Raw genomic sequence first — 55,267 nt, forward strand, 5'->3', positions numbered from 1 at the left:
CATCGACGCCGCCCGGATCGAGGCGATCGCCGCTGGCGAGTTTCTGACACGCGACCTGATCAACACCCCCGCATCCGACATGGGCCCGGACGAGCTTGAACAACAGGCGCGCGACCTCGCGCGTCAGCACGGCGCCGATATCACCGTCACCACAGGCGACGACCTGCTGGCGGCGAATTTCCCGATGATCCACACCGTCGGCCGCGCCAGCACCCGCGCACCGCGCCTGATTGACCTGCGTTGGGGCAACACGGGCCCGACCCTGACACTGGTTGGCAAGGGCGTGTGTTTCGACACCGGCGGCCTGAACATCAAACCCGCAGGGTCCATGGGCCTGATGAAAAAGGACATGGGCGGGGCCGCCACCACCCTGGGCCTTGCGCATATGATCATGGCACTAGGGCTGAATATCCGTCTGCGCCTGCTGATCCCGGCCGTGGAAAACAGTATTTCTGGCAATGCCTTTCGCCCGCAGGACATCCTGACCAGCCGCAAGGGGCTGACGGTCGAAATCAACAATACCGACGCAGAGGGACGTCTGGTGCTGGCCGACGCGCTGGCCCTTGCATCCGAGGAATCGCCCGATCTGATCGTATCGATGGCCACTCTGACCGGGGCCGCGCGTGTGGCGGTCGGGCCGGACCTGTCGCCATTTTTCACCGATGACGATACCCATGCCGAGGCCCTAACCGCATCCGCACGCGCCGTGGCCGATCCCGTCTGGCGTCTACCGTTCCACGACCCCTACGAGACGATGATCGAACCCGGTATTGCCGATCTGGACAACGCGCCCTCAGGCGGCATGGCCGGGGCCACCACCGCAGCCCTGTTCCTGCGCCGTTTCGTCGACGCGCCTTACATTCATTTCGACATCTACGGCTGGAATCCGAGCGCGAAACCCGCCCGCCCCAAGGGCGGTGTCGGGATGGGTGCGCGCGCGCTGCTGGACGCCCTGCCGAAACTGTTGAACCTGTGACCGATCGCAGGCTTTGGCCCGCCAACGACCGGGTTGCCCTGCGCAGCCTCGGTCTGACCGACCGCGTTGCGGTTGACGGCACGCCAGCACGTTTGTCGCGTCCGGTGACGGACCTGTGCCGCAGTCCCGGCGGCGCACGTGAACGGCAGCTGCTACTGGGTGAAAACGTCACGACGCTGGAATTTCAGAATGGTTGGGCCTTCGTCCAGACGGAAAACGGCTATTGCGGATATGTCGCCGCCGACCGGCTGGACAATATCCATTGGCCGACCCACCGGGTCAGCACATTCGGAACCCATGCCTACACGTCAGAGACCATGAAATCCGAACCCACCATGGCCCTGCCGTTCGGCGCACGCCTGCGCGTGATCGACGAACGGCCCAAATTCTTTGAGACCCCACAGGGGTTTGTCCCGAAAAAGCACCTGCGCCCGCTGGATCGTCCCTTTGCCGATCCGGTCAACGTGGCACAGCTGCATTTCAACGTCCCTTACCTGTGGGGCGGCAATTCCACGCGCGGCATCGACTGTTCCGGGTTGATCCATGCAGCCTTGACCGCCTGCGACATCCCCTGCCCCGGTGACGCCGACCTGCAAGAGGCAGCCCTTGGCGATGCGTTGTCCCCCGACGCCCCGTTGCAGCGCGGCGACCTGATATTCTGGCCGGGCCACGTAGGCATGATGGTCGATGAACAGGTAATGATCCATGCCAACGCCCACGCCATGGCTTGCGTCTATGAACCCATCGACAATGCAATCCTGCGCATCAAAACCCAAGGCGACGGTGACGTCTCCTCTCGCCGCCGCCTGACCGAACGGGCCGGTTAACATACTGTTAAATATGACATAATATGTTTCGCATGCGAAACATGTCGAAACCGTGATATAATATCAGTCGACGATGCGGATCAGCTTGCGTTCCAGCACGCTCAATACCTGGCGCAGGTCGTGACCGCGTTTCAGGACCTGCCCATCCATGCCAACGACGGCATATTGGCCTTGCTTCAACCGCAGTTTGGGACGCTTTTCGATCCGGTAAACGGGGTTTTCAGCGGTTCTGCGAAACACCGAAAACACGGCAACGTCACGCAGGGCGCTGATCCCGTAATCGCGCCATTCGCCCGCCGCGACGAACCGACCGTAAACCGTCAGGATGGGGGCCATTTCGGTACGATGAAACGACACGCGATCATCGCGATAGGGTTTGAACGGGATCGGGCTTTGATCTGTCATTCACCCAAGATCATGGCAATGCAGCAATAAATCAACCCTGCCTTGATGCTGACACGAAAACACGCGGGATTCATCACGGTCTGTCCGTCTTTGCGCCCAGCTTTGATGTCAACGAACTGGTATCGAAGGACTGCCCCGGCACCGCGCCATGAGCCCCCACCCAGTGCGTGGTGTCGGTGGCAGGCTTCGATACGGATCAGCCGCAGGTGATCTGCGTAATCGTCCCGTCACCACCCACGATGAAATTGATCCGGTCCGGCTGATAGTCCTGTGCCGTGATCCCGCCAGGGCGGATGACCTGCACGGGCCCCAGGATCAGGACCGTTTCCAGCACCGTGGCGTCCTTGCCCACCAGGCTGCCGTAACGCCGCCCGCCGCAGGAATTGTCGACGCCCATCGGTACGGGGTTGTGGACGGCTGTCTGCGCCTGGGGTGCCACGCCGCGCGGTGATCCTCCGCAGGCCATCAAAGCCAGCAGCGGCAGGGTCCAGATTATCCGCATGTCACCCTCATGATCGTGCCGACGATATCGGTTTCGAAATTGACCCGGCTTTCGACATAATCCATCGTCACCATCTGGTTGGGACCGATGACACGGTGGTTCAGATCCGCCGGCAGGGTCACTGCCGCGATGTTCTGGCCCAGCAGGCCCGCGTAACCCGCGGCACCGCATCCGTCGTCCGAAGGAACCGGTGCAGGTCCGGTGACGCAGGCCGCGAGCAGCGGCAAAAGAAACAAGATTTTCATGAGGCCCACCCTGACAAGCTAAGTCGGTCTTTGACAAGTGGGCGCGGGTTGAATTCCGGCCGCAATTCGCAGACCATTGCCGCAAATCAACAAAGGACCGATCATATGCGTACTCGTGCCGCCGTCGCCCTCAAGGCAGGTCAGCCCCTCGAAGTCATGGAGGTCAATCTCGAAGGCCCCAAGGCCGGTGAGGTTCTGGTCGAGATTAAGGCCACCGGCCTGTGCCACACCGATGAATTCACCCGGTCAGGTGACGACCCCGAAGGCGCGTTTCCCGCGATCCTGGGCCATGAAGGTGCAGGCGTCGTGGTCGAGGTCGGCCCCGGCGTCACCAGCCTGGAGGTCGGCGATCACGTGATCCCCCTCTACACGCCCGAATGCCGCGAGTGTGATTACTGCCTGAACCCGAAAACCAACCTGTGCCAGTCGATCCGCAGCACGCAGGGCCAAGGGCTGATGCCCGACGGGACCAGCCGTTTCTCGATGCTGGATGGGACGCCGATCCTGCATTACATGGGCTGCTCGACCTTTGCCAATCACACGGTCCTGCCGGAAATCGCGCTGGCCAAAGTGCGCAAGGACGCACCGTTCGACAAGATCTGCTACATCGGCTGCGGTGTGACCACGGGCATCGGTGCGGTGATCAACACGGCCAAGGTGGAAATCGGATCAACGGCCGTTGTCTTTGGCCTGGGCGGGATCGGGTTGAACGTCATTCAGGGCCTGCGTCTGGCGGGGGCAAGCCAGATCGTCGGCGTCGACATCAACCCCGAGAAAAAGAAGATGGCCGACCATTTCGGCATGACCCATTTCGTGAACCCCAAAGAGGTCAAGGGCGATCTGGTCGGGCACCTGGTGGAGCTGACGGGCGGCGGCGCAGATTACACCTTTGACGCGACAGGCAACGTGGGCGTGATGCGCACCGCACTGGAATGCGCGCACAAGGGCTGGGGCGAGAGCATCATCATCGGCGTGGCCCCCGCAGGTGCCGAGATCAGCACGCGTCCGTTCCAACTGGTCACGGGCCGCAGCTGGCGCGGGACTGCGTTCGGCGGGGCGCGGGGCCGCACGGATGTGCCCAAGATCGTGGATTGGTACATGGACGGCAAGATCGAGATCGACCCGATGATCACCCACACGATGCCGCTGGACGACATCAACAAGGGGTTCGATCTGATGCACAGCGGCGAAAGCATCCGTGGCGTCGTCATCTACTGACGACAGCTTTGCGTTGAGAAGAGGTGAAAAGCCCGGTCGGTCGGACCGGGCTTTTTTTGGTGGGTGCGTTTGGGCGGAAAGCCGACATCCTCTGCAATTGCGAATAGACCTGAGACACTGCACGAAACCGGACGTTCACATCATGGTATCGGAGATGTCGTAGGAGGAGGGTGAACCCGTGCAGTCAACAGCGCGAGCCTCATGAGGCCGCACCAGTTGCCAGTTGCGGCGGAGAGAGGCCGTTCGACGCCTTGTCGGCCGTATCAGCGGCGACGGTGCATCAGGCTCATCAGCCGCGCCTGGCGGTCGAATGGCCCCTCCGGAGCGGGCGCACCGGCATCAGCTTTCATCATGCGCCGCACCATCACGGCGGCGATGCCGGCAAAGAACACGCCGCCCACCGCTTGCCCGATCAGCACCCCAGCCGCACCAAACATCGCGCCACCCACCAGTACGAAAGGCACAGTTCCCAGCGTATGCCGCCCCCAGTTGATCCAGGTGGACCGGAATGGATGGCCCATGTTGTTGAAGGCCGCGTTGGCAACGAAGATCACGCCGTTAAAGAAGAACGCCAGCGCCAGCGGGCCGCAGAACAGCAAGATCAGGTCCCGCGTCACCCCCTCGGCCCCGAACAGCGCGATGATGGGCCCGCGCAGGGCGACGAGGATCGCGGTCATGGCAAGGGTGAACAGCCCGCAAAAGATCAGGCCGTTGCGGTAGGCCTGCCGGACCCGGTCCATGCGCCCCGCGCCGAAGTTCTGGCCGATGACCGGCCCGATGGCCCCCGAAAGGGCGAAGATGACGCAAAAGGCCACGGGTGTCATTCGGCTGGCGATCGCCATGCCCGCCACCGCCGCCTCGCCGAAACCGGCCATGGCGCGGGTCACGACAGCTTGTCCCAACGGTGTGGCCAGTTGGGTCAGGATCGCGGGCCCGGCGATAGTCAGGATGGGCACGAAGGCGACGCGCATCTCGGACACTCCTGGCCGCACCAGCCCGCCGTGGTGGCGGAAAATCGGGATCAGCGCCGTGCCCGCGATCACCAGCCGCGCCGCCACGCTGGCCAGTGCCGCACCCGTGAGGTCGAGTCCCAGTCCGAAGATCAGGATCGGGTCGAGGATTGCATTGACCAGCGCGCCCCAGACCGTCGCCATCATTGCGCGGCGTGCGTCGCCATGCGCGCGCAGGATCGCGCCACCCACCATCCCGACGATCAGGAACGGCAGGCTGGGCACGATGATCCGCAGGTAGCGCACTGCAAGGTCCAAGGTTTCGCCCGTGGCCCCCATGAGCGCCGCAAGCGGCGCAAGGTTGAACCAGACGGCAGCCGCGAAGATGCTGCCAAAGACGACACCCCAGACAAGCGCTGCTGCGGCCTGGGCGCGGGCCAGTTCCTCGTCGCCCTGTCCCAGCGCCCGGGCCACCAGTGCGCCCGCCGCAATCGCCATGCCGATACCGAAAGATGTGGTAAAGAACAGGATCGCGCCCGCATAGCCCACCGCCGCGGCCAGTTCCGCATTTCCCAGCATCGCGATGAAGACCATGTCGATGAAGTCGACCGCGAAGACCGCCATCAGCCCCACCGACGAGGTCAGCGCCATCACCGTGATGTGGCGAAAGAGGTTTCCCTCGAGGAAAACGGCGCGGGCTTCGGTCATGGGGTCTCCGGTCATTTTTCCGTGCGATCTGGTCCGGCAAGTTGCGAACGGCGGACCTCGCGGGTGATACGGTCGAACTCGCCGATGCTGCGCTGAATGGTGCAGGCGTTGCAGTCAGATGACAAGGAAAGCAAAGGGCAAGACGCCGAACAGTCCGTAGAGCCCTATCTGCGCGCTTGGCGAGTAGGATTTACCGCGCGTGAAAAGAAAGACGCAAAGGACACCCAGGGCCGCCTCGAATGTCAGTGCCGCGGTCAGGTTCAGGTGGTACCAGTCCGTGCCGATCGGATGACTGTCGGGGCCGAACACGAAATGACCGTAGCCTGCCACGAGGTCGCACAGCCAGTGGCCCAATGACAAAGCCATGGCGATCAGCGCGAACAGGCGCCGCCCCGAAACCACGAAGGCGATCGCACCCGCCAGCAGCGTCCAGCCGATCTGGGGGACAAGATCGTGGCTGAACGTCATGTCGACGATGGCGTTGGACAGGCTTGGTGATCCGCCCGTCGGTTCCATCGTTTCGATCCCGAGCCCGACGAAAGTGAACATCGCGATGTCGATCAGGAAGGCACTGACCAAGAGAAGCCACCAAGGCATGTCGGGTGCCGCGCGCTTTGCGACCAGCGTCGTCGCCGCATGCCCGAGGATCATGCCGCGTCCTTTGCGCCAAGTTGCGCCATTACCTCCGCCGTTGTCAGGATGGCGTGGGCATAGGTCGGGCCGTTGATCTCGTGGGCGGCGTGCATCGCCTCAGGCGACATGGCCGCCGTGGCATCTCGGACCAACGTCACGTGGTAGCCAAGTTCGGCGGCCTGGCGCGCCGACGTTTCCACACAGGTGTTAGCGATCAGGCCGATGAAGATCACATGGGTGATCCCGCGCTGACGCAGTTGCATGTCAAGGTCGGTATTGGCAAAGCTTGACGCCCCCCAGTGTTCCTTGACGACGATGTCGCCTTCATCCGGGCCGAAACCATCATACCATTTACCGCCCCAACTGCCTTCGGCAAACAACTGGTATTCGTGTGCGGCGGCCTGCGAAGGCGTCAGATGCGCCCATCCCGAAAAATCCGTGGCCTCGTGCCGGTGGTGCGGCAGGATGAAGATCGGCAGGCCCACCCCGCGCGCTGTCGCCCTTATCTTGGCCAGGTTGTCATGAAGGCCGACCGATGTGGCGACCTCGCTCAAAGCCGACCACATCTTGCCGCCTTCGGCGAGGAAGTCGTTGTAGGGGTCGATGCACAAAAGCGCGGTTGCGCCCTGGGGGTAGGTGGTCGCGGTCATTGGTCCGTCCTTTCAGGTGGGTTGAGGAAAGAAGACTGCGCCAGATCGGTAGACGGCGCATGGTCCGGGGTGGCACCTGCGGTCGTCATGGTTCCGGGCACGGCATGCCTGCCGCCGTCCAGATCGCCATATCCTCCAGATGTGCCTGCATGTTGCCGGGTGCCGGATCGCGGTCTGCGCCGGGATCGAAGCTCCATGTGATGAAACCGATCAATTCCGCATCGTGCAGGATGTGGTCGATCAGTCTGGCCGCGTCGCGGCCGCCGTTGCGGTCGGGGTCGCGCAGTTGGGCGCAGATTTCGGCGCTCGTGCGGTCCGTCCACTGGAATGCGACCGGGGCAAGACGCCAGTCCATGCCGGTGTGCGGCGGCGCATGCGGCACCGCGTTCGGCCGCGTCGAGGTCTGGTGACAGGCATTGCAGGACAGGCCTTCGGCACCGATCCGGCTGTCGCCGGCATTGATCGCCATGCCGTGAATGCGGTCGGGGGCCGCGACCGTGCCCCACAGCGGCACGTTGTCGTCGCCGACATGGCAATTCAGGCAGCGCGGGTGGGACAGGACGGCATGGATGCTGTCCCAGGCCGCCAGTCCTTCTGCGGGCGCGATACTGCCAGCCTCCGGCAGGGCGGACAGATCAAGGGCATGCTCACCTTCGGCGAACGTTGGCGAGGCGAAGCCAAGGCAACCCAAAGCGATGACGGCGATGTGAATGCTGCTTGTCATGCGAATGCGACCTTCTTGCCAAGGGGAAGCTCTCGCAGGCGTTGCCCGGTCAGGGCGAAGACTGCGTTCGCGAGTGCCGGCGCGGCGGCCGGTGTGCCCGGCTCGCCGATGCCGCGGATGTGCCGCTGGTTTTCGAGGATGCGGGTGTGAATCCGCGGGGACTGATACATCCGCAACACCGGGTAGTCGTGGAAGTTGGACTGGTCCACCGCAGCACCCGTCAGGGTGATCTCCTCACCGATGGCGGCGCTGAGGCCATAGTTCACGCCCGAGATAAGCTGCGCATCGAGGTTGCGCGGGTCGAGCGCCACGCCGACATCGGCGGCGACCCAGACATCGCGCACCATGATGCCGCCGTCGGTCTGTTCGATTTCGACGATCTGGGCCGTCGGCACGCCGAAGGCCAGCGCAAAGGCCACGCCCCGCGCCCGCCCGGCTGCGGGCGCAGCCCCCCAGCCTGCCATCTCGGCGACCGCCTCCAGCACGGCGCGGCTTGGCGCGTCGGTCATCAGCGCAAGGCGCATCTCGACCGGATCGCGGTCAACGGCGATGGCCAACTCATCCATCATGCATTCGTGGAAGAAGCTGTTCTGCGACGCACCGACAGAGCGCCAGAAGCCGACCGGCAGCAGCGGCGTGGTCTTGTATCCGCTGACGCGGTAATTTTCGATCCCGTAGGGCTGGTCCCACAGCGCCTGGTTGAGCGTGAAGTCCGACACGAAACCGGGGATCGGCGCGGGGGAGCCGCCACGGGCATCGATGCCGGCCATGATCGATGGCGAAGCGGTTTCGATGTCGACGGCGAACGGCATGCCGTCGGCGACCGTTGCACGGAACCGGCCGATCGCTGCGGGTCGGTAGGGGCCACGCGACATGTCGTCCTCGCGCGGGTAGGTCAGAAGGACCGGCGTGCCCTGCATCTGGACCGCCACCCGCGCCGCGATCTGGACAAAGTCCATCTCGCCGCGCCGCCCGAATGCGCCGCCCAGAAGGGTGGTGGTGATCGTCACTGCGTCCTCCGCCAGACCGGCCGCAAGGGCGGCCTCGCGTCGGGCCACTGTCGGGCCTTGGGTGCCCGCCCAGATTTGCAGCTTGCCGTCGTGCATCAGGGTAGCGGCGCTCATCGGCTCCATCGTGGCATGCGCGAGGTAGGGGGCGCGGTATTCCCCGCTGATGACGGTCGCCCTTGCCAGCGCCGTTTCGACGTCGCCGTCATCGCGCTGGCGGCTGTCGCGTTGATCCGGAGTGAAAGCGGCGGCGATGGCGTCAAAATGCCCGGCGGTGTCCGCGGGATAGGCGGCCGGCGTCCAGTCATACGTCACAGCATCAAGTGCGCGCATCGCCGTCCACGTGTCACGTGCCACGGCTACGACGCCCGTCCCGACATCAAGCACCGCATCGACGCCTGGCATGGCAAGGGCATCGCTTGCATCGAAGCCGGCAAGTGTGCCGCCGAGATGCGGGCTGCGTCGCAGCGCGCCGAAGCGGATGCCGGGAAGCCTGATGTCGCTGGCATAGATTGCCCGGCCCGTCGACTTGTCGACTACGTCAAACCGGTCCTGCGACTTACCCAGGATGCGCCATGCGCTGCGGGGGCGCAAAGCGGGGGCATCGGCAAGGTCAATGGCGGCGGCCTCTGCCGCCAGATCGGTATAGGGAATGCGCGTGCCGTCGGGCAGGACGACGGTGCCTGACTGCGTGGTTAATTGTGTGACCGGGAGACCCGCCCGCGCGGCCGCGGCGGCCTTGAGGGTCTCACGGGCCACGGCGCCTGCGCGGCGCATCTTGTCATAGGCGTCATGGGTCGACGTTGATCCGCCCGTGATCTGGTAGCTCAGGAACACCGCTGGAATGTCGCGTTGCGCGCGTGCAAACTCTGCGATGGCCCCGTTGTCGGTAGCGGGGAACGGATAGCCTTCCTCGACTACGCCGCCGTTGAAATAGGCGGACGATGGCGGCCCATGCTCGACCCTGATCTGGTCCAGGTCCACGTCGAGTTCCTCCGCCACCAGCGCGGCAAGCGTCGTGTGGATGCCCTGGCCCATCTCGGCGCGCGGGGTAATGATCGTGATGCCGTCGCCGTTGATCTTGACATAGGGCGTCAGCGCCGCCTCACCGGGGGCCAATGCCGCCAGAAGGGGGTTTTCCAGCCGGGCGTTGTAGGCGCGCACAGCAAAGACGACGCCGCCCGCAGCCGCGACCGAAGCGAAGAGGAAGCCGCGTCGCGTATATTTACCCAAACGGCTCATCTTACGCCTCCTTCATCGCGCTGGCGGCAGCGTGGACAGCCGCGCGAATGCGGGGATAGGTCCCGCAGCGGCACAGGTTGCCCGACATCGCGGCATCGATGTCCGCATCCGTCGGCTCCGGGTTTCGGGCCAGAAGGTCGGCGGCCTGCATGATCTGGCCGGACTGGCAGTAGCCGCATTGTGCCACTTGTTGGGCGATCCATGCCGCCTGCACCGCGTGCAGCGCATCGGGGGAACCAAGCCCTTCGATCGTCGTGATCTCGCCCCAGACATCCGCCAGCGCCACCTGACAGGACCGCACCGCCGCGCCGTCGATATGCACGGTGCAGGCACCACATTGCGCGATGCCGCAGCCGTATTTGACGCCGGTGATGTTCAGTCCGTCCCGCAGCACCCAAAGCAGCGGCATGTCATCTGGCAGATCCACCGTGTGGCTGGTGCCGTTTATCGTAAGGTTCATGGCTTTCTCCGGGTAGGCTGATGGACGGGGGCTCTGGCCTGCCAATGTTTTCAGGTTAGGCGCGACGAGGCTGTGCTGCGATATGCATATGCGGTCACAAGCATGCAGATCGGGTCAGTTGGTATTCCGGGGCTGGTCCTGCCCAACCGCCCGTGGCAGGCAAACAACGAAATAAAGAGGATTGGCGCATGGACACTTCACAGACCTATTCCCTGTTCATGGCAACCGACGTGGCGTGCCGTATCCTCGGAGTCGATCCGCAGGTGATGCTCGACACCGCGGGCCTTGGCGCGCTGCCATATGGCCAGACCGAGATGCGCGGCACCGCGCAGCAGTATTTCGATTGCTGGAACACGATGGAAGTGTTGTCGCCGCGCCCCGACTACGTGCCTCACCTTGGCGTTGCGATCTCTCGCGGACCGGTCATTCCGGTCTTTTTCACGCTGTCCTGCGCGCCCGACATGGAAACCGGGCTGATGCGACTGGCGCAGTTCAAGTCCCTGCTTGGTCCGACGCTGATGCGCGTCTTCTGGGAGGGCGGGCAGTTGCGAGTGGAATTCGACAGCGTCGACGCCCGCGTGCCCATGCCGCCGAGCCTTGGCGCCCTGCAACTTGTGGTCGCGGTCGAGCATATGCGCGGGGCGGCGGCCCATCTGATATGCCCGGTCGCAGCGGGGTTCGATGGAACCGAGGAGGAGCGGCGCATGATTGCCGGTCATCTCGGCATCATGCCCGAGCGTTCGCATGCCGCATATGTGGCCTTCTCGCCCGATGATGCGAAACGACGATTCATTTCCGAGAATCCTGCTCTCTGGGCCGATATCGAGGCCGACCTGAGGCTTCAGCTCGTCGCGCAGAACGATCGATGGCCCATGGCCGACCGGGTGCGGGGGGCGTTGGTCGATCTGATGCCCGCAGGGCGCACGGGTGCCGAGGATGTAGCCCTCGCGCTCGACATCAGCCGCAGCACTTTGCAGCGGCGGTTGCGTGCCGAAGGCACGTCGTATCAGGACGTCCTGGACTCCACGCGGCGCGACATCGCGATCCGGTATCTGACCAAGACCACCCTGCGCGCCGATGCGATCGCCCAAGTCCTCGGCTACCGCGACGCCAACAGCTTTTCGCGCAGCTTCCGCCGGTGGACGGGACAAGCGCCCGTCGCCTTTCGAGAGGACCAGGCCCGCCCGGTCCGGCGGCACGGCGACACCGCGTAGCGCCCCGGTCATGACGCCGCGCCTTGCGCGGATCGCGGGTATGCCCGTGGCGCAACCTCCGCCCGGCGGATTGCCGCGAGACAGGCCATCACCGGCAGGGCAAAGGCGATGATGACCCGCAGGATATGCAGCACCAGCCAGGTCGCCCGGACCTGCGACGCGGCATCGGCCGTGTAGCTGTCCCGTATCAGAAGGATGTTCTGCGGAATGAAATAGCCCAGCGTGAACAAGGTGTTGGCTGCGTAAAGCCAGATCGCGACCATCCAGACCCGCCTTGTGGGACGGTCCTGCCAATCAAGCCGCACCGACAGCACGAGCCCGACCAGCGTGATCATGTTGAGCGGAATGATGGTGATCGCGAAGTTCAGGAATTCATCCCAGAACCCCGCCCGCCAGACCAGCGGATCAGTGGCCAGCCACCGGATTCCGTAGGACAGAAGGATCAGCAGGCCACCACCGGCAAACGCGGCAGACGCCACGATTGCGACAATGTTGACCGTCTTGCGATAGGTTTCGTCGGCCACGGGCTCTGCCTCACGGTTTGGGGACGACAAAGGGATGAGTGCCGTGCAACGCCACATCCTGCACGGCACTAACCGTGAAGGCACCGAGATCGGCAAAGGTGATGGCGGCGAAACTGGGCGTCTGGCTGGCGACCAGCGGGGTGCCTCCTGGTTTGTCCACGATCTTGCCGGGGCGCGTGACGATGGTGTCGAATGAGACGTCGCGATGGGCCGCAATGAAGGTCGTGACGGCCGTGTTGTCCCGCAGCATCTCGGTCGCACCGGTGACATAAGCCGCCACAGGCGCGAGCAGCTTCAGGATCACGGGATTGGACCCATCGGGTTCGGGGACGAAAAACACCGATTGGAACAGGAAGGTCCTGACTGAAACCTCCGCATCAAGGACTGGCCAAAGCCGCGCGATAAAGCGCGTCATCATGCCCGTGTCGTAGCCCTTGCCGTAGGTCCCGCCTGCGCAGCAGATCACATGGGTGGCACCCCTGACCGTCTCCCGCAGGGCCGCGATGTTGTCAAAATCGCCTGGAATGACTTTCAGTCTGTCCGCCTCGATATGCAGCTTGCTTGGGTCGCGCACCAAGGCCCGCACCGCGTGACCCTGATGAAGCGCACGGTTCAGAACATGCCGACCGGTCTGGCCGGTGGCGCCGAACACTGCGATTGTCACGTCTGCCTTCGGTTCATTGGTCATGGGGAAATCTTCCTGCAAACGGGTATCGACAAAACGTGTGAAAGGGGGCGCATTCGCATCAGCCCCGCCCCATGAAAGCGGCGATCACGTCGCGGCGGAACAACAGCCCCAGTGCCGCGATCTGGGCCGTCATGAACAGGCCGATCCCCAGATAGACTGTGACGGCCGAGGCCATCTGGGCCGGCATGGGGCTGATCATCTGGGTGATCAGGCCTTGTGAATAATCGAAGGCCCCCACGGCGTTGTAGGCGATAAGCACGCCCCAGACCGTTGCCCCGCGCCGGGTCCAGAACAGAAAAATCATCACGGGCAGGGCAAAGCCGATGATCGTGTCGCTCAGCCAGGGGCCGAACCAGCCATCGGGTGCGGGGCCGCCGAACATTTCAACCTGCGGCAGGAACAGGATTGTTTGGGCGCGAAAGATCGTGACCCCCATCAGCACGGCGATGGCCCATCGGATGCGCGGTGTCATAAGAACTCCTGTGGCATCGGCTTTGGCCTACTGAACCGGCGTGAAATCTGCGGACTCGTCGAAGACGACGAAGACTTGGCAAACCTCTGGCCCGAGGCAATCCTCGGCATGGGGCACACCACCGGGTTGGAACCAGTAGGCACCGGGTAGCAGGTCGGGTCCTCGGTCTGGCTCGGACAGTTGCCAATGCTGCATCCGGCCCTTGACGACCATCGCCCAGTAGCCGTGCGTGTGGGTATGCGGCAGCACCGCGTAGGTGGCCGGGTCGAGCAGCGACGTCATTGCCGTGGGCTGCCCTGTCCCAACCCCGCCATAAAGTGCGACGCTGCGAACGCCGGGTGCCGGAAACGGGGCGAAAGCGACTTGATCTGCCGGAACACGGACCTGGGCGTCGGGTTCCTGCGCCTGTTGCGCCTGTGCAGGCAGACCAAGGGTTGAAATCAGTAGGATGGCCGTGAAACCAAGAGACCGGAGGCGGGTGCGACTGTTGTGTTGCATCGTGGGAAGCCTTTTTCAGGTTGGGACAAATCGGTTCAACGGGCGGGTCCGGCGTTCATCGCGCGCAGTGCATAGACGGGAATGGCAACGGTGATCAGAACTCGGGGGATGTGGCCCAGCAGCCAGGCCGTCCGGATCGTGGCAGCGTTTTCCTCTGTCACCAGGCCGACCACTGCAATGGCCTTGTAGAAGCTTAGTGCGTCGCCCACGGGCGATCCGACCGCCGCCGCCAGCCGCACGTTCAGCGGCATGTGGTAGAGAACGGTGATCAGTGACAGGGCAAGGTAGAGCCACAGCGCGATCCGCCAGTTGCGCCGTGCCTGAGGCACATCGCGGTCCAGTCTTGCCGACAGGATGAGACCCAGCAGCATGGCCAGGAAGAGCGGCATGATCGTGAAGAGGAAGTTGCTGAACTGCGGAAAGAACTGCACGATGAACTCCGACGAAGGCAGGCCCAGCCAGAAAGCCCCCATCGACAGCCCGATGAAGGCATTGGCCCCAAAGAACGCGGCCGAGGTGATGACCGTGAATGCGTTGACGCGGTAGCGATACGGATCGGCTGTCATGTCGCAATTCCTTCATGTGCAAAACATGCCAGGACTTCCGCGAGGGACCGCGGCAATTGGCGTGTCTTACTCAAAAGCTAAGTCCGAACGCGACCCAGTTTCCACAGGTCAGGGCTTGCCGATCGTTCCATTGACTTGCGGATCGGCCCAAGGCCATTGCGGCATACCCCGAAAGAACGTCTGGTGTGGAGCAAGACAATTTTCTCTGAGAGGCCTTTGGTCATGCAAACGTCGGAGCACCACCCGATCTACACCTCCGCTGTTCTGTCAGGTCCGATTTGCGGAATGCTGGGCATCGACTGGAGCAATGTTCTGGCCCGCGCGAATATCATCGCTACCGATCGCAACGATCATGCGTTTCTTGTCTCAGCCGACGAATACCTGCGCCTCTGGTCGGCGCTGATCGACCTGTCCGGCGCGCAGGATGTCTCAAGGCTTCTGGGACTGCGGATGGCGGGCGGTCCGGCAATTCCAGTTCTTTTCGCGCTCTCAACCGCGCCGGATTTCGAAACTGGCGTTACGCGCATGGCTGCGTTCAAAAGCTTGTTCGGGCCGATGCAGTTCGTCATATCGCGGAGCGCAACTGAATTCACCGTGCGCATCGCGCCGGACGTCGCCTCCGCCCCGTTGCCTGGATCGTTCAGCAGCCCCCAGATCATCTATTTGCACGCGCAGGCCAATGCGCTCGCGCGTCATGCAGTCCGCCCGCTGCGGGTGTGCCTGCCGCTGCCGCTGGACGAGCGCGCGCGTCTCGAAGAAACGTTCGGGCAGATCCCTGACTATGGTGACGCGACGCTCACCTATTCCCGTGCCGACGCGGGCACGTCTTTCGTCTCGGACAACCCCGCGCTCTGGGCGGCCACCGAGGCCGACCTTCAGGCACAGGCGATGATCCAGTCCAAGGGCTTGCCCCTGTCAGACCGGGTTCGGGCAACCATGCTGGAGGCGTTTTCGATCACCGAACCGACAATCGCCCATGTCTGCGGGCGTCTGAAACTCAGCCGAAGCACTTTGCTCCGGCGTTTGAATGAAGACGGCATCACGTTCCAGTCCCTGCTGGACGAAACGAGAAAAGACCTGGCGATTCGCTATCTGGTCAAAAGCAGTCTCAACAACCAGCAGATCGCGCACCTCGTGGGGTATCGCGATCCGAATGCCTTCCAGCGCGCTTTCCGGAAATGGACAGGCGTAACCCCTCAAGCGCTGCGCGAAAATCATATTTGAGGAAGCTGGAAGCTTCTCAGGAGATTGCCGGTTCTCGAAGTTGTGCAGGCGGTCTGGCTTCGTGAAGGACGAGAATGTCTGCAATATGGTTTGCAGGCGCAGAATTCGACTTCGACAGGCAAAGTCGGCAATGGGCCGGCCACGACAGCCGGCCCGCCCTGTTCAGATTTCTACCGCCTCGGCAATCGCGAGCGCATCTTCCAACTCGACGCCCAGGTAACGCACCGTGCTGTCCATCTTCGTGTGTCCAAGGAGGAGTTGCACCGCCCGCAGGTTGCCGGTCTTTCGGTAAATCTGCGCGACTTTTGTGCGCCGCATAGAATGGGTGCCATACGCGCTCGGCTCAAGGCCGATGGATGTCACCCAGTCTCGGACGAGGCGAGCATACTGGCGCGTCGAGATGTGCCGCCGCTCATGGAACCGTCCGGGCCAGAGATGCTCCGATCCGACCATCAGCGGCGCCTCGAGCCATGCTCTGATTGCTTTTCGAGTCCCTTCGGTGATCTCGAAGCTGACCGGCCGCCTTGTCTTGCTCTGAACGATCGCGGCGCGATGCTTGACCTGACCCGCCGCATAGACGTCAGCGACCTTGAGGCGCACCAAATCGCAGCCTCGCAACTTGCTATCGATGGCGAGGTTGAAGAGCGCCAGCTCGCGAGTCCGCTCCGCGATCTCGAGGCGGACCCGGATCGCCCAGACATGCTTCGGTTGTAGCGGACGTTTCTGGCCGACGATGCGTCCCTTGTTCCAAGCGGAACGGCAGGCGCGGATTGCTGGTAGGTTGGCGGTAGACATGGTGGTTCCTCCACTCCACCGGTCCCGCCACGTCTTCGGCACTTCGCCGACGCCTCACCATACCACAATTCCGCGGCGAAAGTCGGCTTCGAGCCCTCTTTGCCAAATGCTGTCACACAGCATCTCACATGTGCAGAAAATCCTGCTTGTTATGATCGGCACAGAGGGGACCTTAGCCAAGTGGTCTGACGAGGCATCGCAGCTTAGCCGCCCGCCCACCCCATTGACTCAGATGTTCGAGGCGGGCGCCTGAGGGGCCGCGGTCCCCTAAATAGGCATAGCCTGTGTATCACTTGTCAAACAAACGCCATGCACCAAACGGCGTATCCGAGTGCAAGGATCGTCGGTAGGATCGACAAGTTGAACCCATAGGACCGGTAGAAAGGATGCCGAAGGTATCCGGCAACATACACGATCCGCGCAACCAACCAGATCAATGCAAGTATTCTTGTCGCGAAGACCTGATCCAACGGCATGGCACTTGCGAGCGCCAACTGGGCGAAGGCAAATAGCACAGCCTGCTCCGCAGTGTTCAAAGTGACACGCTGCGCAAGATCCAACTTTGACCCGGCAGATGGCCGCCCGCCTTCTTGCCACTTTTCCGCTGTCGGCGTGGCGCGTGTCAATGACACCCACATTATATGTGCAGCAAAGACAAGACCCGCTACCGTAAGGTTTTGCCCAACAAAAGCGATTGCATCACCTCGGGTGGTAATCCAGTCGACCGCAAAAAGGCCCGTCGCGGCGGCAAGCCACAGAAACCCCGCGGCAGGGATCATCACGATCAGCATAGCCTTGCTGAAGCCTTTCATGATGATCTTCATTCCCTCGGGCGTGGCTGCATCGGCATCAAGAAATTTTGTCATCTGGTTCTTCACCTTAAAGGGGGGAGGCAGGCCATTCAGTCGATCCGAAGACCTGCCCATTCATCATCGGATTCAGGCCCGTGTGCTTGCAAAATAGGCGTAGAAGCTCAGGAGAATGGCCGAGGCAGATACATAGGTCATCAGACCACCGGGCAGGAACAGGGCGAAGCCGCCAAGGTCAATGAACAGCAAATACGCCAGATCAAACAGACCGCCGACCAATGCCGTAACAAAGATTGCGGCCGCATTCCTGCGCCAGATAAAGACGGCGCCTACAAGGGTGACGATCCCCGCCCAACCGATATTGAAACCAAGCTGTTTGACGATGGCACTGACTGCCGCCGGATATGCAATATCGAACTGCGCTGGGTCCATTGCGTCGGCAATGCCCGCAACGGCTGCCGGCGTTTCGGACCCGACGATAAAGATACCCGCACCGACGTGAACAATTCCCCAGATGACCCAGAGAACGGCGGAGATTTTAAGAAGAAGAGCGTGTTTTTGCATGGCGTGTTCCAAATGATTGACAGTTTTTCGGAAACTGCCATGTTTAAATTATGTAATAAAGATGTCATAAAGCGCACCGAACGCGCGTCTATGTGGCAAGGGGCCAATGGATCACTGGGCAGAAATGAGAACGGCATTGCAAGTCGCGCGTCTGGGCACCGTCAGCGCCGCCGCCGAGGTCTTGGGCGTTCATCGGGCTACCGTCGTCCGACATATCGATCTGATTGAGACGGCACTTGGGGCCCCGATCTTCTTTCGCAATCGATCAGGCTTTGTGCCGACCGAGGCAGGGCGGGATATGATGCAGGTTGCGCAGGCAACCGAGGACCAGTTCAAACACTTGGCGCAGCGCACGCGGGACAGCACATCGGATTTGACGGGGGATCTGATCGTCACGGCCCATGAACAGGTCGCTCGGTCCATACTACCAGCCATACGCAAAGTTCAAAACGACCATCCGCAACTCGGCATCAAGTTCATAGCAAGCGGTGCTCTGCTCAAGCTGGAATATGGCCAGGCTCACGTCGCCATCCGCACTGGTCCGAAGCCCGAGCAACCCGATAATGTCGTTCAGCCGTTTCGCAACATTGATTTCGGTCTCTTTGCGCATGATAGCTATCTGTTGCGCTTTGGCCGCCCGGATACGCCACGCGATCTGACGGGACATACATTCATTTGTTGGGACGCCGGAAACCCAAATCTACCTTTTGCCGATTGGCTGCGGACGCATGTCCCTAGGGCGCAGATTAAATTTGTCACGGCCAGCCAACACGTGGCCGAATGTGCTGTCGCCGAAGGTATCGGGATCGGATTCTGTGCGCGGCCACTTTCTGCACGGCGCGCGGAACTGTCCGAGGTTTACCCACCTTTACCTGAATGGTCTGTGCCCTTGTGGCTGGTTACGCATGTTGATCTTCATCGCACAGCAAAGGTTCAGGCATTCTTGTCTGCGCTCAAGTCGCCAATGCTTCCTTTGTGAACCGGCCTCGCCTGCCTAAGAAGTTGAAGCGCAACTATTTCTTTGCGATGCAGCGAATTCACACTTTGTTCCGCATCTTTCATATTGGCGAAGCGTGCGGCGAAAGTTCGGTCTTGGTTCAGGCACAATCGGGGCCCCTGAACGACCGGTCTGGCGACATCCGCTGCGACACAGCGATGAACGTGCCGCGCGTGCGAACGAATGCTGCGTCAGCGAAGCCCGAAAATTGAATGACCGAAAAGTCCGCTCAGCCGCCGTCAGCCGTCGAGAAAATGCTGCGCTACGCCTGAACGACCGCTTCGGTAAAGCCGCGCCGCAGCGTAGTCGCCCAGTCCGAAGATCGGCAATGGGCCGAAAGCCCCCCAAACCAAAAACGCCCCCGGCCAGTCTGGCCGAGGGCGTCTTTGCATCCGATGGACGGTCCGGGAAAATCCGTCTGTCGGAGATTACATGCCTTTGGAGGCCGCAAACCCGGTGAACCCACCCATGCCGAGGTCGGCGAGGTTGGTCAGGGCACCCGAGGTCAGGTCCACGAGGTAGAGGCCTGCGGTCTCGGACCCTTCGGTCTGCAGCACGGCGTAGGCCATGTCGTCGCCCTCGGTCGCGGAGACGATGTCAAAGCCGCCCATTGCGGTGACGTCGACGGGCTCTCCGTCCAGGGTCAGTGCGCCGACGGTAGCCAGCTCACCCGCGTTGTTGGCCAGTGTGACCAGCGCGTCGGTGCCCGCATCGATGGCGTATTGTGCTGTCGACTCTGCCGTCGCGCCGGGGATCGCGTTGGTGTAGGCGTTCGCAAAGATGGCGGGCGTCGTGCCGGCGTTTGCGTCACCGTCCAGGTAGAACGCATCGGTAAAGCGCAGGACGGAATTCGCACGTTCGTCCGCGTCACCGAAACCTTCGGGGAAATAGACGAGGTTCGCACCGTCCTCACCCACCAGGCGCACGGCGTCGATCTGGTTGTTGAAGTCGAATGCGACCGCACCCTCGCCGATCATGGCGTCGTCCGCAAATGTGGCACCCAGATCGGTCAGCGCGCCCGTTGTGGCGTCGATGTCATAGATCGTGCCGTCTGCGAAACCCAGCAGCTGGCCCGTGACCGGGCGGTAGGCGATGGCTCGCAGCGGTGTTTCCAGCGCAAAGGTCTGCACCTCGCCAGGGGCTGCGATATCGGCCATGGTGACCAGCGTCGCGCCGTCCTCGGCCAGGGCATAGCCCATGGTGCCGGCGTGGGCCGCGGCAAAGGCCGGACCTGCGAGTGTTGCGGCTGCGATGGTGGCGATGGCTGTCGTTTTCATGGTCATGGTGTTCTTCCCAAAGTTTATGCCGACGGTTGTGCCGGCGATTGGAGAAACCACGTCAGGGTGCCGGAAAGAGTTTCAGAGAGTACGGGAATTTTTCTGTTTCATTGCGTTTTGCGGATGGCTGGCGGGTTTTGCACGCCTGCGCTAAGTCTGGGGTGAAACACGAGGATGACCCAATGCCCGACAAACGCCCGCTGCTGGCCGTGCTGATCGATGCCGACAACACCAGCCCCAAACATGCCGCCGCGATATTCGAGGAGGTGGCGCGCTTTGGCGAGGCATCGGTGCGGCGGATCTACGGGGATTTTGCCAGTAACCAGCTGGCCGGATGGAACCGGGTGTTGCTGGAACACGGGCTGAACCCGCAGCAGTCGCCGGCCTATACCACGGGCAAGAATTCCAGCGATATCGCGCTGGTGATCGATGCCATGGATCTGTTGCACACCGACCGGTTCCAGGGGTTCGTGCTGGTCAGTTCGGACAGTGATTTCACGTCGCTGGCCGCGCGGATCCGCGAACAGGGGGTGGATGTTTACGGGATCGGGCAAAAGAAGACGCCGGATGCGTTCCGGCGCGCGTGCAAGCGGTTCATCTTTGTCGAGAACCTGGGCGATACGGCAGAGACCACCCCCACCCCCAGCGACGGCCCCAAAGGTGAAACCAAGGAGGCCCCGCAGGATGTGATCCCGCTGGTGCTGGCTGCGATGCGGTCGATCGATCCGGATGCGGATTGGTACACGCTGGGGCAGCTGGGCCAATATCTGGTCAGCGCGACACCCGAATTCGATCCCCGCACCTATGGCAGCGCAAAGCTGTCCGACCTGCTACGCAAATCGGGGCGGTTCGAGGTGGCGCAGCGACAGGGCAACCACCTGGAGGTGCGCCGGCTGGACTGAGGGCTTGTGCAGGCGCGGATTTCGGCTATTTTAGAATTATTCTAAATAAGGGGCCGCCATGATACCCGGTTTCAACCAGCGCCGCCGTTTTGCCGATCTGACCGAACAGGAAGTGCTGGCGCTTGCCATCTCCTCTGAGGAGGATGACGGGCGGATCTACCGCAGCTACGCCGAGATGCTGCGCGCCGATTATCCGGCCAGCGCGGCCGTGTTCGACGGAATGGCAGCTGAAGAGGATGGACATCGCCGGCGGCTGATTGATCTGCACCGCGACCGGTTCGGCGAGGTGATCCCCCTGATCCGGCGCGAACATGTATCCGGGTTCTACGCGCGCCGTCCGGTGTGGCTGACGGCCAATCTGCCACTGGAAACGATCCGTGCGCAGGCCAGCCAGATGGAACGGGATGCCGCACGGTTTTACACGCACGCGGCGCAGGCGACGACGGATGCGGCGACCCGGCGGCTGCTGGGCGATCTGGCCGCCGCAGAGAGTGGCCATATCGAAACCGCCGACCAACTGACACGCGACAATCTGGGTGCCACGGCCCTGAACGAGGAAGACGCCGCAGCCCACCGGCAATTCGTGCTGACATGGGTGCAGCCGGGGCTGGCCGGCCTGATGGACGGATCGGTCAGCACGCTGGCCCCGATCTTTGCCACCGCCTTTGCGACGCAGGATACGCATACGACATTTCTGGTTGGACTTGCCGCGAGTATCGGTGCCGGTATTTCCATGGGCTTTACCGAGGCTGCGTCCGACGATGGCCAGATTTCGGGGCGGGGATCACCGCTGAAGCGTGGAATCGCGGCGGGCGTCATGACGACTGTGGGCGGACTGGGTCACGCCCTGCCCTATCTGATCCCGGATTTCTGGACGGCCACGATCATCGCGATGATCGTTGTGTTTGTCGAACTCTGGGCGATCGCCTGGATCCAGAACCGCTATATGCAGACGCCGTTCCTGCGCGCGGCGTTCCAGGTGGTTCTGGGCGGCGCGCTGGTGTTCGGTGCGGGTGCGTTGATCGGGGCGGGATAGCCGATTTTTCGCGAAAAATCGGGCGGTTCCGCATTTTCGCGAAAATGCGGGGGCGCTGCGCGCCCTGTGAGTATTTTCAGCAAGATGATGCTGAGCGGCTTTCAACTTGGCCCGGCGCGGGGCAAGGTTTGCGGATGGACATGACGCCCGACACCCTGCGCGATGCCGCGCCCCGCAGCCTGTGCACCGATTGCGGGGTCAGTCGGATGGCCGATCCCGGCGCCTGCGGGGCGGCCTGCCAGTTCATCGCACCCGATTATCCACGCCTGGAACGGCAGGTTCACGGGCGTGATGCGGCACATTCGGGGGACGAGGCGTTTTTTGGGGTGACGCAGGCGATGTATCGTGCCGCAATGGTGCATCCGCGAGATGGGGCGCAATGGACCGGGATTACCACCTCACTGGCGGCTGATCTGTTGCGGCGCGGCATAGTGGACGCGGTGCTGGCCTGTGTCCCGGACGCAGAGGATCGCTGGGCACCGGTGCCCGCAATCCTGACCGAACCGGACGACTTGATACGCGCGCGCGGGATGCGCATGGGCTATGCGCCGCTGCTGGCCGCACTGGAGCCCGCGATTGCGGCAGGTCACAGGCGAATCGCGGTCGTAGGCATTCCCTGTCAGGTCTATGCCCTGCGCGCGATCGAGGCGCGGCTGGGGCTGGAGAGGCTGTATGTCATCGGCACGCCCTGTTCGGACAACACGACAACCGCCAATTTCCATGATTTCCTGGGCAGGCTGACGGACCGGCCGGACGAGGTGACCTATCTGGAATTTCGCGCGGATTTCCATGTGGAGCTGCGGTTTCGTGACCACAGCCGTCGCTTGATCCCGTTTCTGAAGCTGCCGATTTCGGATCTGCCGGATGATTTTTTCCCGCTGACCTGCCGGACCTGCGTCGACTACACGAACCGTCTGGCGGATATCACCGTCGGCTACATGGCGGGTGAAGGCGAACAATGGCTGATCGTGCGCAACGCGCGCGGGGCAGAGATGCTGGCGGGTCTGGGCGATGCCGTGCAATTGGCGGCACCGGGGTCGCGGGGCAAGCGTCGCAGTTCCGTGGCGGGGTTCATCGCGAATACGCGGCTGGCTGCGGGCGGTTTGCCACTGCGCCGGATGCCGGACTGGTTGCGCCCCGTCATGGGCTGGCTGATGCCGCGCATCGGACCCAAGGGGCTGGAATTCGCCCGCGCGCGGCTCGAGATGAAGGCCGCAGAATCGATCCTGCATCTGCGACGGGCCGCACCGGCCAAGATGAAGAACATGATCCCCGGTCACGTCTGGCGGATCGCCGCCCCCTACGACCTGACACCCCAGGCGGGGGAACAAAAGGATGACGGCACGCCTTGATCCCGCAACACAGGAGAATGGCATGTCATCAAAATCCAAGGAAACGATCTGGGACGAGTGGTGCGATCTGGTCAATATGGCGCCGCAAGAGCTGGAAGACTGGCTGAAGACAGACGAGAGCAAATCAGTCGGTGACAGCGATAGCGGCGAGAGCACCGGCCACGCATCCGGTCGTCGCATCGTCGAGATCAAACGTACCAACAAGGACGCGCTGACGGACGACCAGTGGGACCACATGGCCAAGGTCGTGGGCTACGTCAAACGTCACCTCTCCCAGGGGGGGCCGGACAATGATGTCGCACATTCCGATTGGCGCTATAGCCTGATGAATTGGGGGCACGATCCGCTGGAAGACTAAGGCTCTGACAGCATGGCCGAAAGGACGCGTGGCAGCGCATCGGGCAGGTCCTCTGAAACCAGGCCTGGACCCACGACGGCGGCACACTGCAAGTGCAGGTGCGCGCCGAGAGCCGCAGCACAGGCTGGCGCAAACCCACGTGCGAGCAAACCCGTGATGAACCCGGCCAGCACATCGCCAGCGCCAGCGGTTGCCAGCCATGCGGCATGCGGGATCCCGTCAGAGCTGACGACGACACAGGTGCCGTCCGGCTGTGCAACCAGCGTGTCCGGACCTTTGAACAGGACGACACAGCCAAGGTCACGCGCAGCGGTCCGGGCCAGCGTCACCCGGCAATCGGTCCGGTCAAACGCGCCGGGGATCAGTCGGCGCAGTTCCCCGGCGTGGGGTGTGAGCACGACCCGATCCGAGGCGCGCGCCGAAAACGCCTGACGATCCTGGGCGATCATGGTGATCGCATCCGCATCAAGGCAAAGCGGAACGCTCTGCGCCAGGACCACGTTGAGTTTCTCGCGCGCCGTGACCGACGTCCCGAAATTGGGACCAACGCAGATTGCATCAGGCGAAAGGACCGCCAATTGCCCTGCGAAACGTGGCGTTTGATCGTAGGTCTGCAGCATGATCGCGTTCAGCTGCGCCGCATGCGCATCGGCAGCATCCCGGTGTGCCAGCACAGTCACCAGCCCTGCCCCGATCCGCAGCGCGGCGCGCGCTGCCAGCCGCGCAGCCCCGCCCTGTAACGCAGGGCCAGCGCCGACGACCACATGACCATAATCGAACTTGTGGCGATGGCCCGACTTTGCCAGCCGGTCGCGATGATCGGCCGTGACCCGGAATGTCTCAAGGTCAGGCAAACCTGCCGTCATCAATGGCCGCCGGTCATGCGCTGCAGCGTGTGATCCTTTTGGATGATCCCGTGCCAGACGATCGCCATGGCGATGTGCCCTGCGATGAGGGCAAGCAGCAGCCAACCCATTTCACCGTGCCAATTGGCCGGAATTTGCATCCAGGCGATTTCGGTTTCGCGCGCCGGGAAAATCGGGATGCCGAAATAGCTGAAGCCACGTTCGCTGCCGGCCGATGCCAGCAGGCGCGTGAACGGCACCAGAAACATCAGCACATAGATCGCGACGTGACCAGCCAGCGCAGCGGTGCCGACCGCACCGCTGTGCGGCGGACGGTTGGGTATGTTCAGCAGACCCCATATGCCGCGCAGCGCGACCAGGACAAAAAGCGTCGCACCAAGGTTGGTGTGATAGCTCCAGAGGGTTTCGCGCAGTGCATTTTCGCGTTCCAGCAGGGCGCGGGCCGCAGCCGAAGCGAATTGTGCCGCAAAGAGCAGGGCCATGCCCCAGTGCAGAACGCGGGAAATGACGCCGTAGCGGGTCGGTGTATCCTTGATCGTCGCCATCTTGGCCTCCTTGCTCTGGATCAAGGATAGTGGGCAAGGACCATTCGACAATGCACGATTTGGAACCGTCCGTCGTGTCGGCAAAAATCAGACGGCGGCCTTGCGGCTTTCTTCCAGATAGATTTCGCGCAGACGGGTCGCGACAGGCCCCGGGGTGCCGGTGCCGATCGCCGTGCCGTCCAGTTCCACCACGGGCATGACGAATGTACTGGCCGATGTGATAAAGGCCTCGTCGGCCTCCAGCGCCTCTTGAATCGTGAAACTGCGTTCCTCGACCTTCATCTGGGCCTCGCGGGCGAAACGCAGGACAGCGGCACGGGTGATGCCGTGCAGGATCTCGTTGCCCAAGTGGCGCGTGATGATCGTGTTGCCCTTGACGATATAGGCGTTGTTGGACGTGCCTTCGGTGACGTGACCGTCCTCGACCATCCAGGCGTCATCCGCGCCCGCCGCCTTGGCCATCATCTTGCCCATGGACGGATACAGTAGTTGCACCGTCTTGATGTCGCGGCGCCCCCAGCGCTGGTCGGCGATGCTGATCACCTTCATGCCGGTCTGCGCCATCGGGCTGTCGGCCATGCCGGGTTTCGCCTGCGTGAAAAGCACCAGTGTGGGCGGCGTATCGGCGGGCGGATAGGCAAAGTCGCGGTCGCCGGGATTGCCGCGCGTGATCTGCAGATAGATCATCCCGTCAGTGATCTCGTTGCGGCGCACCAGCTCACGGTGCACCTCCAGCAGGTCATCCTTGGACGACGGATGGGCCATGTCCAGTTCATCCAGTGACCGTTGCAGCCGCACCGCGTGGCCGTCAAAGTCGATCAGCTTGCCGTCCAGCACGCTGGTCACCTCGTAGATGCCGTCAGACATCAGGAACCCGCGGTCAAAGATCGAAACCTTGGCCTCGTGCTCGGGCAGGTAGTCGCCATTCAGGTAAACGGTGCGGGTCATGGGCGGGCCTTTCGCTGGTGCCCGGTGGTTATCCAAAGAGTGGCGGGTCTTGTCCAGAGGGGGCGGTTGTCGCAGCCCGTTTCCTGCGGTTAACATCACCGTGTCAGGGGAAAAGATGAGCCGCACTTTACTTGCCCAGCACGGGACCGAATTTTGCCTTGCCGCAGCGGGGATTGCCGCCGCTGGCGTCGGGGCTGCGACGGTGCCCGCCGCCGTGTTGCTGGCAATGGGCGCCGAAAAATGGTCACTGTCCGACAGGCGCACCCTGAGCAAGGCGCGTGACCGGGCAACAGCGGCGCTGTTTGCCGAAGGCGCGATTACCGATGCCGATGCAGAGGTGGTGTCTGATTATCTGCGCGGCGGACGCGGTGCGGTCGCGCTGGACGCGCACACCATGGTGACAGCTTTTGCCACCGATGATCCTGGCGCGGTGCTGGCACAGGCCGCGTTCGGCAGTGCACTGGCGGCGGAAACGGACGGCGTGCGCCTAGCCCTGCGGCTGACGTTGGAGTCAGCGGCACGGGTGCTGCGCGACGGCAATTCTGCGCAGGCCTTTACGGCAGAGGGCGTCAGCGCGCTGCTGCGCAGTCAGGGTGTTTTGCTCGCGCAAGGCGCTGCAATCAAATCCGACACGGCGGCCCTGCGCGAAGAGACCGCCGCAATGAAGGCGATGATCGCGCAACTGACGGCAGAGGTGCGCGGCGACGCAGGCCTGTCTGACGACATCAAACGTATGGCGCAGAATGAAAAATTGCTGATCGCACTGGCGAAACGCTATGCCGAAGGCTCGCCACAGGATTTCGACGGTGCCCTGCGCGGCCTCGAACGCGCGTTAGAGGTGGCGGCCAACCGCCGTGCCCCGTCGAACCTGCCGTCAGAGGTCGACGCCATCGTGGCAGAGGCGGACCGCCTGTCCGACGCGGGCGAACTGGACGCGGCCCTTGCGCATATGCAAAACGCCCTCGCCGACAGCGCCGACCGCATCGCGCGCGAGGAACAGGCCCGTGCGCAACTGGTGAACAGCGCGATTGCCAAGGCCACGCTGGCCCGCAACGCCGATGTGCTCGCCGATCTGCTGGTCGCACGGATTACGGAAAATGGCGGCACGCAGGCAGAGCAATTTGCGGCGGTGCTGGCGGAGCAGGATATCTGGTACGAACGCGGCCGAGACCAGGGGCTGTCCTTTGATCTGGATGTTGCGATTGCGGTGGCGCATCAATCCATGGCGCTCGCAGAAAACGTAGCTCAGCGTGGCGCTGCTGCTAATTTGCTAGGCAACGCGCTGCAAACCCGCGGCATCCACGCCAGCGACACCGACCTGCTGGAGCAGGCGGTCGCCTCATATCGCACTGCATTAACGGAACGGACGCAGGATCGAGTACCGCTGGAATGGGCCGCAACCCAGAACAATCTGGGTGCAGCGTTGACAATCCTCGGCGAACGCGCCGCCGACACCGATCTGCTGGAACAGGCAGTCACCGCATATCGCGCTGCACTAACGGAGTGGACGCAGGACTGCGTGCCGCTGGACTGGGCCATGACGCAAAACAATCTGGGCAACGCGCTGCAATTCCTCGGCATCCGCGCCAGCGACACCGATCTGCTGGAACAGGCCGTCGTCGCCTTTCGCGCTGCACTGACGGAATGGACGCAGGACCGCGTGCCGTTGAAATGGGCCATGACGCAAAACAATCTGGGCAACGCGCTCAATATCCTCGGCACCCGCACCAGCGACATTGATCTGCTGGAACAGGCCGCAACAGCATTCCGCGCCGCGCTGACGGAAAGGACGCAGGACCGCGTGCCGCTGGACTGGGCCACGACGCAGAACAATCTGGGCAACGCGCTGACGTCCCTCGGCCACTTGGCAAGCGACACCGACCTGCTGGAACAGGCCGTCACAGCATTCCGCGCCGCACTGACGGAACTGAGGCAGGACCGCGTGCCGCTGCAATGGGCCATGACGCAGGAAAATCTAGCGCTGGCATTTGAGGCATGGGCGTCGTTGATCGACGACGCGGAGGCAACCGCCCATCTGCAAACGGCGCTGACACACGTGGACGCGGCCTTGACCGTGTTTTCAAAAAAACAAACGCCCTATAATCACGACAAAGCCACCCGCCTGCGCGACGACATCCGTGCCAAACTGCGCCCCTAGCCCCACAACCCCGCGTCCGGCGCATGCACGCCGTCCCCGTCGAACACCAGCGGCACCGGGCGGTCCTCGGCCAGCAGCAGCGGACCGTCGAGGTCGACGAACGCCGCACCCGGCGTCAGCAGCGTCGCGGGGGCCATGGCCAGCGACGACCCGACCATGCAGCCGACCATCACGCTGAACCCTTGGGCCAGTGCGGCCTCCTTCAGCGCCAGCGCCTCGGTCAGCCCGCCGGTCTTGTCCAGCTTGATGTTCACCATGTCGTATTTGCCCGCCAGCCCCGCCAGCGACGCGCGGTCGTGGCAGCTCTCATCCGCGCAGACGGGCAAGGGGCGCGCGATTTCGCCCAGCATGTCGTCGGCCCCGGCGGGCAGCGGCTGTTCCACCATTGCCACGCCGAGGCGCAGCAGATGCGGTGCGAGGTCGGCATAAACCTCTGCCGTCCACCCCTCGTTCGCGTCGATGATGATCCGCGCGTCGGGCGCGCCACGGCGCACCGCCTCCAGCCGTGGCATGTCATCGGGCGTGCCCAGCTTGATCTTCAGCAGCGGTCGGTGTGCGTTTCTGGCGGCCTGCGCCTGCATCGCATCGGGCGTGTCCAGCGACAGCGTATAAGCGGTGACGGCAGGCGCGGGTGCCCCCTGCCCGATCAGGTCCCAGACCCGCACCCCCGCCTTCTTCGCCGCCTGATCCCACAGCGCACAATCCACCGCGTTCCGCGCGGCCCCGGCGGGCAAGGCGTCCTGCAGGTCCGCGCGGCTGATCCCCTCGGGCAAGCCCGCAATCTGTGCGGTCACACTGTCCAGCGTCTCGTCATACCGCGCGTAGGGCACGCATTCACCCCAGCCGTCGCCCGCGCGCACGGTCAGCACCTGTGCCTCGGTCCGTGACCCGCGCGAGATCGTAAAGACCTGCGCCAACCGGAATGTATCCCGCGTCACCTCAAGCATCATCTTGCCCCAAATACTCCTGCCGGAGGCATGGGATTTGCGCAGCAAATTCCATCACAGCGCCAGCAACGCGTCGACCAGACGATCGGCACCCTGACGGAACGGATCGACAGTCGGCAGGCCCAATTCACGTTCGACACCGGCCAGATAATCCTCGAACACATCGTCGCCCAGACCAGAGGTATTCACCGAAATACCCACCACCTGACAGGCCGGGTTCGCCATCCGCGCCAGTTGCAACGCCAGATCGCGCAGATCCGCCAGCTTCGGCACCGCATAGTCCGGCAGGCCGCGCATGTGGGGTCGGGTGGGTTCGTGGCACAACACCAGCGCGTCGGGCTGGCCGCCGTGGACCAGTGCCATCGTCACACCGGAATAGCTGATATGGAACAGGCTGCCCTGCCCTTCGATATGGTCCCAGTGATCGGGGTCGTTATCTGGCGTCAGCCATTCGACCGCACCGGCCATGAAATCGGCGACCACGGCATCCAGCGGCACACCTTCGCCCGTGATCAGGATTCCGGTCTGACCGGTGGCGCGGAACGACGATTTCAGGCCGCGCGCCTTCATCTCGGCATCCATGGCGAGGCCGGTGTACATCTTGCCCACGGAACAATCGGTACCTACGGCAAGGCAGCGCTTGCCGCTACGTTTTACGCCGTTGGCGATCGGGTAGGCGACGGTTGGCACGCGCACATCATGCAAGGTGCGGCCGTGCGCTGTTGCAGCGGCGACCAGATCGGCGTCGTCGCGCAGCAGGTTATGCAGGCCGGACGCCAGATCATAGCCAGCGGCAAGCGCGTCGAGCAGGACCGATTTCCACAATGGAGAAATCCTGCCACCCCGGTTGGCCACGCCGATCACCAGCGTCTGCGCACCGGCGGCGCGACCCTCGGTCAGTGTCATGTCGGGCAGTTTCATGTCGGCCTGACAGCCGTCCAGGCGCAACTGACCCAGCGCGTATTGCGGACGCCAGTCACGGATGCCCTGTGCGACCTTGGCCGCCAGAGGGTCGGGCGCATCGCCCAGAAACAAGAGGTATGGCGTGTTGATCATGGTGATATCCTGTGGAGGTTGGTCTCTGTCTGACACAGTGCTTGCGGCTTGAAAAACAAAAAACCCGGGCGCGAACGCCCGGGTCAGGAATGCAAGGGTTAGAGGGGAGGGTTAACCCTTTGCAAAATCCGGGTAGGCTTCCATGCCCAGCTCGGAGGTGTCGAGACCGTTGATCTCTGCCTCTTCGCTGACGCGGATGCCGGTCACGGCCTTGAGGATGAACCAGACGATGCCGGCGACCACGAAGGTGAACACACCGTAGGCAATGATGCCCGTGATCTGTGCGCCCCAGTTGCCGGTGTAGAAGGCAACTGCCAGCGTACCCCAGATACCTGCAAACAGGTGGACGGGGATGGCACCGACGACGTCGTCGATCTTCAGCTTGTCCAGCAGCGGCACGGTGAACACGACGATTGCGCCACCCACAGCACCCGTCAGCAGCGAGCCGAACAGGGACGGTGCAAGGGGTTCGGCCGTGATGGACACCAGACCGGCAAGGCAGCCGTTCAGCACCATGGTCAGGTCGACCTTCTTGTACAGGACCTGCGTCAGGATCAGCGCGGTGACGGCACCAGCCGATGCGGCCATGTTGGTGTTGGCAAAGATACGACCCACGTCGGTGATGTCGCCCACGGTGCCAGCAGCCAGCTGCGAACCACCGTTAAAGCCGAACCAACCCAGCCACAGGATGAACGTACCCAGTGTTGCAAGTGCGAGGTTGGAACCGGGCATCGGCACAGTGCGGCCGTCCTTGTACTTGCCGATACGCGGACCCAGGATCAGCGCGCCAGCCAATGCAGCCCAACCACCGACAGAGTGCACGATCGTGGAACCTGCAAAGTCGGAGAAGCCCATTTCGGACAGCCAGCCGCCACCCCACTGCCAGGAACCCGAGATCGGGTACATAAAGCCGGTCAGCACGATCACGAAGATCAGGAAGGGCCACAGTTTGATCCGTTCGGCCAGAGCACCGGACACGATGGATGCGGTGGCGGCAACGAACATCAGCTGAAAGAAGAAGTCGGATGCGACGGATGCGTAATCCAGCGATGCGTCGGCAGCGGCCAGACCAACGGGTTCCAGAACCGTCGGCACAAAGTTGAACGCAAAGTAGCCGTTGAATTCACCGGGATACATCAGGTTGAAACCGACCAGCCAGTACATGATGGCCGCGATGGAAAACAGCGCGATGTTCTTGGTCAGCTGCATCGTCACGTTCTTGGACCGCACGAGACCAGCCTCGAGCATGGCAAAACCTGCTGCCATCCAGAACACCAGAAAGCCGCCCACGAGGAACAGCAATGTGGTCATGATATAGGGGCCGATTTCGTCGAACGACGGCGCGGCGGCGGCTTCTTCGGCGACCTCTTGAGCGAAGGCAACCGCGGGCAGGAATGCCAGTGCGGCCCCGCCCCAAAGTGCTTTGTGAAGTGTGGTTTTCATTTCGGAAAATGTCCCTTTACTGAAGGCCGCTTTACAGCGCGTCGTCGTTCAACTCGCCGGTCCGGACGCGCAGCGCGCCTTCGACGTCGAGGGTGAAAATCTTGCCGTCACCGATCTTGTCGGTCTTGGCGGTGGTTGCGATGGTGCTGACCACCTGTTCGGCCATGTTGTCAGGCACGACGATCTCGAGCTTGACCTTGGGCACGAAGTTCACGGCGTATTCCGCGCCGCGGTAGATTTCGGTGTGACCCGACTGCGAGCCGAAGCCCTTGATCTCGGAGACCATCATGCCGCGCACGCCGATGGTGGTCAGCGCCTCGCGGACCTCCTCCAGCTTGAACGGTTTGATCGTTGCAATGATGAGTTTCACTTAATCGCCCTCATGTAATGGGGCAGGCCACGCAGGGGCCCGCGGTTAGGATGGGACGATCAAGGACTCGCGGTTGCGTGATAGCCAAGTTTTCAAAGGGTAAATAAAACGGCGCTACAGAGCATGCGTTATAGTTTTTGCACAAATTTGTATCTTTGCCCGTTTTTTGTGCACCTCAAAAATATGCGATGCTGGCGGGACAACCGGGTTGCGGACCGCTATGGTAAGCAAAACCAAGAAATGCTGATCGCAGGCCCATGAGCAAGAATCGCAAGACATCGCGCCCTTTGGTGGCGGAACGCCGGGCGGCAAAGCCCAAGCCCGCAAAGCGCAATGCAGCCCCGCGCCCCCGCAAGAAACGCGGTCTGGTGGGCTGGTTGCTGTTTCCATTTACCTGGACGCTGCGGATGGTGTTTCGCATTGGCATCGCTGTCGCAGTGATCGGCGTCATCGCGCTTGCCATCAAAGTGCAGTGGGACGCATCGCGCATGCCCGCGTTCGAGGAAATGGTGGATGGTCGCACACGCGGATCGGTCACGCTGCTGGACCGCGACGGCGATGTCTTTGCATGGCGCGGGGATCAATATGGCGGTATGATCAAGTCGGACGAGGTGTCAGGCTATCTACATGACGCGGTCATCGCGACAGAGGATCGCCGGTTCTACAGCCACTTTGGCGTCAGCCCACGCGGTATAGCCAGTGCTGTTCGCATCAACCTGCGCGAAGGACGCGGCCCGTTGTCCGGCAACGGTGGGTCCACGATCACGCAGCAAACCGCGAAACTGCTGTGTCTCGGCGTCGACTACGATCCTGCGTTTTGGGACAGCGAACGCGCCTACGAGGCAGATTGCCGCGAGTCGACAATCCAGCGCAAGATCGATGAGGCAATTTACGCGCTGGCAATGGAACGCGCCTACTCCAAAGAGGAAATCCTGTCGATCTACATGAACCGCGCCTATCTGGGCGAAGGCGCGCGCGGGTTCGAGGCCGCGGCACAGCGCTATTTCGGCAAATCCGCACGCAGCGTCGACCCGGCAGAGGCCGCGATGTTGGCCGGATTGCTCAAGGCACCGTCGTCCTATGCGCCGACCAACAACATGGGCCGCGCCGTGGACCGCGCGGCGGTCGTCGTCGGCCTGATGGAGGATCAAGGCTATATCACATCCGCGCAGGCGGATGAGGCGCTGGCCAATCCAGCACAGCTGTCGCAGGCGGCACAGGCCCGTGCAGGCGGATATTTCGCCGATTGGGTCATGGGACAGGGGCCGGATTTCTTTACCCGCAACACGACCGAGGACGTGGTGATCCGCACCACGCTGGACCAGGACATCCAGACGGCTGCGGAAACCGCACTGCTGTCGGTCTTTGACACCAAACTGTCAGAAGGGTCAGAAGTCGAAGCAGCCGTGGTCGTCATGTCGGCGGATGGTGCCGTGCGCGCCATGGTCGGTGGACGCGATGTGCGCGCGCAAAGCGCGTTCAACCGCGCGACACAGGCCCGCCGCCAGACCGGATCGGCGTTCAAACCGTTCATCTATGCAACGGCGCTGGACCTTGGGTTTTCGCCCAATGACTTGATCGACGACGTGCCGTTGACCATCACGATCCCCGGATCGGGGCCGTGGCAGCCCGAAAACTATGACCGCCAGTTCAAGGGTCCGGTGACACTGTCACAGGCCCTGTACGAAAGCCGGAACATCCCCGCCGTCGTCCTGTCCGAAGAGGTCGGCCGCGAGCTGGTCAGCAAGATTGCCGAAGGATTCGGGATCGACAGCGAATTGGCCGCGGGGCCTGCGCTGGCGCTGGGTGTATCCGAAAGCACCCTGATCGAGATGTCGGGGGCCTATGCGGGCATCCTGAACGGCGGGTCGGCGGTGGAACCCTACGGGTTGCTGGACCTGCGGTTGCAGGGGGACGATGCCCCGTTGATGGACAACGTAGGCACGGGCATGCAGGAACGGGTGATCCAGGAACGCGCGGCGCGACAGCTGACCTACATGATGAACCAGGTCGTCGTGCGCGGTACGGGCACGCGCGCGCAGATCGACGGCTGGGAACTGGCCGGCAAATCGGGCACGACGAACAGCCAGCGCGACGCCTGGTTCATCGGGTTCAACGCGGATTACGTCGTGGGCGTCTGGATGGGGTTCGATGACAACAGCCCCATGCGGGGCGTCACGGGCGGCGGCATTCCCGCGGACATTTTCCGCGACACGATGCGGCGTGTGGTCGCCGGGCAGCAGCCAAAGCCGCTGCCCATGGACATCCCCGGCCCGGCCCGCAATGGCACCTTGTCCAATTCGGGGATCGCGGCGGATAGCCAGATCCTGAACGTGTTGGACAATATCCTGGGCGGGCTAGGCGGCAATTAACCCAGCGGCTGCAAATGCTGTTCCAGCTGCGCGCGCAAATGCTCGTGCTGGCTGGGCAGCTTGAGCGCGTCGCCAAGGTTTGCCGTGTCCTCGTCGCGGTCAAAGCCGGGTTCATTCGTGGCGATTTCGAACAGCACGCCGCCGGGGGTGCGGAAATAGATCGCCCAGAAATAGTCCCGGTCGATCACGGGCGTGACGGCATAGCCTGTGTCGATCAGTTTCTGCCGGACCGCGACCTGTGCTGCGCGATCCTCGACCGCGAATGCGATGTGGTGGACCGATCCGGCCCCGGCCCGCGCCTCTTGCACACCCGAGGCCTGCACCAGATCAATGGTATCGGCGGGATTGTCGCCCGCGATGACATAGCGGGTCACACCGTCGCGGGTGTCCAGTTTTTCATAGCCCATGTAGGTCAGCAGTTCGGCCATGGCACCCGTGTCGGCCAACCGCATGGACGCACCCCGGAATCCGCGGATCGCATGGTCGGATCCGACGCCGTTCCCGGTCCAGGGGGTCCGGGGATCATCCGCCACCTCTGACAGGGCGAATGCCTCGCCGTCGTCACTGCGAAAGGTCAGGCGGTTTTCACCAAACTGCGTGTCGCGCGCCAGGTTTTCGGCACGCCCCGCCAAACGATCGGCCCAGAAATCGAGCGATCCCGCAGGCACGGCGAACACGGTTTCACCGACCTCGCCCACGCCCGGGGTGCCGCGCGCGGCGCGCTGGAACGGGAAATGGGTCATGACCGTGCCGGGGGTGCCGACCTCGTCGCCGTAATACAGATGATAGACATCCGGCGCGTCGAAATTGACCGTCTTTTTCACGCGGCGCAGGCCTAGCGCGTCGGTAAAGAACGCGTTGTTGCGCGCGGCGTCAGACGCGATGGACGTGACGTGGTGCAGGCCTTTGATCTGGGTCAGCATGGTCGTGCTCCTGTGCTAGGTTGCCAGATAGGTAGCTTGCGATTGCGCATCCGCACAGGTCGATGGGCCCTCAGAAATTGTGCAGGGATGCACAGACGGATCAGGCCCGCGCGGCCGAGAGGCGGTCCATCGTATCAAGGTAGCTGCGTGTCCAATGGGCGACGTCCTTGCGGAACACCCCCCGCGCCAGCGCCTGATGCCGGTCGATCCGTTCCTCCAGCGGCATGGCCAAAGCTTGCCGCAGCGCCCTTGCCATTTCGCCGATGTCATAGGGGTTCACGATCAGCGCAGAGGCCATCTGTTCCACGGCCCCCGCAAACTGCGACAGGATCAGCACGCCGGGGTCATCCGGGTCCTGTGCGGCCACGAATTCCTTGGCCACAAGGTTCATGCCGTCGCAGAACGGCGTGACGAACCCCACGTCGGCGGCACGGTAAACGGCGGCTAGCGTGTCACGCGGCACGCCGCTGTGGATATAGCGGATGGGCGTCCATCCCAGATCGGAATGCAGGCCGTTGACCTTGCCGGCGGTGCGTTCCAGATCCTCGCGGATCTGCTGGTAGGCGTCGACCTCTTCGCGCGTGGGCGGCGCAATCTGTAGCAGCGACGCCTTGGGCGCATCCTCGGCGCGGTCACGCAGGTAACGGCCGAAGGCGCGCAAGCGGTTATCCAGCCCCTTGGAATAATCCAGCCGGTCGACCCCGATTACCAGCCGTTCGTCGGGGGCAAAGTTCAGCAGTGCGCGACCGTCGATCCGGGCGGCCTCTTCGGCAAAGGCCGCGGCGTCGATCCCGATGGGAAAGCTGCGCACCTCGAACCGGCGTTCGCGATAGGAAATCGTGCCGTCGCGCAGCAGCTCGGCCCCCGGCAGGCCACGCAGCATTTCCAGTGCCGCGGCCACGTCGCGCTGCGTTTGCAGGCCGAACAGGTCGAACCCCGCCATCCAGTGCGGAAACAGGTCATGCTGCGGCAGGGCCATCATGTCGTGTGTCGCGGGGAACGGGATGTGATGAAAATAGCCGATGGTCGCGGTGACGCCTTCGGCGCGCAGGCAATCGGCCAGCGGCAGGAAGTGATAGTCGTGAATCCAGATGCGATCATCGGGGCGCAGCTCTGCCGCCATCATCCGCGCCAGTCGCCGGTTCACCTGCATGTAGGTGTCGTAGTCGCCCGCGTTCAGCGCCATCAGGTCCGCCCTGCGGTGACACAGGGGCCAGAGCACCGAATTGGCATAGCCCAGATAATAGCCCTGCTGTTCGGCCGGGCTGAGGTCAAAGGTCCGCATGGTGTAGCCGTCACCTTGCACCTGGGCAAAGCTGTCGTCAGGATCATCAGTGATCCGACCCGAGGTGCCGAACCACAGCCCACCCGTTGCCCGCAGACAATCATGCAGCGCAACAACCAATCCCCCGGACGGCGGCCCGTCAGACGGGACGCGGTTCGAAACGACGACCAGCCGCCCGGTCATGGCTGCACCGCCCAGCGCCGCAACAGCGCGTGAACATCTGACGGCGCATCCAATCGGTGCGGGGCGATGGTGTCACCCTCGCCTACCCTGATACAAATTCCGTTCATGGTCTGGGCGACCTCCATCGCTTCCTCGTCTGTTGTGTCATCACCGATCACGACGGGTCGGACGTCATCGGGCTGCCCGTCCATCAAGGCCTGCACGGCACCGGCCTTGGACGCGTCGGCAGGCCGGATTTCCCACGCCATTTTCGACGCGTGCAGGACCAGATCAGGATGGCCTGCGATCATGTCCGACAGTGCAGCCCGGACCGCCGGCCCCTTGGTCGGGGCCGCGCGGTAGTGCACGACAGCGCCCGTTTTCTTGCGTTCCAGCAGCAGTGCCGGCTCGGTCGCGACCAGATCGGCGGCGGCGGCCTGCACGGCGGCCACGGTCGCGCTGCCCGCCAAAGGATGGGGCCGGTCGATGCCGTCCACCCGGGATTCCGCCCCGTGTGCGCCATAGATTGCACCGGGAAACGTCGGCAGAAAATGCGCGATCTGCGCCACCTCGCGGCCTGACACGATTGCAAGCCGTCCCTGCGTCCGGTCATGCAGACCCGCCAAGAGCGTCGGCAAATCGTCGGGGACATGGATTGCATCAGGTGTCGGCGCAAGGTCGACCAACGTGCCGTCGAAATCAAGAAACAAATAGAGCCTGCGCAGGTCGAGCGTGGCGAGTTCGGTCATGGAATCGGTCACAGTCGCTGGGGATTTGCCCCCACCATGCCCCCCTTGATCCCAGATGACCAGATGCCGCACCCGATCACCAGGGCGTTAACTGCCGCAACGTCAACCATCGATCCTGCAAAAAAGCTAGACCAGTTTAATCTAGTTAATACCGTGACACTTTTGCCCTGCCTACAACACGCTTAAGAGATTGCCCCCGCCAGTCGCCGTTTTCGCGGTGGCCAGCCGATATACTGGATTCGAAAATCATGAAAACTTCTGGACAAAGCGCGTTCCTGACGCGGATGACCCATCTGGCAGAGCTGTCGTTGTCCGACCGTGCGGCACTCGCGGCGCTGGAACAGAACCCGACCCAACTGGCCAAACGTCAGACCGTATTCGCACCCGGATCACCTGACGACCGCATTGCGATCATCCGGTCGGGTCTGGCAATCACACGCATCATGTCGGGTAGCCAGACGACCATCGCGCAGCTGTTCATGGCGGGGGAAGTGGTCGGATTGTCGGAACTGGGTTTCAGCAGCGCGCTGTACCAGACCACGATGCAGACCGATGGCACCGTCAGTCTGATCAGTCGCAAACGACTGGGCGACCTTGCGCGCACGAATCCGCGTATCTTTGCAATGCTGCTGTCGATGGCGAGCCTTGATTCCGTGACGCTGCTGGACCGGCTGCATGCGGTGACCCGCTATTCCGCCGAAGATCGTCTGATGCATTTCCTGCTGACCGTGCAGGCCAAGACCGATCAGGTCAGCGAGCAGGGATCGGACCGATTCCCCATGCCGTTGTCACAAAAAGAGATTGGCGACGTTCTGGGCCTGACGGATATCTATGTGAACCGGCTTTTGCGAAACCTGCAAAAACGCGGTGCATTGGAAATCGCGCGGCCCTATTTCAGGATCATCGACAAGGCGGCGTGGGTTGCGCAACTGGACTACAAAGATCGCTTCTCGGCGGTCGATTTCAGCTGGGCTGGATAAAGAAAAGGGGCGCTGCGGTCATCCGCAGCGCCCCTTTTTTCGCGGCTTAGTGTTTGGCCGCAGATTTTGTCTTGGCCTTGACCTCTTTGGCCGAAGACCGCGCCTTGGTTTCGACCTCGTGTGCGGCATCCTTGGCCGCCTCTGCCGCGTCATCGACGGCGGATCGTGCCGCGCGGGCTGCCGTGTCCGTCACATCGCGTGCCGCTGATGTCATTTCGGTCTGCGCGGTGTCCAGCGCGGCGCGGGCGCGGCTGCTTTCCTCCTGAAAGATGCGCTCGGCCTCGTCCATCAGGGCATCGCGCTGCGCGCCCAGATAGGAATTTTCGGTGCGCGTCTTGGGCAAGAGTGCCGCAACGGCGGCACCCAGCGCAAAGGCCAATGCGCCGATCACCAGCGGTTGCCGGTCGAACAGATCTGTCGCCGCATCCGACCCGTCGTGCATCGCACGGCGCGCGCTGCGTTGGGCGCTGATGGCGCGTTCGCGGGCCGCGATCACGCGGGCGCGGGCCGCCTCGGACAGATGTTCGGTGCCTTCGGCCAGACGGTGCCGCAGATCGTCGATGCGGCTGTTGGTGTCAGATGCGGTGTCGCCGGGGGCGCCGGGCACCATTGCGGGGGTGGGACGTGTATCGGTCATGTCAGTTCCTTTCTGTCGCGCCAGCATTGCTGCGCGTCGTCAGTTCATCATCGGCACGCGCCCAGGACGGGCGCGGATCCTGTATTGGTGTCGGTGCGACACCCAGCGCCGCGGTATCGCGGGCCCAGCGGTCCGCATCGCGTTCCAGTTCAGCCGCCGCCATATCCGCAGGCGACAGGTCATAATCCGTCACGCCGCGCACTGGCGCGGATTTGGTCGGCGCATAGCCGACGCGGCGTTTGGGTTCGGGTTTCAACGCACTGTAGGCGAGCCAGGCAAGGCCAAGTCCCGTCACCGCAAGCGGCCAGGGGTTCTTGCGCGTGGTTCGGGCGACGGTCGTTCCGGCCCGATTCAACTGCGTGCGCAGTTCGGCACCGACCACGCCCGTCACCTCGACCACCTGACCGCGCAGGCTGCGTTGCAGTTCGTCGATCTGGCTGCGGACCTGCTGGCGCACCTCGTCCATCAGGCCATCGACGGTCAGCCGATCCTGCAAGGCGTCCAGATCACGGGTCAGGCGCGCGCGCTCTGCCTCGATTTCCTTTTCGATTTCGCCCGGGGTGCGATTGTCAGCGGTCATTGTAGGCCTCCTTCATCATCGCGGCATCACGTTTGATGTTCCGTGCCGCACGCGAGGGTGCGAGGCTGGACAGCTTCAGACGCTTGACCCCGATCACGGCAAAGATGACCGCAGCCACCAGCGTGATGACACCGATGATCAGCGTCGCCAGTATTTCGGCCACGCCCGCCAGCACCAGGGCACTGACGGCAGTGGTGACCAGAACGGTTAGGGCGATGAACAAAAGCACCAACCCCACGACGATCAGCGCGAGCGCGCGGGCTGCACGCTTGAGGTTTTCGTCGACCTCGGCACGGGCCAGGTCGACCTCTTGGCGCAACAGGTTGCCGATGCTGTTCAATACGTCGGACAGCAGCGAACCTGTGCTGCGCGGGTCCTTGGATGTCTGCATGGGTTACCCCCGACCGACGATATCGTCGGGATCAGTGTCGCGCCCATAGTCGGTCCCGTAGTCGTCGTGACGTTCGGACGCTTTGGCAAAGCGGCTGATGGCGAAACCAGCCAGTGCGGCACCGGCGAGGAATGTCAGCGGATGACGCCGTGCAAAATTGCCGGCGTCGCTGACAACCGTTCCCAGATCCTTGTTGCCGATGGTTTCGGACACATCGGCCAGCGAATTGGCAATCTGTCCAAAGGTGCGTTCCTGCGGGCTGCCGTCGCGACTTTCGTCAGCGGCGCGGCGCAGGGCTGCGGCGACGTTGTTCACCTCGCCTGCGGCCGCACTGCGGGCGGCCTTGGCGCGGGCGGTCACTTCGGACTTGACCGTTTCGCGCGCATCTTCTGCGACGGATTTAGCATGTTCCTTGACGTCCTCTACCACGCTCTTGGCCTGGGCCTTGGCGTCGTTCACGGCGTCGTCGATCTCTGTTTTGGCGTCTGCCATCGTACTATCCTTTCGGCTGCGCGAGCGCATGACCGCCGGGTGGTCACGTCATCCTCACGAAACATTCATTGTGGATACAATGCGCGGGGCGCAGGAATGTTCCTGCGTCCTGCGACCGAATGTCACGATGGCAATACTATGGCAGGTTCAGTCGCCGTAGCCGTCAGGGTTCGCGCTTTGCCAGGCCCAGGTGCTGGCGGCCATGTCGTCCAGCGTGTGCGTGGCCTGCCATCCCAGTTCGGCCTGCGCACGCGACGCATCCGCCTGCATTTTCGCGATATCACCCAGACGACGCGGGGCAATGGCCGTGGGGATCGCCTGCCCAGAGGCGCGGCGAAAGGCGGTCACCATCTGCATCACGCTGTAGGGCTGACCGGTGCCGATGTTGAACGCGCGCGCACCCGTGTGCCCGGCCGCGTAATCAAGTGCTGCGACATGGGCGCGGGCCAGATCGACCACATGGATATAGTCGCGTTCCCCCGTGCCGTCGGCCGTGTCGTAATCATCGCCAAAGACCTGCAACTTATCGCGCTTGCCCACGGCAACCTGTGCGATGAACGGCATCAGGTTGTTGGGATAATCGGCCGGGTCCTCGCCCATCCGGGCCGACGCATGGGCCCCCACGGGGTTGAAATATCGCAGCAGCACGGCGCTGGCCTGGCTGTTGGCCGCTGCCCAGTCGGTCAGCACGTGTTCCGCCATCAGTTTTGTGCGGCCATAGACCGACATCGGGTTGGTGGGGTGCGCCTCGTCGTAGGGCAGGTATTCGGGTTCGCCGTAAACCGTGGCAGAACTGGAAAAGATGATGCGCCGCACACCGTGCCGGTCCATCGCATGCAGCAGGGCCAATGTGCCCGCCACGTTCACGTCGTAGTAGTCGACGGGTTTGCGCCCGCTTTCGCCCACGGCCTTGAGACCCGCGAAATGGATCACCGCCTCGGGCGCGAAATCGGTCATCACCGCATCAAGTGCGGATGCATCCCGGATATCGCCCGTGACGCAGGACACCTTGCCGTTGGTCAGGCTGCGCACCCGGTCGAGGACAACGGGTTTCGCGTTCGTGAAATTGTCCAGCACGCAGACCTCGTGCGTCTGCCCCAGCAGTTCGATCAATGTATGGCTACCGATGTAGCCTGCCCCGCCGGTGACCAATACGCGCATCATGACCCCTCGTGTCGTATGAAGCGTGGTTTAGGCGGTCGCGGGCCGCAGTTCAATCGCGCGGTTCGGGGTGTGCCACCGGGCCACCTACTGCCGTCCAGCCGCCGAACCCTTCGGTGATGTGGGACGCAACGAACCCCATGTCCTGCAAGGTCGCAACCGTCAGCGCCGACCGCCAACCCGAGGCGCAGTAGAAAACGAACCGTTTGTCCTGCGCAAAGATATCCTTGTGATACGGGCTGGTCGGATCAACCCAGAATTCGGCCATGCCACGCGGACAGTGGAAACTGCCGGGGACATAGCCGTTCTTGCGTTCGCGCACATCGCGCAGGTCGACGAACACCACGTCAGGGTCGCCGGTCAAGGTCAGGGCCTCGGTCGCCGGGATCTGCGTGATCCGCGCACGGGCGGCGGCAACCATGTCTGCGACGGGCGTAATGGCCATGTCAGCCCCCTATGGAATGATGTCGTGGCGACGGGCGTAGGCGGCACAGCCCAGCAGGATCAGCGCCACCATCAGCGTGAACAGCATCGTGGCCAACCGTTCCGGCCCCATGACGGCGAACAGGCCGTAGGCGGCATTGCCCGCGATCATCACGCACAGCGCCACGACCGACAGCGCAAACCGAACCACCCCGCCCTGCGCGCGTTGCAGCACGCGGATGCAGCCGATTACGCCGAACAGGACACCCAGCGCAAAGGCCGCCTCGAGCCAGCGTGGCTGGTTCGCCATCAGCGCAGCCTGTGCAGCGGTCATGCCCTGCGACACATAATCATCGGCGGTGCGACCCATGCCGCCCAGAAACTGGATCACGCCAAACACGTTCCACAGCAATCCCAGCATGATCGTCACGCTGAACCACAGCGGTGCCTTTTTCCGTTCCGTCATCATCATCCCTCGTTTTGCAACGTTGTGCTTTCTCGCGCGGTGCCATGCAAGGCAAAGCGGGCGGCGGGCCTTGCGTGGATTTGTGATTGCGCTACCACCGCCCTGACACCACGTTTCATCGGAGGCATTCATGAGCACGCGAGAATGGTGGCGCGACGCCGTCATCTACCAGATCTATCCCCGGTCCTATCAGGACAGCACAGGTGACGGCGTGGGCGACCTGCCCGGCATCACCCGCCGCCTGCCGCATATCGCCTCGCTCGGCGTGGATTGCATCTGGCTGTCGCCGATCTTTACCTCGCCGATGGCCGACATGGGCTATGACGTGTCGAACTATACCGACATCGATCCGCTGTTCGGCACGCTGGACGATTTCGACGAGATGCTGAAAACCGCCCATGATCTGGGGCTGAAGGTGATCGTGGATCAGGTGCTGTCGCATACCTCTGACCAGCACCCGTGGTTCATCGAATCGCGCAAGGATCGCGACAACCCAAAGGCCGACTGGTACGTCTGGGCCGACCCGCTGGAGGACGGCAGCCCGCCCACGAACTGGCACAGCCATTTCGGCGGACCCGCATGGGAATACGACGCGACCCGGCGGCAATATTATCAGCACAATTTCCTGACCAGCCAACCGGACCTGAATTTCAACAACCCCGATGTGCAGCATGCCATTCTGGACACTTGCAAATTCTGGCTGGATCGCGGGTTGGACGGGTTTCGTCTGGATACCGTCAACTACTACGTCCACGACGCACAACTGCGATCCAATCCCCCTGCCCCGCGCCCCGAGGGGATGATCGTCATGTCATCCGACCTGTTCGGCATGCAGGACAACATCTACAACAAGAACCGCCCCGAGAACGTGTTGTTCATCGAACGGCTGCGGGCGCTGGCCGATCAGTATGACGAGATCATGATGGTGGGCGAGGTGGGCGACCACGGCCAGCGCAGCATCGACCTGATGGCCGATTACACCAAGGGCAACGGCAGGCTGCACATGGCCTACAGCTTTGCCATGCTGTCGGATGAATTCACGCCCGCGCATTTCCGCAACTGCATCGAAAGCTTTCAGGCAGGCGCGCCGGATGGTCATCCCGAATGGTCATTCTCGAACCACGACGTCGTGCGCCATGTGTCGCGCTGGTCGAAATACGCGGTATCAGAGGATGCGATGGCCCGTCTGTCGGCCGCGATGCTGTTCAGCTTTGAAGGCACCATCGGGATCTATCAGGGCGAAGAACTCGGCCAGTTGGAAACCGTCATGGAATACCATGAACTGACCGACGCGCAGGCGATCCGCTACTGGCCGGGGATCAAGGGGCGCGACGGCTGCCGCACGCCCATGGTCTGGGAGTCGGATGCCCCCAACGCCGGGTTTACCGATGGCACACCCTGGTTGCCGATCAAGGCACCACAGGCGGCGCATGCGGTCGACCTGCAAGAGGCCGCAAACGACAGCGTGCTGCATTTCTACCGCGACATCATCGCATTCCGCCGGGCACATCCCTGCATGACGCGCGGCAAGACGACGTTCCTCGACCTGCCCGATCCCGTGTTGGGCCTGCGACGCAGCGTGGACGGTCGGCATCTGACCTGCCTGTTCAACCTCCGCACCGATGCGGTGACATTGCAGGTTTCGGGTGCGGCCAGCATCACGGGACCGCATGACGCAACACTGGCGGACGGCACGTTGACCCTGCCGGGCAGCGGGTTTGTATACCTTGATCACGCAGACACGGTGACGATCAGCGCGTAGCGGGTCGGCGGGCGGGGCGTCTTTCGCGTCAGCGAAACAGCGGCGTCCCGCCGTCAGCCTGCGGCGGCGCGAATGGCCTGCATGTTCGCGCCGTAAACCTCCGGCTTGTCGACCGATCCGCCCTTGAACACGGCAGAGCCTGCGACCAGCACATCGGCGCCAGCCGCCCGCACCAACGGAGCGGTCACGGGATCAACACCACCGTCAATCTCGATGTGCACCGCGCGGTCGCCGATCATGGCGCGCAGCTTGGCCACCTTGGCCGTCATGTCGATAAACTTCTGCCCACCGAAACCGGGGTTCACCGTCATCACGCAGATCAGATCGGCCATATCCAGCAGATCGGCCACGGCCTCGGCCGGGGTGCCGGGGTTCAGGGCCACGCCCGCCTTCATCCCCGCCGCGCGGATCGCCTGAAGCGTGCGGTGAATATGAGGTCCGGCCTCGATATGCGCCGTCAAGATATCGGCCCCCGCATCGGCGTAGGCGTCGATATAGGCATCCACCGGCGAGATCATCAGATGCACGTCCATCACCGTTTTCACATGCGGACGGAACGCCTTGACCGCAGGCGGGCCAAAAGTGAGATTCGGCACGAAATGGCCATCCATGACGTCGACATGCACCCAATCGGCGCCCTGCGCCTCGATCGCGCGGATTTCCGCACCGAAATTGGCAAAATCCGCCGACAGGATCGAAGGGGCGATTTTCAGGCTGCGATCAAAACTCATGGGGCGCTCCGGCGTTGTTTGGCCTGCTGTATCGGCAAATGCCCGCCTCGTCACCTCCCTGACGCTGCGTCGACGCCTTTTGACCATTCGGTCAAACCTTGCGCCGCAGGCGTACCCGTGCCACGGTTTCGCAAACAGTTGACGAGGCCGCCCGTGACCCTGCAAGACACGACCACTGCGCACCTGCCGCAGGTGCATCTGCCCCGCAATCCCGGAATGCCGCTGGACATGGACTGGGTGATGCGCGCTCAGGCGAATACCTCCGCAATCGAGCGGCGCGCCGCCAGCCTGCCGGGCCGTCGCAGCGTGAAAAAGGATTATCAAGCCGCTTGGCTGTGCAAGGCCATCAGCCTGATCGACCTCACGACACTCGCGGGTGACGATACTGACGCCCGCGTGCGCCGCCTGTGCGCCAAGGCCCGCAAGCCGGTGTCCGCCCCGCTGCTGGATGCCCTGGGGATGACCGGCCTGACCACGGGGGCGGTCTGCGTCTATCACGACATGGTGCCGGTGGCTGTCGATGCTTTGGCCGGGTCCGGTATCCCGGTCGCTGCTGTGTCCACCGGATTTCCGGCGGGTCTGTCGCCGTTCCACCTGCGGCTGGCCGAAATCGGCGAAAGCGTCGCCGCGGGCGCGCAGGAAATCGACATCGTCATCAGCCGCCGCCATGTGCTGACCGGAAACTGGCAGGCGCTTTACGATGAAATGGCGCAGATGCGCGCCGCCTGCGGCGCGGCCCACGTCAAGGCGATCCTGGCGACGGGCGAGCTGGGCACACTGCGCAACGTCGCCCGCGCCTCGCTGGTGTGCATGATGGCAGGTGCCGATTTCATCAAGACCTCCACCGGCAAGGAAGGCGTCAACGCCACCCTGCCCGTGACCCTCACCATGATCCGCGCGATCCGCGACTATCATGCGGCAACAGGGATCTGCGTCGGCTATAAACCCGCCGGCGGCATTTCCAAGGCTAAGGACGCGCTGGTCTATCTGTCCATGATCAAGGACGAGCTGGGCGACCGCTGGCTGCAACCCGATCTGTTCCGCTTTGGCGCATCGTCCCTGCTGGGCGATATCGAACGGCAATTGGAACATCACGTCAGCGGCAGCTACTCTGCCGGATGGCGTCACGCGATGGCATGACCGTCGTATTTTGAGTATTTTTGGCAAGATGATGACAGGGGTTCAGCGATGACCGTCAAGGAGATCTTTGAGACGATGGACTACGGCCCTGCCCCCGAGAGCGCCAAGGAAGCCTATGCCTGGCTGGCTGAAAAGGGTGATTTCGGTCACTTTATCGGCGGGGCCTGGACGGCACCGGGCGATCTGTTCGCGACGGTGAACCCTGCAACCGGTCAGACGCTGGCACAGGTCTCGCAGGCCACACAGGCGGATGTCGATGCCGCCGTCAAGGCCGCGCGCAAGGCGCAAACCGCATGGGCAAATGATGGTGCGGCCCGCGCGCGGGTGCTCTATGCGCTGGCGCGGCTGTTGCAGAAACATGCGCGGCTCTTTGCGGTGCTGGAAACGCTGGACAACGGCAAGCCGATCCGCGAGGCGCGCGATATCGACGTGCCATTGGCACAACGCCATTTCTATCACCACGCGGGCTACGCCCAGTTGATGGGGACCGAAATGCCGGACCGCGCAGCCCTGGGCGTTTGCGGTCAGGTGATCCCGTGGAATTTCCCGCTGCTGATGCTGGCCTGGAAAATCGCGCCGGCGCTGGCGATGGGCAACACGGTCGTCCTGAAACCAGCCGAATGGACGCCGCTGACGGCCCTGCTGTTTGCGGATATCTGCGGTCAGGCCGACGTGCCGGCAGGCGTCGTGAACATCGTGACGGGCGACGGTGCCGTGGGCGAGATGATCGTGACCGCCGAGGTGGACAAGGTCGCGTTCACCGGGTCCACTGCCGTGGGTCGCCGCATCCGCGAGGCCACCGCCGGTACCGGCAAGGCGCTGTCGCTGGAGCTGGGTGGCAAGGGCCCCTACATCGTGTGCGACGACGCCGACATCGACAGCGCGGTCGAAGGTCTGGTCGATGCCATCTGGTTCAATCAGGGCCAGGTCTGCTGTGCGGGGTCACGCCTGCTGGTCCAGGAGGGCATCGCGGATGTGTTCCACACCAAGCTGCGCGCCCGCATGGACAGCCTGCGCATTGGCGATCCGCTGGACAAATGCATCGACATCGGTGCCATGGTGCATCCTGACCAACTGGCCCGCGTGCGCGACATGGTCGCGGCGAATACCGATGGCGAGGTCTACCAGACGGCCGTACCAGCCGGCTGCTATTACCCGCCGACCCTGATCAGCGGCCTGGCCCCGGCATCACCGCTGATGCAACAGGAAATCTTTGGCCCCGTGCTGGTGTCGACCACGTTCCGCACCCCGGCTGAGGCGGTCGAGATCGCGAACAACACCGCCTACGGTCTTGCCGCGTCGGTCTGGTCGGAGAACGTGAACCTCGCGCTCGATCTCGCACCGAAACTGGTCGCGGGGATTGTCTGGATCAACGGCACCAACATGATGGATGCCGCAGCCCCCTTTGGCGGGGTCCGCGAAAGCGGTTTTGGCCGCGAAGGCGGCTGGGAGGGGCTGGGCGGCTATACCAGACCCGCTAATGCGGCCAAATCGCCAGCGGCTGTCGCAGCCTACACCGGTGACGGCACAGCAGAGGGTCTGGACCGCACGGCCAAGCTGTACATCGGTGGCAAACAGGCGCGACCTGACGGCGGCTATTCCCGTGCGGTCTACGGCCCCAAGGGCAAGCTGCTGGGACATGCGAGCCTGTCGAACCGCAAGGACCTGCGCAATGCGGTCGAGGCGATGAATGCTGCCAGCGGCTGGTCGCGGACCACGGGCCATCTGCGCGCGCAGATTCTGTATTACATCGGCGAAAACCTGTCAGCCCGCGCGGATGAATTCGCCAACCGCATCAAGGATATGACCGGCAAAGACGGCAAGGCAGAGGTCGCGGCCTCCGTTGACCGATTGTTCAGCGCCGCCGCCTGGGCCGACAAATACGACGGGCAGGTCAAAGGCGTCCCGCTACGCGGCGTGGCACTGGCGATGAAGGAACCTGTGGGCAAGATCGGTATCCTGTGCCCGGACGCGCAGCCTTTGCTTGGCTTGGTCAGCCTGATGGCCCCGGCGATTGCGATGGGGAACCGCGTGGCACTGGCTGCGTCAGAGGCGTTTCCTCTGGTTGCCACCGATTTCTACCAGGTGCTGGATACTTCAGACGTGCCGGGCGGCGTGGTGAATATCCTGACAGGTGCCCATGCGGATCTGGCAGAACCCATGGCGCGGCACCTTGATCTGGACGCGGTCTGGGGCCTGTCCGGCAACGCGCAGATGATCGAGGCGGCCAGCGCGGGCAATCTCAAACGCACCTGGACCGGGCCGTTCGATCCGTTGCAGGATCACACGCGCGACATCCTGAACCATGCAACAGAGGTCAAGACGATCTGGGTGCCCTACGGGGCCTGAGGCCCAGGCTTCTTCTGGTCGTAAATATCCCGGGGTCTGGGGCAGCGCCCCAGTCCTGCCCTTATTGGCGGTCCTTGGATTTCCAGCTGTCCAGCCAGCGGCGCAATCCGCTGCGGCGTTGGGCCAACCCTGCGCGGGCCTCGTCGAACTGATGTTCGGCCGCATCGATTGACGGATCGATCATCCTTTCGCGGAATTGCCGCCACATGCCGCGCACCACAAAAAAGGCGACAAAGAGAAAGCTGAAGAAAAAGATATTGAACCACGGCACGATGCCGGGGTTCGGGCCATCAACCGGCGTGATCCGCACCGCGTTGGGATAGATCGACAGCCAACGGTTACGCCAACCATAATGCGTGATGCTGTACCAGCCGTCGGCACGGGCGGCCGCCGATGCCTCGGCCTGCAGATCGGCGCTGTCGAATTTGAAATAGGGCGGCCAGATCCAGCCGGTGTCCTCGTTGCGGTAGACCATGACCTCGGTCCGGTCGGTCGGAATGAACCCCAGCAGATAGGTGCGCACCTTGGTCGTGTTGATCAGGCGCAGGTCGCGGGTGGCCTGTTCGACACCGCCATTGTCAGCCTGGGCATAGAATATCCGGTTCAGATTGCTGAAATCCGTGCGGATCACCTCGGTCGAGGTGATCTGGACGGTGTCATGCTGCGGCAGCACGTAGTGCAGGAAACCGCCCAATACCAGAATGGGCAACAGACGCAGAAAGAAGAATATCGCGCGCATGACGCCCCCTTAGTTATTGTTCACCACATAGATGATCACCGACACGACAACAATCGGCACAACATAGACGCCCAGCAGCAGCTTGGGACGCAGTCCCTTGCGATAGGTTGCCATGCCTGCGGCGACATAGGCCTCGCGGGTCTGACCTGGCACCGGGTTGGCGTCATAGTCGTCTTCCAGCCGTTCGCGTCGCAGCGAAGCGGAATACAGCGATAGTGACCAATACACGACCGTCAGGCCGACAAGTGCAAAAACAAGCAATCTGACAAATGCCATTTGGTCCTCACTATCCCCAAGGGCCACGGCGGGCGGGCAGCGGCGGCGGCCCCGACCGGCGTGACGTGTCACCGAACAATTGGTCGCGCACCTGCGCCTTGTTCCCCAGATAATCACGTTCGAGCATGTTTGCCACGTAGTCGCGCATCGGGTCCGGCCAGCCCGCGTAGGCTGCGTAAAACGCGCGTTTATGACAGATGAACAACTGGCGGGCATCCAGCGGCGACAGTTCGGCCAGCATCATGTTCACCAGATCCGCCTGCGGGCCGGGACGGGCACGCATCACATAGAAATAGGCCGGATCGTCGGAAGTGATGCGCGGCCAGGGCCCGCCATCGGCCGCCCAGCGCAAGAGTGCGGCAAGCCCGTGCCAAGCCGCGGGCAAGGCCTGTGCGTGACGCCGCGCCAGGGCATGCATGTCGCGGCTGGTCACGGCATTCAGCGCCTCGCCCGCCATGGCCGCGGTATGGGCCGTGATCTGGTCCATCTTGTACCGCAGGATCGCAATGGTCCGCGCGCTGCGGTCCTGCGCCACAGGCACCGCCAGATCGTTTTCGGACAGGAACTGTGCAATCGCCGCCCGGTCGTTGAAATCCAGCTGACTGAGGATCGGCAGATCGCCCAGTGCCTGATCGGGGTCAACGGCGATCGCGGCGGGATGGGTCACGTCCCGAAACACATAAAGCCCGCCGAAATGTGCAGTCCAGAAATCAGAAGCAACGTATTCGTTCTGGGTCAGGCGCAGCGGATGCCGCGACACGTCCCCGGTCTTTTGCGCCAGATCGATCATCTGCGCGATCAAGACGTCGTCATACCAGCCGTCGGGACGCGTCGTGAACGCGTCGATCAGCGCCCCCAGTGCCTGTGCGTTGGCGATCGTTCCAGCGGTGGTGTCGGCGGTGATGCGGATGCGACGGATATCGAAAAGCTGTGCCGCGGCCTCGGCCGTATAGACGGAATTCAGCAATTCACCCGCCACAGCGTCTTGTGCGGTCAGCGTAAACAGCGTCGCTTGATTGTCGGTGATGAACTGCCGCAGAATCTGCCTGCTGATTGAAAAGGTCGCATCCAGCAGCGGCGCGCGCGCCTGATCGGTGGTCAACAGGATGAACTGACGGTTCACCCCCCGCGGATTGAGGTAGCGCGGGTCGCCCAGCTCTTCGCCGATTTCGGGACTGAACCCGGATATATCGATATGGAACCGGTCCAGCGCAGTTGTCCGCCCTGTCAGTGCCGCCAGCGCGCGGTTGTAGCGCGCCACCAGCACCGGACTGTCAACCGCGACGAGGTTGCCGAACATCAACCCCCGCGCAATCAAGCGATGCATGCCGACACCCCTACCAAACCACATCCACCCAGGTCCGCGGCAAACCCGCCAATGACAGCACCATGATCGGCCCCCAGATCAATGCGGTCGACATGGCCAGCCTGCCGAAAAAGACGACACTTCCCAAGATGCCAAGGTCGAGGATACGGTCGAACGGTATCCCGCTGATCACGTAGAGCGCCATGAAATAGCCCCCCGTGATCACGCACAGGATTACCGAAGACAGCACGCCGTTCAGGACCAGCGGCCTGATGCCCTCGGGCAAGAGCATCGACAACAGTTTCGGCACCAGCCATGCCAGCAGCGCCAGCACCATCGCAGGCAGCAGCAGGCTGTCGATCATGCGGCACCGCCTGCCGCAAATCGGCGGCGTGCCTCGGCCATGCGTTCCATCTCGCGCACGGCGGTGTCGATGGCGACAGCGTCGGATTTGTCGGCATATCGGAATTCGCTGTCGGCGTAGCGGTTGATTTCCTGCAACACCGTTTCCGGCGTGATCGGTTTGCGCAACTCCGAGATCATACCCATTTTCGTGTCATAGTCCTGAAACAGGAAAAGCTCCGGGTCCTCCATCCAGTCGTCGGGCAGCTCAAAGTCCATCGCGCGCACCTTGACCGCATCGGTGATGTTCTTGATCGCGCGACCGGTGAAACGGGCGTCGGCCTCCTGGATCGCCTTGAGGTAGGTGCCGAGTTTCGCAATCGTGTCCAGCGCACCGATCCGGTCCTGTACGCGGTCGAACACGTTTTCCAAGGCCGCCTCCTTGGGCCGCGCATGGCTGGCATAGCTGGCAGCGACGGCGCGCTGGATCGCCTGTGCGGCATAGAGGTCATGGTTGCCCAGGGGAATATCATGTTTTTTCCCCAGCAGCAGATGCAGGATGTCGATGTAATCGTCCTGCGTTTGCGGCCCATCCACCAGAAACCGCGCACCCGCCCGCTGGCGTAGCGCGTCGTCGACGTTTTCAGGAAAATTCGAGAACATCCCGAACGTGCAGTTGCCGCGCACCACGGTGCCCGCACCGGCAAAGGCATCCATCAGCACGGCGGTGATTTCCAGCTGCCCCGCGCTGGACTGGCGGTCACCGCGCTTGCCCGCCAACTGGTCGATATCGTCGATGGTGCCGAACCCGATGACATTGGGGTCGAGGATGTTGTCCACGAAGGCCTTGGCATTCTGACCCGATTTACCCTGATAGCTGTCGATGTTTTCCGTCGACAGGTTCTGATAGCGGAACGGATAACCCGCCGTTTCGCAATAGCCCGAGATCAGCCCGGCCATCATCTGGATCAGCGTGGTTTTCCCCGTGCCCGGCGCACCGTCCCCCATAAAGGTAAAGATGAAACCGCCCAATTCGGCAAAGGGATTGAGCCGCCGGTCAAAGTCATAGGCCATCAGCATCTTGGCCAGCCGCATGGCCTGCGCCTTAGCGATGTGATTGCCGATGACCTCGTGGGGTTTCTTGAACGCCATCGTCAGCGGGGTGCTGCGCCGTGCACGGGCGGGGGTGAAACCGCGCAGGGCGAAATCATCGGCCGCCACGTGCCATGATGCCTGACGAAACGCCTCCAGCCCGGCGGCGCTGCCCGCACGGGCAGTCACCTGATCCTGCAGCGCATCGGCAAAGGCCAGAACCGTCGCCACCAGCGTCGCGTCAGAAGTCGCAAGCTCTGCAATATCGCGGTCCAGCTCCCACAACACACCGTTCAGGGCTAGCGGTGCATTCTCGACCAGCAACTCGTCGATCTGCGACAGATCCACCGTTTCACCGCCTGCGCGATCGGCCAGCAGGTGTGCGGTGGCTGACCCAAATACGAAAAGCACGGCCAGCGCCTCTGCCTCCAGCGATTGGGCGAATGCGACGCGGCGGTCGGCGGACAGGGTTCCGTTCAGATTTGCGGCCTTGAGTGCTGTCAGCCCGGTGCGATCGCCCAGCTGATCCCCAACGGCCAGCGCAATGGCCAGCGCGCGCCGCAGCGCCTGCAGCACCTGCGCCTGCAAGGGCGTGGTCAGTGCGTCGTCACCGACCGCCCCGATCCGGTCCTGCAATGACACCGCCCCCGCAGGTGCGGTACGGCGCGTGACCAGACCCGGCGTCGTGGACCGGAACGCCCGCCGCGTGCCAATGCCCGCCGACCGTTCCGGTGCCGTCGCAGGACCGGCCTGCGCCAGACGCGGCGCGTGATCGAACCCGTCCAGCAACGCAAGTGCTGCGCCGTATTGCGCGCGGATATCGCTTTCGCGCAACTCCACCTGATCGCTGGTCTGGCTCATGTCATGTCCATCATCTTGCCAAAAATACTCCCGCCGGAGGCATCCGCACTCACCGTCTGCGCACCACGCGGCCATCGTCAGAGACCACGTATTTCACCACGTCCGCGAACCCCGCAGGTCGTGCATCAGCCAGGGCCTGATAGGGTCGCGCGGGCAGGATCAGGCTGCGTTCCATCCGACTTGCACCCCGGTCCAGCGCCGCGTCGGCAAAGGGGTCCTGGGCAAATATCTGTCGCTCCACCGTGCCGAACCAGCCGGATTTGACGCTTTCTACCCGGTCGGTCATCAGTTCCTCTTCGGTCCAGACCAGCGCCCAGTCGTCGCCTTCGGGACTGTTGGCCACCGCCAGCACATCGCGCAGGGGCCCCGATTGGCGGGTAAAGGCGTGCGAATACATCGGCCCGATATGGAACCGGCGCAGGCGGACGGGATGCAGGTCATCGAAATCCTGATCGAATCCGGTCGCAATGGTCAGCAGTTTCAAACCCGTCAGGGACTGCGCCATCAGATGCGCGTGGGCCTGCGGCCAGCGGCGGTCGTCCTTGGGCAGGGCTGTGCGGCCACTGTCCTCGACATCCATCAGATAGATGACGGGCAGATTGACCTCGCTGTCATAGACGGCCCAATGGACCAGAAATCGGCGCCGCCCGTTGCTGGCGGTGGCGACATAGACGGATTGCGGATCGTTGCGCGGCAAAAACAGCCGCCCCTTGGCGAGTTCTTCCAGATATAGCCGCCGCGCGAGCGTGAATTGCAGGTCCGTCGGGATGGTCAGATCGCCGGTAATCTGGCGCACCATCGCGCCCTTGAGGTCTGCCACGGAGGGCATGTCGGCAAGGTCAGCTGCCGCACGTGCCGCATCGGCGGCCATGTCCATCAGTTCCGCATGGACGGGAAAACCGCTCTCGATGCGGTCGATGGTCAGCTGACCTGCGTGGGGCACACGGCCTGCCATGTGATAACGGTGCGACAACGCCGTAAAGCTGTAGTTCAGCCCCGCAAGGTAGCTGACGATGGCGCTGATCTCTGCGCGATTCAGCCCGCCTTCGGCCTGCAAGGTTGCGGCGACACGGGTCAGATGCCGCGTGATGCGGTGAAACTTGGCGAAATAGCGCCGGGTGACGCGCGTGTCCTCCAGCTTGAAATGGTCCAGTGGTGCCGTGATCGCCGACATGCCGCCCTAGACGTCCTGCGGCCCGTAACGGTTGGAATCGTGTTTTTCCGCGATCCGGGCAAAGCGGCGCATGAACCGCTCATCGGCCTTGGCCTTTTGTTCCAGAATGTCGCGGGCAAAGACCATGTGATCACCGTGTGCCTCCAGCATGTCGGCCATCCGGTTGTTGGTTGCGGCCCCGATGGCGGCCATGGCGGTCTGCGCCTCTTGGTCGGTTTTCACGCCGATCTCGTTGATTCGGTGCGCCACGTCCTGTTGCTGCGCGGTTTTCAGCGATTTGGACAGGGCGTCATACAGCACGACCCGCTGGCGGGTGTCGGTTTCCAGTTTGTTGATCAGCACCATCTGGGTCGCAGCCTGGTTTTGCAGGCTATCGATCCACGTTTTGCCCTTTTCGATGTAGCGTTCCAGCGTCTGCGACTTGGCCAGCTGGACCTGTTCGGCCTGCACGAGTTCGTTGTAGCGGGTGTTCAGCTGGGCCAGCTCGCTTTCCAGTTTGGTGCGGGCCTGCGTGTCCTGTTCGACCGCAATCTTGTTTTCAAGCGTGATGATCGCGGGATCCATGCCTGCGATTTCCGCGCGGACCGATTCCAGTTCGGCCACGGTCACCTCGCGCTCTGTCAGCGTGCCTTGCAGGTTCCCGTCCACCTTGGTTTTCTGGTCCTCCAACATGGTCAGCTGCCCCTTGAGCAGCCGCGTGATGACGTCGGATTTGGAA

59 protein-coding genes (2 of these 59 cut by a window edge) are annotated in these 55,267 nt (G+C 63.0%); 16 read left to right on the plus strand and 43 right to left on the minus strand.

Annotation, left to right across the window (positions count from 1 at the left end; translation table 11 throughout):
• Together LGQ03_RS11780 and LGQ03_RS11785 are read left to right on the plus strand one after the other, a co-directional pair.
• Positions 1-976, plus strand: the 3' portion of a protein-coding gene (locus LGQ03_RS11780) for a leucyl aminopeptidase family protein (protein ID WP_226748562.1). The gene continues 392 nt to the left of window position 1, outside the view; the window shows 976 of its 1,368 coding nt (coding positions 393-1,368); the start codon falls outside the window, past its left edge; it ends in the stop codon at positions 974-976.
• Complete coding sequence (locus LGQ03_RS11785; protein ID WP_226748563.1) at positions 973-1,803, plus strand: C40 family peptidase; 831 nt, start codon at positions 973-975, stop codon at positions 1,801-1,803. Before LGQ03_RS11780 ends, LGQ03_RS11785 begins: the two co-directional genes overlap by 4 nt.
• Before the next feature lie 63 nt (positions 1,804-1,866).
• Here the strand turns inward: LGQ03_RS11785 and LGQ03_RS11790 are convergent, their stop codons facing one another.
• The 3 genes from LGQ03_RS11790 to LGQ03_RS11800 form a co-directional block, all read right to left on the minus strand.
• Positions 1,867-2,208, minus strand: a complete 342-nt coding sequence (locus LGQ03_RS11790; protein WP_056035299.1) for a DUF2794 domain-containing protein — start codon at positions 2,206-2,208, stop codon at positions 1,867-1,869.
• Between the two features lie 196 nt (positions 2,209-2,404).
• The gene (locus tag LGQ03_RS11795) at positions 2,405-2,710 is read right to left on the minus strand and encodes an I78 family peptidase inhibitor (protein WP_226748564.1); all 306 of its coding nucleotides are present in this window, start codon (positions 2,708-2,710) and stop codon (positions 2,405-2,407) included.
• Positions 2,701-2,955 (minus strand): I78 family peptidase inhibitor, encoded by a 255-nt coding sequence (locus LGQ03_RS11800; RefSeq protein ID WP_226748565.1) that lies wholly within the window; start codon positions 2,953-2,955, stop codon positions 2,701-2,703. The genes LGQ03_RS11795 and LGQ03_RS11800 overlap by 10 nt, the downstream gene beginning before the upstream one ends.
• A 105-nt stretch (positions 2,956-3,060) precedes the next feature.
• Here LGQ03_RS11800 and LGQ03_RS11805 point away from each other — a divergent pair, with 105 nt between their 5' ends.
• Positions 3,061-4,173, plus strand: coding sequence for an S-(hydroxymethyl)glutathione dehydrogenase/class III alcohol dehydrogenase (locus LGQ03_RS11805; protein WP_226748566.1), 1,113 nt, complete (start codon positions 3,061-3,063; stop codon positions 4,171-4,173).
• A 263-nt stretch (positions 4,174-4,436) separates the two neighbouring features.
• On the opposite strand, the gene LGQ03_RS11810 is transcribed toward LGQ03_RS11805, so the two are convergent.
• The 6 genes from LGQ03_RS11810 to LGQ03_RS11835 form a co-directional block, all read right to left on the minus strand.
• Positions 4,437-5,831 (minus strand): MATE family efflux transporter, encoded by a 1,395-nt coding sequence (locus LGQ03_RS11810; protein ID WP_226748567.1) that lies wholly within the window; start codon positions 5,829-5,831, stop codon positions 4,437-4,439.
• A gap of 114 nt (positions 5,832-5,945) precedes the next feature.
• Entirely contained in the window at positions 5,946-6,482 is a 537-nt protein-coding gene (locus LGQ03_RS11815; RefSeq protein ID WP_226748568.1) for a hypothetical protein, read from the minus strand.
• Positions 6,479-7,114: an isochorismatase family cysteine hydrolase gene (locus tag LGQ03_RS11820; RefSeq protein WP_226748569.1), complete on the minus strand. Its 636-nt coding sequence runs from the start codon at positions 7,112-7,114 to the stop codon at positions 6,479-6,481. The genes LGQ03_RS11815 and LGQ03_RS11820 overlap by 4 nt, the downstream gene beginning before the upstream one ends.
• 85 nt (positions 7,115-7,199) lie before the next feature.
• A complete protein-coding gene (locus tag LGQ03_RS11825) occupies positions 7,200-7,838 on the minus strand; it encodes a hypothetical protein (protein WP_226748570.1) in 639 nt (212 codons plus the stop codon).
• On the minus strand, positions 7,835-10,087 hold the full coding sequence (locus tag LGQ03_RS11830; RefSeq protein WP_226748571.1) for a xanthine dehydrogenase family protein molybdopterin-binding subunit: 2,253 nt from the start codon (positions 10,085-10,087) through the stop codon (positions 7,835-7,837). The genes LGQ03_RS11825 and LGQ03_RS11830 overlap by 4 nt, the downstream gene beginning before the upstream one ends.
• Before the next feature lies 1 nt (position 10,088).
• Positions 10,089-10,547 (minus strand): (2Fe-2S)-binding protein, encoded by a 459-nt coding sequence (locus tag LGQ03_RS11835; protein ID WP_226748572.1) that lies wholly within the window; start codon positions 10,545-10,547, stop codon positions 10,089-10,091.
• A 188-nt stretch (positions 10,548-10,735) separates the two neighbouring features.
• Between LGQ03_RS11835 and LGQ03_RS11840 the strand changes: the two genes are divergently transcribed.
• Positions 10,736-11,761 (plus strand): helix-turn-helix domain-containing protein, encoded by a 1,026-nt coding sequence (locus tag LGQ03_RS11840; RefSeq protein WP_226748573.1) that lies wholly within the window; start codon positions 10,736-10,738, stop codon positions 11,759-11,761.
• Between the two features lie 8 nt (positions 11,762-11,769).
• Here LGQ03_RS11840 and LGQ03_RS11845 read toward each other — a convergent pair whose 3' ends face one another.
• From LGQ03_RS11845 to LGQ03_RS11865, 5 genes are read right to left on the minus strand one after another with little or no spacing between them, the layout of a single operon-like run.
• On the minus strand, positions 11,770-12,285 hold the full coding sequence (locus LGQ03_RS11845; protein WP_226748574.1) for a hypothetical protein: 516 nt from the start codon (positions 12,283-12,285) through the stop codon (positions 11,770-11,772).
• Positions 12,286-12,295: 10 nt separating this feature from the next.
• Complete coding sequence (locus LGQ03_RS11850) at positions 12,296-12,973, minus strand: NAD(P)-dependent oxidoreductase (protein WP_226748575.1); 678 nt, start codon at positions 12,971-12,973, stop codon at positions 12,296-12,298.
• Between the two features lie 58 nt (positions 12,974-13,031).
• Positions 13,032-13,445 (minus strand): hypothetical protein, encoded by a 414-nt coding sequence (locus tag LGQ03_RS11855; RefSeq protein WP_226748576.1) that lies wholly within the window; start codon positions 13,443-13,445, stop codon positions 13,032-13,034.
• 27 nt (positions 13,446-13,472) lie between these two features.
• A complete protein-coding gene (locus LGQ03_RS11860) occupies positions 13,473-13,943 on the minus strand; it encodes a cupin domain-containing protein (protein WP_226748577.1) in 471 nt (156 codons plus the stop codon).
• Between the two features lie 35 nt (positions 13,944-13,978).
• A complete protein-coding gene (locus LGQ03_RS11865; protein WP_226748578.1) occupies positions 13,979-14,509 on the minus strand; it encodes a hypothetical protein in 531 nt (176 codons plus the stop codon).
• 222 nt (positions 14,510-14,731) lie between these two features.
• Between LGQ03_RS11865 and LGQ03_RS11870 the strand changes: the two genes are divergently transcribed.
• The gene (locus LGQ03_RS11870; protein ID WP_226748579.1) at positions 14,732-15,733 is read left to right on the plus strand and encodes a helix-turn-helix domain-containing protein; all 1,002 of its coding nucleotides are present in this window, start codon (positions 14,732-14,734) and stop codon (positions 15,731-15,733) included.
• Positions 15,734-15,895: 162 nt separating this feature from the next.
• On the opposite strand, the gene LGQ03_RS11875 is transcribed toward LGQ03_RS11870, so the two are convergent.
• The 3 genes from LGQ03_RS11875 to LGQ03_RS11885 all read right to left on the minus strand — a co-directional run bounded on the left by LGQ03_RS11875 (position 15,896) and on the right by LGQ03_RS11885 (position 17,901).
• Positions 15,896-16,528, minus strand: a complete 633-nt coding sequence (locus tag LGQ03_RS11875; RefSeq protein ID WP_226748580.1) for a tyrosine-type recombinase/integrase — start codon at positions 16,526-16,528, stop codon at positions 15,896-15,898.
• Between the two features lie 296 nt (positions 16,529-16,824).
• A complete protein-coding gene (locus tag LGQ03_RS11880; RefSeq protein WP_226748581.1) occupies positions 16,825-17,394 on the minus strand; it encodes an MAPEG family protein in 570 nt (189 codons plus the stop codon).
• Positions 17,395-17,466: 72 nt separating this feature from the next.
• Complete coding sequence (locus LGQ03_RS11885) at positions 17,467-17,901, minus strand: hypothetical protein (protein WP_226748582.1); 435 nt, start codon at positions 17,899-17,901, stop codon at positions 17,467-17,469.
• A 106-nt stretch (positions 17,902-18,007) separates the two neighbouring features.
• Here LGQ03_RS11885 and LGQ03_RS11890 point away from each other — a divergent pair, with 106 nt between their 5' ends.
• A complete protein-coding gene (locus LGQ03_RS11890) occupies positions 18,008-18,880 on the plus strand; it encodes a LysR family transcriptional regulator (RefSeq protein WP_226748583.1) in 873 nt (290 codons plus the stop codon).
• Between the two features lie 446 nt (positions 18,881-19,326).
• Here the strand turns inward: LGQ03_RS11890 and LGQ03_RS11895 are convergent, their stop codons facing one another.
• The gene (locus tag LGQ03_RS11895; RefSeq protein WP_319004492.1) at positions 19,327-20,181 is read right to left on the minus strand and encodes a DUF4394 domain-containing protein; all 855 of its coding nucleotides are present in this window, start codon (positions 20,179-20,181) and stop codon (positions 19,327-19,329) included.
• A 176-nt stretch (positions 20,182-20,357) separates the two neighbouring features.
• Here LGQ03_RS11895 and LGQ03_RS11900 point away from each other — a divergent pair, with 176 nt between their 5' ends.
• The 4 genes from LGQ03_RS11900 to LGQ03_RS11915 all read left to right on the plus strand — a co-directional run bounded on the left by LGQ03_RS11900 (position 20,358) and on the right by LGQ03_RS11915 (position 23,823).
• A complete protein-coding gene (locus LGQ03_RS11900; protein ID WP_056035744.1) occupies positions 20,358-21,077 on the plus strand; it encodes an NYN domain-containing protein in 720 nt (239 codons plus the stop codon).
• A 58-nt stretch (positions 21,078-21,135) separates the two neighbouring features.
• On the plus strand, positions 21,136-22,113 hold the full coding sequence (gene mbfA / locus LGQ03_RS11905) for an iron exporter MbfA (RefSeq protein WP_226748584.1): 978 nt from the start codon (positions 21,136-21,138) through the stop codon (positions 22,111-22,113).
• Between the two features lie 140 nt (positions 22,114-22,253).
• Positions 22,254-23,465: a Coenzyme F420 hydrogenase/dehydrogenase, beta subunit C-terminal domain gene (locus LGQ03_RS11910; protein ID WP_226748585.1), complete on the plus strand. Its 1,212-nt coding sequence runs from the start codon at positions 22,254-22,256 to the stop codon at positions 23,463-23,465.
• 22 nt (positions 23,466-23,487) lie between these two features.
• On the plus strand, positions 23,488-23,823 hold the full coding sequence (locus tag LGQ03_RS11915) for a DUF3140 domain-containing protein (protein ID WP_226748586.1): 336 nt from the start codon (positions 23,488-23,490) through the stop codon (positions 23,821-23,823).
• On the opposite strand, the gene LGQ03_RS11920 is transcribed toward LGQ03_RS11915, so the two are convergent.
• The 3 genes from LGQ03_RS11920 to LGQ03_RS11930 all read right to left on the minus strand — a co-directional run bounded on the left by LGQ03_RS11920 (position 23,820) and on the right by LGQ03_RS11930 (position 26,182).
• The gene (locus LGQ03_RS11920) at positions 23,820-24,689 is read right to left on the minus strand and encodes an NAD(P)H-hydrate dehydratase (protein ID WP_226748587.1); all 870 of its coding nucleotides are present in this window, start codon (positions 24,687-24,689) and stop codon (positions 23,820-23,822) included. The two genes, LGQ03_RS11915 and LGQ03_RS11920, sit on opposite strands and share 4 nt — an antisense overlap.
• Entirely contained in the window at positions 24,689-25,234 is a 546-nt protein-coding gene (locus LGQ03_RS11925; protein WP_226748588.1) for a cytochrome b, read from the minus strand. Before LGQ03_RS11925 ends, LGQ03_RS11920 begins: the two co-directional genes overlap by 1 nt.
• Positions 25,235-25,321: 87 nt before the next feature.
• Positions 25,322-26,182, minus strand: a complete 861-nt coding sequence (locus LGQ03_RS11930; protein WP_090159854.1) for a D-amino-acid transaminase — start codon at positions 26,180-26,182, stop codon at positions 25,322-25,324.
• A 115-nt stretch (positions 26,183-26,297) separates the two neighbouring features.
• On the opposite strand from LGQ03_RS11930, the gene LGQ03_RS11935 reads away from it, so the two are divergent.
• Positions 26,298-28,340 carry a tetratricopeptide repeat protein gene (locus LGQ03_RS11935; protein WP_226748589.1) on the plus strand — a complete coding sequence of 681 codons (2,043 nt, stop codon included), beginning with the start codon at positions 26,298-26,300 and terminating at the stop codon, positions 28,338-28,340.
• Here LGQ03_RS11935 and dgcA read toward each other — a convergent pair.
• The 4 genes from dgcA to LGQ03_RS11955 form a co-directional block, all read right to left on the minus strand.
• Positions 28,337-29,290, minus strand: a complete 954-nt coding sequence (gene dgcA / locus LGQ03_RS11940; protein ID WP_226748590.1) for an N-acetyl-D-Glu racemase DgcA — start codon at positions 29,288-29,290, stop codon at positions 28,337-28,339. The genes LGQ03_RS11935 and dgcA overlap by 4 nt on opposite strands.
• A 51-nt stretch (positions 29,291-29,341) precedes the next feature.
• Positions 29,342-30,343, minus strand: a complete 1,002-nt coding sequence (dgcN, locus tag LGQ03_RS11945; RefSeq protein ID WP_226748591.1) for an N-acetyltransferase DgcN — start codon at positions 30,341-30,343, stop codon at positions 29,342-29,344.
• 111 nt (positions 30,344-30,454) lie between these two features.
• Positions 30,455-31,786 (minus strand): ammonium transporter, encoded by a 1,332-nt coding sequence (locus LGQ03_RS11950; protein WP_090159850.1) that lies wholly within the window; start codon positions 31,784-31,786, stop codon positions 30,455-30,457.
• Between the two features lie 31 nt (positions 31,787-31,817).
• Entirely contained in the window at positions 31,818-32,156 is a 339-nt protein-coding gene (locus LGQ03_RS11955) for a P-II family nitrogen regulator (protein ID WP_056035349.1), read from the minus strand.
• Positions 32,157-32,413: 257 nt separating this feature from the next.
• Here LGQ03_RS11955 and LGQ03_RS11960 point away from each other — a divergent pair, with 257 nt between their 5' ends.
• The gene (locus tag LGQ03_RS11960) at positions 32,414-34,528 is read left to right on the plus strand and encodes a transglycosylase domain-containing protein (protein WP_226748592.1); all 2,115 of its coding nucleotides are present in this window, start codon (positions 32,414-32,416) and stop codon (positions 34,526-34,528) included.
• On the opposite strand, the gene LGQ03_RS11965 is transcribed toward LGQ03_RS11960, so the two are convergent.
• The 3 genes from LGQ03_RS11965 to otsB all read right to left on the minus strand — a co-directional run bounded on the left by LGQ03_RS11965 (position 34,525) and on the right by otsB (position 37,647).
• Positions 34,525-35,451 carry a VOC family protein gene (locus LGQ03_RS11965; RefSeq protein ID WP_226748593.1) on the minus strand — a complete coding sequence of 309 codons (927 nt, stop codon included), beginning with the start codon at positions 35,449-35,451 and terminating at the stop codon, positions 34,525-34,527. The two genes, LGQ03_RS11960 and LGQ03_RS11965, sit on opposite strands and share 4 nt — an antisense overlap.
• 100 nt (positions 35,452-35,551) lie before the next feature.
• Positions 35,552-36,919 carry an alpha,alpha-trehalose-phosphate synthase (UDP-forming) gene (locus LGQ03_RS11970; protein WP_226748594.1) on the minus strand — a complete coding sequence of 456 codons (1,368 nt, stop codon included), beginning with the start codon at positions 36,917-36,919 and terminating at the stop codon, positions 35,552-35,554.
• Positions 36,916-37,647: a trehalose-phosphatase gene (gene otsB, locus LGQ03_RS11975; protein ID WP_226748595.1), complete on the minus strand. Its 732-nt coding sequence runs from the start codon at positions 37,645-37,647 to the stop codon at positions 36,916-36,918. Before otsB ends, LGQ03_RS11970 begins: the two co-directional genes overlap by 4 nt.
• Positions 37,648-37,895: 248 nt before the next feature.
• Between otsB and LGQ03_RS11980 the strand changes: the two genes are divergently transcribed.
• Complete coding sequence (locus LGQ03_RS11980; protein ID WP_090159845.1) at positions 37,896-38,627, plus strand: Crp/Fnr family transcriptional regulator; 732 nt, start codon at positions 37,896-37,898, stop codon at positions 38,625-38,627.
• Positions 38,628-38,673: 46 nt separating this feature from the next.
• Here LGQ03_RS11980 and LGQ03_RS11985 read toward each other — a convergent pair whose 3' ends face one another.
• From LGQ03_RS11985 to LGQ03_RS12015, 7 genes are all read right to left on the minus strand, one after another.
• Entirely contained in the window at positions 38,674-39,264 is a 591-nt protein-coding gene (locus LGQ03_RS11985) for a hypothetical protein (RefSeq protein ID WP_226748596.1), read from the minus strand.
• Position 39,265: 1 nt separating this feature from the next.
• On the minus strand, positions 39,266-39,844 hold the full coding sequence (locus LGQ03_RS11990) for a DUF3618 domain-containing protein (RefSeq protein ID WP_226748597.1): 579 nt from the start codon (positions 39,842-39,844) through the stop codon (positions 39,266-39,268).
• Entirely contained in the window at positions 39,834-40,235 is a 402-nt protein-coding gene (locus LGQ03_RS11995; protein ID WP_157057457.1) for a phage holin family protein, read from the minus strand. Before LGQ03_RS11995 ends, LGQ03_RS11990 begins: the two co-directional genes overlap by 11 nt.
• Positions 40,236-40,238: 3 nt before the next feature.
• Positions 40,239-40,727: a hypothetical protein gene (locus LGQ03_RS12000; protein ID WP_090159842.1), complete on the minus strand. Its 489-nt coding sequence runs from the start codon at positions 40,725-40,727 to the stop codon at positions 40,239-40,241.
• A gap of 147 nt (positions 40,728-40,874) precedes the next feature.
• Positions 40,875-41,888 (minus strand): UDP-glucose 4-epimerase GalE, encoded by a 1,014-nt coding sequence (gene galE / locus LGQ03_RS12005; RefSeq protein ID WP_226748669.1) that lies wholly within the window; start codon positions 41,886-41,888, stop codon positions 40,875-40,877.
• A gap of 52 nt (positions 41,889-41,940) precedes the next feature.
• Entirely contained in the window at positions 41,941-42,333 is a 393-nt protein-coding gene (locus LGQ03_RS12010) for a rhodanese-like domain-containing protein (protein ID WP_226748598.1), read from the minus strand.
• Positions 42,334-42,342: 9 nt separating this feature from the next.
• The gene (locus LGQ03_RS12015) at positions 42,343-42,777 is read right to left on the minus strand and encodes a hypothetical protein (protein ID WP_226748599.1); all 435 of its coding nucleotides are present in this window, start codon (positions 42,775-42,777) and stop codon (positions 42,343-42,345) included.
• 130 nt (positions 42,778-42,907) lie between these two features.
• Between LGQ03_RS12015 and LGQ03_RS12020 the strand changes: the two genes are divergently transcribed.
• On the plus strand, positions 42,908-44,539 hold the full coding sequence (locus tag LGQ03_RS12020; protein WP_226748600.1) for an alpha-amylase family glycosyl hydrolase: 1,632 nt from the start codon (positions 42,908-42,910) through the stop codon (positions 44,537-44,539).
• Positions 44,540-44,592: 53 nt separating this feature from the next.
• On the opposite strand, the gene rpe is transcribed toward LGQ03_RS12020, so the two are convergent.
• Positions 44,593-45,270 (minus strand): ribulose-phosphate 3-epimerase, encoded by a 678-nt coding sequence (gene rpe / locus LGQ03_RS12025; RefSeq protein WP_226748601.1) that lies wholly within the window; start codon positions 45,268-45,270, stop codon positions 44,593-44,595.
• A gap of 216 nt (positions 45,271-45,486) precedes the next feature.
• On the opposite strand from rpe, the gene deoC reads away from it, so the two are divergent.
• Together deoC and LGQ03_RS12035 are read left to right on the plus strand one after the other, a co-directional pair.
• The gene (deoC, locus tag LGQ03_RS12030; protein WP_319004496.1) at positions 45,487-46,410 is read left to right on the plus strand and encodes a deoxyribose-phosphate aldolase; all 924 of its coding nucleotides are present in this window, start codon (positions 45,487-45,489) and stop codon (positions 46,408-46,410) included.
• 48 nt (positions 46,411-46,458) lie between these two features.
• A complete protein-coding gene (locus LGQ03_RS12035; RefSeq protein WP_226748603.1) occupies positions 46,459-48,759 on the plus strand; it encodes an aldehyde dehydrogenase family protein in 2,301 nt (766 codons plus the stop codon).
• A 61-nt stretch (positions 48,760-48,820) separates the two neighbouring features.
• On the opposite strand, the gene LGQ03_RS12040 is transcribed toward LGQ03_RS12035, so the two are convergent.
• The 7 genes in view from LGQ03_RS12040 to LGQ03_RS12070 are tightly spaced (at most 49 nt apart) and all read right to left on the minus strand, a layout consistent with a single transcriptional unit that may run on beyond the window.
• On the minus strand, positions 48,821-49,498 hold the full coding sequence (locus LGQ03_RS12040; RefSeq protein WP_226748604.1) for a DUF1523 family protein: 678 nt from the start codon (positions 49,496-49,498) through the stop codon (positions 48,821-48,823).
• A gap of 9 nt (positions 49,499-49,507) precedes the next feature.
• A complete protein-coding gene (locus tag LGQ03_RS12045) occupies positions 49,508-49,774 on the minus strand; it encodes a hypothetical protein (protein WP_090159835.1) in 267 nt (88 codons plus the stop codon).
• 10 nt (positions 49,775-49,784) lie between these two features.
• Positions 49,785-51,101 (minus strand): DUF6638 family protein, encoded by a 1,317-nt coding sequence (locus LGQ03_RS12050; RefSeq protein ID WP_226748605.1) that lies wholly within the window; start codon positions 51,099-51,101, stop codon positions 49,785-49,787.
• A 10-nt stretch (positions 51,102-51,111) separates the two neighbouring features.
• Positions 51,112-51,444, minus strand: coding sequence for a hypothetical protein (locus tag LGQ03_RS12055; protein WP_226748606.1), 333 nt, complete (start codon positions 51,442-51,444; stop codon positions 51,112-51,114).
• Positions 51,441-53,375 carry an AAA family ATPase gene (locus LGQ03_RS12060; RefSeq protein WP_226748607.1) on the minus strand — a complete coding sequence of 645 codons (1,935 nt, stop codon included), beginning with the start codon at positions 53,373-53,375 and terminating at the stop codon, positions 51,441-51,443. Before LGQ03_RS12060 ends, LGQ03_RS12055 begins: the two co-directional genes overlap by 4 nt.
• Before the next feature lie 49 nt (positions 53,376-53,424).
• The gene (locus LGQ03_RS12065; protein ID WP_226748608.1) at positions 53,425-54,549 is read right to left on the minus strand and encodes a hypothetical protein; all 1,125 of its coding nucleotides are present in this window, start codon (positions 54,547-54,549) and stop codon (positions 53,425-53,427) included.
• A 6-nt stretch (positions 54,550-54,555) separates the two neighbouring features.
• Positions 54,556-55,267: the 3' portion of a GumC domain-containing protein gene (locus LGQ03_RS12070; protein ID WP_226748609.1), read on the minus strand. It continues 368 nt past the right edge of the window; only the last 712 of its 1,080 coding nucleotides appear in the window; its start codon lies beyond the right edge, outside the window; its stop codon occupies positions 54,556-54,558.

This window comes from Loktanella gaetbuli (assembly GCF_020531945.1).
In the GTDB taxonomy this organism is placed as follows: domain Bacteria; phylum Pseudomonadota; class Alphaproteobacteria; order Rhodobacterales; family Rhodobacteraceae; genus Loktanella; species Loktanella gaetbuli.

Coding starts and splice junctions, on each gene's coding strand:
- LGQ03_RS11790 (WP_056035299.1), bottom strand. CDS start 2,208: ATGACAGATCAAAGCCCGATCCCGTTCAAACCCTATCGCGATGATCGC.
- LGQ03_RS11795 (WP_226748564.1), bottom strand. CDS start 2,710: ATGCGGATAATCTGGACCCTGCCGCTGCTGGCTTTGATGGCCTGCGGA.
- LGQ03_RS11800 (WP_226748565.1), bottom strand. CDS start 2,955: ATGAAAATCTTGTTTCTTTTGCCGCTGCTCGCGGCCTGCGTCACCGGA.
- LGQ03_RS11805 (WP_226748566.1), top strand. CDS start 3,061: ATGCGTACTCGTGCCGCCGTCGCCCTCAAGGCAGGTCAGCCCCTCGAA.
- LGQ03_RS11810 (WP_226748567.1), bottom strand. CDS start 5,831: ATGACCGAAGCCCGCGCCGTTTTCCTCGAGGGAAACCTCTTTCGCCAC.
- LGQ03_RS11815 (WP_226748568.1), bottom strand. CDS start 6,482: ATGATCCTCGGGCATGCGGCGACGACGCTGGTCGCAAAGCGCGCGGCA.
- LGQ03_RS11820 (WP_226748569.1), bottom strand. CDS start 7,114: ATGACCGCGACCACCTACCCCCAGGGCGCAACCGCGCTTTTGTGCATC.
- LGQ03_RS11825 (WP_226748570.1), bottom strand. CDS start 7,838: ATGACAAGCAGCATTCACATCGCCGTCATCGCTTTGGGTTGCCTTGGC.
- LGQ03_RS11830 (WP_226748571.1), bottom strand. CDS start 10,087: ATGAGCCGTTTGGGTAAATATACGCGACGCGGCTTCCTCTTCGCTTCG.
- LGQ03_RS11835 (WP_226748572.1), bottom strand. CDS start 10,547: ATGAACCTTACGATAAACGGCACCAGCCACACGGTGGATCTGCCAGAT.
- LGQ03_RS11840 (WP_226748573.1), top strand. CDS start 10,736: ATGGACACTTCACAGACCTATTCCCTGTTCATGGCAACCGACGTGGCG.
- LGQ03_RS11850 (WP_226748575.1), bottom strand. CDS start 12,973: ATGACCAATGAACCGAAGGCAGACGTGACAATCGCAGTGTTCGGCGCC.
- LGQ03_RS11855 (WP_226748576.1), bottom strand. CDS start 13,445: ATGACACCGCGCATCCGATGGGCCATCGCCGTGCTGATGGGGGTCACG.
- LGQ03_RS11860 (WP_226748577.1), bottom strand. CDS start 13,943: ATGCAACACAACAGTCGCACCCGCCTCCGGTCTCTTGGTTTCACGGCC.
- LGQ03_RS11865 (WP_226748578.1), bottom strand. CDS start 14,509: ATGACAGCCGATCCGTATCGCTACCGCGTCAACGCATTCACGGTCATC.
- LGQ03_RS11870 (WP_226748579.1), top strand. CDS start 14,732: ATGCAAACGTCGGAGCACCACCCGATCTACACCTCCGCTGTTCTGTCA.
- LGQ03_RS11875 (WP_226748580.1), bottom strand. CDS start 16,528: ATGTCTACCGCCAACCTACCAGCAATCCGCGCCTGCCGTTCCGCTTGG.
- LGQ03_RS11880 (WP_226748581.1), bottom strand. CDS start 17,394: ATGACAAAATTTCTTGATGCCGATGCAGCCACGCCCGAGGGAATGAAG.
- LGQ03_RS11885 (WP_226748582.1), bottom strand. CDS start 17,901: ATGCAAAAACACGCTCTTCTTCTTAAAATCTCCGCCGTTCTCTGGGTC.
- LGQ03_RS11890 (WP_226748583.1), top strand. CDS start 18,008: ATGGATCACTGGGCAGAAATGAGAACGGCATTGCAAGTCGCGCGTCTG.
- LGQ03_RS11895 (WP_319004492.1), bottom strand. CDS start 20,181: ATGACCATGAAAACGACAGCCATCGCCACCATCGCAGCCGCAACACTC.
- LGQ03_RS11900 (WP_056035744.1), top strand. CDS start 20,358: ATGCCCGACAAACGCCCGCTGCTGGCCGTGCTGATCGATGCCGACAAC.
- mbfA (WP_226748584.1), top strand. CDS start 21,136: ATGATACCCGGTTTCAACCAGCGCCGCCGTTTTGCCGATCTGACCGAA.
- LGQ03_RS11910 (WP_226748585.1), top strand. CDS start 22,254: ATGACGCCCGACACCCTGCGCGATGCCGCGCCCCGCAGCCTGTGCACC.
- LGQ03_RS11915 (WP_226748586.1), top strand. CDS start 23,488: ATGTCATCAAAATCCAAGGAAACGATCTGGGACGAGTGGTGCGATCTG.
- LGQ03_RS11920 (WP_226748587.1), bottom strand. CDS start 24,689: ATGACGGCAGGTTTGCCTGACCTTGAGACATTCCGGGTCACGGCCGAT.
- LGQ03_RS11925 (WP_226748588.1), bottom strand. CDS start 25,234: ATGGCGACGATCAAGGATACACCGACCCGCTACGGCGTCATTTCCCGC.
- LGQ03_RS11930 (WP_090159854.1), bottom strand. CDS start 26,182: ATGACCCGCACCGTTTACCTGAATGGCGACTACCTGCCCGAGCACGAG.
- LGQ03_RS11935 (WP_226748589.1), top strand. CDS start 26,298: ATGAGCCGCACTTTACTTGCCCAGCACGGGACCGAATTTTGCCTTGCC.
- dgcA (WP_226748590.1), bottom strand. CDS start 29,290: ATGATGCTTGAGGTGACGCGGGATACATTCCGGTTGGCGCAGGTCTTT.
- dgcN (WP_226748591.1), bottom strand. CDS start 30,343: ATGATCAACACGCCATACCTCTTGTTTCTGGGCGATGCGCCCGACCCT.
- LGQ03_RS11950 (WP_090159850.1), bottom strand. CDS start 31,786: ATGAAAACCACACTTCACAAAGCACTTTGGGGCGGGGCCGCACTGGCA.
- LGQ03_RS11960 (WP_226748592.1), top strand. CDS start 32,414: ATGAGCAAGAATCGCAAGACATCGCGCCCTTTGGTGGCGGAACGCCGG.
- LGQ03_RS11965 (WP_226748593.1), bottom strand. CDS start 35,451: ATGCTGACCCAGATCAAAGGCCTGCACCACGTCACGTCCATCGCGTCT.
- LGQ03_RS11970 (WP_226748594.1), bottom strand. CDS start 36,919: ATGACCGGGCGGCTGGTCGTCGTTTCGAACCGCGTCCCGTCTGACGGG.
- otsB (WP_226748595.1), bottom strand. CDS start 37,647: ATGACCGAACTCGCCACGCTCGACCTGCGCAGGCTCTATTTGTTTCTT.
- LGQ03_RS11980 (WP_090159845.1), top strand. CDS start 37,896: ATGAAAACTTCTGGACAAAGCGCGTTCCTGACGCGGATGACCCATCTG.
- LGQ03_RS11985 (WP_226748596.1), bottom strand. CDS start 39,264: ATGACCGATACACGTCCCACCCCCGCAATGGTGCCCGGCGCCCCCGGC.
- LGQ03_RS11990 (WP_226748597.1), bottom strand. CDS start 39,844: ATGACCGCTGACAATCGCACCCCGGGCGAAATCGAAAAGGAAATCGAG.
- LGQ03_RS11995 (WP_157057457.1), bottom strand. CDS start 40,235: ATGCAGACATCCAAGGACCCGCGCAGCACAGGTTCGCTGCTGTCCGAC.
- LGQ03_RS12000 (WP_090159842.1), bottom strand. CDS start 40,727: ATGGCAGACGCCAAAACAGAGATCGACGACGCCGTGAACGACGCCAAG.
- galE (WP_226748669.1), bottom strand. CDS start 41,888: ATGCGCGTATTGGTCACCGGCGGGGCAGGCTACATCGGTAGCCATACA.
- LGQ03_RS12010 (WP_226748598.1), bottom strand. CDS start 42,333: ATGGCCATTACGCCCGTCGCAGACATGGTTGCCGCCGCCCGTGCGCGG.
- LGQ03_RS12015 (WP_226748599.1), bottom strand. CDS start 42,777: ATGACGGAACGGAAAAAGGCACCGCTGTGGTTCAGCGTGACGATCATG.
- LGQ03_RS12020 (WP_226748600.1), top strand. CDS start 42,908: ATGAGCACGCGAGAATGGTGGCGCGACGCCGTCATCTACCAGATCTAT.
- rpe (WP_226748601.1), bottom strand. CDS start 45,270: ATGAGTTTTGATCGCAGCCTGAAAATCGCCCCTTCGATCCTGTCGGCG.
- deoC (WP_319004496.1), top strand. CDS start 45,487: ATGCCGCTGGACATGGACTGGGTGATGCGCGCTCAGGCGAATACCTCC.
- LGQ03_RS12035 (WP_226748603.1), top strand. CDS start 46,459: ATGACCGTCAAGGAGATCTTTGAGACGATGGACTACGGCCCTGCCCCC.
- LGQ03_RS12040 (WP_226748604.1), bottom strand. CDS start 49,498: ATGCGCGCGATATTCTTCTTTCTGCGTCTGTTGCCCATTCTGGTATTG.
- LGQ03_RS12045 (WP_090159835.1), bottom strand. CDS start 49,774: ATGGCATTTGTCAGATTGCTTGTTTTTGCACTTGTCGGCCTGACGGTC.
- LGQ03_RS12050 (WP_226748605.1), bottom strand. CDS start 51,101: ATGCATCGCTTGATTGCGCGGGGGTTGATGTTCGGCAACCTCGTCGCG.
- LGQ03_RS12055 (WP_226748606.1), bottom strand. CDS start 51,444: ATGATCGACAGCCTGCTGCTGCCTGCGATGGTGCTGGCGCTGCTGGCA.
- LGQ03_RS12060 (WP_226748607.1), bottom strand. CDS start 53,375: ATGAGCCAGACCAGCGATCAGGTGGAGTTGCGCGAAAGCGATATCCGC.
- LGQ03_RS12065 (WP_226748608.1), bottom strand. CDS start 54,549: ATGTCGGCGATCACGGCACCACTGGACCATTTCAAGCTGGAGGACACG.